The sequence below is a fragment of the Microbacterium ginsengiterrae genome (assembly GCF_014205075.1).
GTDB lineage: Bacteria > Actinomycetota > Actinomycetes > Actinomycetales > Microbacteriaceae > Microbacterium > Microbacterium ginsengiterrae.
Genome location: NZ_JACHMU010000001.1, coordinates 392,275 through 448,015, shown reverse-complemented (window position 1 = coordinate 448,015; position 55,741 = coordinate 392,275). Strand labels below are relative to the sequence as shown.

Sequence of the window (55,741 nt, the reverse complement as noted above, 5' to 3'; positions counted from 1 at the left end):
TCACCGCAATGACAGCACGTGCAGGAAACGAGGCAGGTCTGCCATCAGCGACAACGATCTTGCTCGCGATTCTCAGCGGGATCGTTGTCGGGGTGGTCGTCGGCGCGGTGAACGGACTTCTCGTCACTCGGTTGAAGCTCGCGCCGTTCATTGCCACCCTCGCCACGATGGGGGCCGTTTACGGAGTCACGCTCGTGATTACGAGCGGAGTACAGATCGCAGGTGGCCCCAAAGAGGTGATCCTGATCGGGAACACCACCTACCTGGGCTTGTTCACGCTGCCGATTCTCATTGTGTTCACTATCACGGCGGTGGTATGGGTTTTCCTGGCGCAATCGCGCTTCGGCCGGTACACCTATGCGATTGGCTCCAATCCGTTCGCTGCCCGTGCCGCGGGTATCAATGTAAAGCGTCACCTGATGAAGGTGTACATGCTGAGTGGAGTTGTCGCTTCGCTCGCGGGCATTCTCGTGTACTTCCGTCTGGGTTCGGGTGCGCCGTCGTCCGGTCAGGGTGGCGAGTTACAAGCCATCGCCGCCGCGGTCATCGGCGGAGTCAGCCTCGTCGGCGGGATCGGGCGGCTGGGCGGCACCATCCTCGGCGCGCTCATCATCACCTCGGTCCTCAGCGGGCTGATCCTCATCGGCGTCGCGCCAGCATGGCAGCAGGTCGTAATCGGTGCATTGATCGCGATCGCAGTGGCTGTCCAGGGCCTCGGCGGCTCCACACGAAAGGCAGTGCTATGAGCGACCTCTACTCAGTGACGAATATCTCCAAGAATTATGGAAGCGTCGTCGCATTGCAGGACGTGTCTTTCTCGGTGAAGGCCGGAGAGGTCGTCGGTCTCGTCGGAGACAACGGCGCGGGCAAGAGCACGCTGGTCAAGGTGCTCTCCGGCGCACACATGCCCGACTCGGGAGAGATTGTCCTTGATGGCGAGCAGCGGTCCTGGAGGTCTCCGCACGAAGCTCTTCAAGCAGGAGTCGAAACGCTTTACCAGGATTCGGGCCTCGCCCCAGACCTCACTGTCAGCGCGAATGTTTTCCTTGGGCGTGAGCGAGTGCGCAAGGGCATCCTCGGCAAGATGGGTTTTCTCGCCAACCACGAGATGGATCAAGTGGCGCACGCTGATCTTGAGCGTGTAGGAATCGCTGTGCCCGCTTCCAACCGTCCGGTGGCGCAGCTTTCCGGAGGTCAGCGGCAGGCTGTTGCTATCGGACGCGCTGTGTCGTGGGCGAGCAAGGTCATCATTCTCGACGAGCCGACCAACCATCTTGGCGCCCGTCAATCGGGAGAAGTGCTTGAAGTCATCAAGAAAGCTCGGGCGAAAGGGCTGGGCGTCGTGTTCATCTCGCACACGCTGCCTCATGTGCTCGAGGTGACCGACCGAATAGTGGTGCTCCGTCTGGGGCGAGTCGTCGCCGATGCGCCGACATCGCAGTTCGACGGGGATTCTCTCGTGAAGGCGTTGACCGGCATCACCGCGTGATCGTCCGTCGGCTTGAGGGATGGTGATTTCGTGCGTCTGCAGCTGACGCTTGATGCCCCTGGAGATCTTCACACATTGAAAGTCGTGCGGCGCGAACTCGATCTCGTCGAAGTCAGCTCGACGTTGCTCAAGCGATGCGGTCTCGCCGCGATCAGCGCGGTGAAGGAGATCGCCCCTGAGCTCGTGCTCGTCGCGGGCACGCGCACGGTCGACAACGGTGTGCTCGAAGCACGAATGGCGTTTAAAGGAGGTGCCGACGCAGTGAGTGTGCTTCCGTCGGCAACACGGACGGCACAGGCCGCCGTGCATGACATCGCTGAAGAGTGCAACGGATGGGTGCTTGTGGATGCCTCGGCAGGTTCCGATACGACAGCCGCAGTTCTGCCATTCCCATCAACGTTCTCTCATATCGCCGTCAGAGCCGACCACCCTCTCTCGCAGACAAGTGAGCGGCAACGGCGCCTGGAAGTCTCCGTACTTCTGACGCAGCCGCGACGCCAACTGGCCGAAACGCTGTCCACCCGGCCGGACATCATCGCGGTTCGTCCGTCTGCCATCGAACGAGACTATGAAGGAGAAACACAATGGATTCGCCGGCAACTCCGCTAGATACTCCCTGGCTCGCAGCGGGGAAGGAGCTCACCGAACTGCTCGCACAGGTCGACACCGATCAGTTCCACGCGGTCCGCACCGCCATTCAAGAACCCGAGAGGCGATGGTTCTTTTCAGGACAAGGCCGCTCGGGGTTGTCAGCCACGATGGTCGCGATGCGTCTTATGCACCTCGGGCGTGAGTCGCATGTCGTCGGGGAGGCGACGTGCCCGTCTGTGCGAGCGGGAGATGGCATCGTCTTCTTCTCGGGCTCGGGTGCGACACCTGTCAGTCTTGCGTTCGCAAGAACGGCCAAGAACGAGGGTGCTCTCGTGGTCGCCGTCACGCGGAATGCCGAGTCTTCTCTCGGGCAGATTGCCGATCTAGTCCTGGCGTTGCCGGTTGCGGGTTCGCAGCAGATGGGGGGCAACCTGTTCGAGCACGGGGCTCTCGTCGTGATGGACAGCCTCATCAACGCTGTCGGGGTGAGTGAAGGTACTGACCCGGATGAGTCACTTCGCTACTGGCACACGAACCTGCAATGACGATGGCTGAGGTCACTGTCGTCGGCGATGGAATCGTCGACATCATCAGTCGGGGCGACGCAGACGGAACCCGTCATGCCGGGGGATCAGCGCTCAACGTCGCCACGGGGCTCACGATCCTCGGGCGAACAACTGGGCTCATTTACCAGTCTGGCGCGGACGAACCAGGCGAATGGCTCGTCGAGTACTTGGAACAGAGCGGCGTTCGCCCGATTCGGTTGCTCGATGACCGAGGCACCGGCACCGCTCATGCGTATTTCCGCACGGCCGATGGCGAACCGACTTACTCATTCAATGAAGCGCTCTTGAACCGAGAGTATGTGTTCGATTCCACAGCTTCACAGGCTATTCGCCAGGCAAAAGCCGTTGTAGTGAGCGGGTTCCCTCTCGATCATGAGCAGTCCGTTGACGCGTATCTTCAGGAACTCGATCGTTCTGATGGTTTGGGCGTCATCGATCCGAATCCTCGACCAGCGATTCTGAATGACGTCGAGAAATACCGGATCGGCTTCGAGCGGGTCGCTCGTGGCTCTCGGATCGTGAAGCTGAGTGATGAGGACCTCATCACGCTTTATGGCGACGATCAGTTGGTAGCGGCACTTGTCGACAGCGGAATCGTCGTAGTTGTGACCCATGGTCGGCGGGGCGCTTCTGTTCACCTCCCAGGACAACCACCACTGCATGCGCCCGCGCGTGAACTGGCGCAACCGATGGTCGACACCCTCGGCGCCGGCGACGCGACGTTGGCGGCACTCATCGCTGGAGTTCTCGATTCAGCGTCGCTCACGGACCGGACGATTTGGGAATACTCCCTTGCTCGGGCCATGGAGATCGCCGCGTGGACGTGCAGGTCTGCCGGAGGAACTCTGCAACTCCCGAAGAACGAACTCTCAGAGCCACATCTGGAAAGGAAGTCATGAAGCTCCAACTCGCGCTCGATGAACTCTCGTTGGAAGACGCACTCGCACTAATGCACTCGGTGTCCGAACACATCGACATCGTCGAGATCGGCACACCCTTCGTGATCGGCCGCGGGATGGAGGCCGTTCGCGCGTTCGCCACCGCGTTCCCAGATAAGGAAGTCCTCGCTGACGAAAAGATCATGGATGGCGGGTACCTCGAGACAAGAATGGGTATCGAAGCTGGTGCTTCTTATGTCACCGCGCTGGCAGTTGCGGACAACGCGACGCTTGAACAGTGTCTTCGGGCCGGTAGAGAGTTCGGCGGGCAGATTGTTGCGGATCTGATCTGCGTCGACGACATCGCGAGCAAGGTCGAAGAACTCGAGGATCTCGGCGTCGACATCGTCGCGGTGCACACCGGCGTCGATCGGCAGATGCGAGGTGGTACGCCGCTATCCGATCTGCGTCAGGTCAACGCGGTTCGTCGTAATGCGCTCGTTGCAGTGGCCGGGGGAATCGACAGCACCTCGATCGACGAGTACGTGCAGGAAAACCCGGACATCGTCATCGTCGGCTCAGGGATCACGAAAGCAGAAGACCCGGCCCGAGAAGCGAGACTCATCAAGATGGCGATGCTCCGGGCCAGCATCCCGGTCGGTGTGCCGTCTGCAAGCAATCAGGTAGAGAAGGACTAATCGAATGTCAACGATCAATTACTCGGCATCGATCATGTGCGGCGACCTTGCCAACCTTGAGACGACGATTCAGGAGATCGAACGGGTCGGCATCGATGCTTTGCATATCGACATTCTCGACGGCAAATTCAGCCCGAGCATGCCGCTCGGCCTCGAGACCGTGCGTCGTGTGCGGCAAGTCACCGACCTGCCCATGGACGCGCACATCATGACGATGAACAATGAATACTTCGTCAACGAGATGCTGGATATCGGCGCAGAGAGCGTGACTTTCCATGTAGAGACGACGTTGCATATCGACCGCCTCGTGAACTTGGCGAAGAAGGCCGGTGCGAAAGTCGGCGTCGCTCTCAACCCAGCGACATCGCTGTCAGTACTTGAGTTCATCCTGCCTGAGGTCGACTCGGTCTGTCTTATGCTCATCAATCCTGGTTACGCGACAGACAAGGGTGAGAAGCAGGTGCCATACGCACTTGAGAAGGTGCGGCGACTTCGAGCCCTGATCGACGATTTCGGGCTGAACGTTGGTCTGCAAGTTGATGGGCGAGTCTCGCTCGAGGTCATCCCTGATCTCGTGCGCGTAGGTGCGACCAACCTTGTTCTGGGCAGCACGAGCTTGTTCATACCGGGAAGGACATTGGAAGAGAACAAACGACTGCTCGATGAAGCGGTTGCGGCGGGGACGGTGTCCTGATGGCGTACGCGGAAACACAGCAACGAGTCGTTGCAGAAATCGCGAGCACCATGGCGACGATCGACGAGGCAGACGTCGTTTCATTGGTATCTGCGTTGCAGGCGGCTGATCAGATCTTCTTCGTCGGCGTGGGACGGGTGAAGCTTGCACTGGAAGGCATCGCCAAGCGGCTTGCCCACCTGGGGTTGCGAACTGTTGTCGTCGGTCAGATCACTGAACCAGCAATCACGGATCGCGATCTGCTCGTCGTTGGCTCAGGCAGTGGCGAGAGCGTGTTGCCGCTCGCTATAGCTAACAAGGCGAAGCAGCATGGAGCCGCTGTCGCGCATATCGGTTCGAATCCGAACAGCTCGATGAAGCAGTATTCGGACGTATTTGTGCGCATTCCGGTGCAGACCAAGCTCGGACTGCCAGGCGAGATCGCGTCACAGCAACCCATGACCAGCTTGTTCGAGCAATGTCTGCTGCTGCTGGGGGATTCTGTGGCGTTGATGATTGTTGAGGAAACCGGTGTTGACTTGCCAGGCCTCTGGAAGTATCACGCCAATCTGGAGTGAGCGAGGTCGCTCGCAATGCGTGGGGGATCATCTCGCTCACCTGACCACAATGGTTCTGGTTTCGGGCCTTGGGACTGGGACGCAGCGTCAGGTTTCTTCTGGTCGTGAGCTCATCGAGTAAGTGAATCGGCTGGTCCTTAGGTGCCTCCCGAAGGGCAGGAGAACGATTCACGTCGTGGTCCGGGTGTCCTGCTCACCCCGTGCTCGCGAAACTGATGACGGTCTAATCGCGACGCTGGCCCTTCGAAGTGCCGTGAGCACGGTCTGCGGGTCGAAGCCGAGTCGGCGCCCGATTCGTGCGGCGGACTGCCCTTCCTCGTATGCCGAGACAGCTTCGGTGACATCCGCGTCGCTCATGCGATGCACCGTCGCGATTCCCGCTTCCGAAAGATACGCACCTGCGGTCTGACGAGTGATGCTGAGGGCCTTCGCGGCGGCCGTCACACTGCCGTTCTCCCGGTAGTGCGCGATGAGCTCCTGGACTTCGTCTGGTCGGAGTCGCTTGGCGCGCTTCTTTACGCACTGCGTGCCGGCTGCCGGACGACGTGAGCGGCGCGCCTTGTCGGCGAGCGCTCGCGGATCGGGCGCGTTTCGCACGTGTTTGGAATAAGCGTGCAGGAGGTCCACCATCCACGGAGAAGGCCCCGGGCATCCGCCCGGGGCCTTCTCCGTGCAATCCGCGCCAGTTCGTGATACGGGCGCGGCATCGCGAACCGATATGGTTGGCACAGGACGCGCACGTGCGCCCGATAACCGTCGCACTCGAAAGGTGCGGCATAGAACATGAGCCGCGAGGGGCAACGGTATGCGCAACGTCTGGCGTGTTTTCATTCGCGATCTCAAACGTCTGGGCCGAGTGCCACTGGCATGGGTCATCATCGGCGGCGCTCTCATCACGCCGTCGCTGTACGCGTGGCTCAACATCGTGGCGTTCTGGGACCCCTTCGACAACACGAAGAACCTCAGCATCGCCGTCGTCAACCTCGACGAGGGAGGGTCAACGTCGTTCACCGGAGAGGTGAATGTCGGAGACCAGTTGGTCGCGCAGCTCAAGGACAATCACGATCTCGGCTGGCACTTCCTCTCCGAGGAAGAGGCCATGGAGTCCGTCAAGAGTGGCGACAGCTACGCCGCGTTCGTCGTTCCCACCACATTCACCTCCGATCTGCTGAGCCTCACGACGGGTGATTTCACGCAGCCGAAGCTGCAGTACTACGTCAACGAGAAGCTGAACGGCGTCGCACCGGAGATCACCGACACCGGCGCGACCACCGTTCAGACCCAGATGACCGACGCGTTCACCGAGCAGGTCGCCGATGCCGTCGCCACCGCGATCAAGTCCGGTGCCGAGACCGCCGAGCAGGACCTCCTGGACACCGAGGCCAAGATCATCTCCGACCTGCAGGAGGCGGCCGGCGTCATCGCCCAGACCCGGGCGCACCTCGGGGATCTGCAGAGCGGAATCGCCGCCACTCGGGACGGGCTGAGCTCGAACACCGTCGTCCTCTCCGACATCGACGCCGCGCTCGGCGGCGCACAGGGCACTCTGGACGACGCGCACGGACTCGCCGAGCGCGCTCAGGACGAACTGCTCCGCCTCGCCGGTGAGACGGCGACCGGGAACGTGATCGGTTCAGCCGGCGTCGCCGAGGGCACCGCGGCCGCGATCGCCGCCGTCGGCCGCGTCGGATCGGCGACCACGTCACTCGCCGCAGCCGTCGACGCACAGCGCGCCATGCTGAACGAGGCCGAGACGCTGCTCTCCGGTCTCGACGCACAGCTCGAGAAGACCTCGGCTGCCCTCGGCAGCCTCGACGCCGACCTCGCCGCGGTGGAAGCGGACATGGGACTCGCCGTCTCCGACCTCCGCGCCCTCGGGGGAGCGGCGCTGTGGCAGGAGCTCGAGGCGGTCACGACGCTGAACCCCGAGGAGATCGCGCAGTTCATGTCCACACCGGTGGAGGTGAAACAGCACACCATCTTCAAGACCAATGACTACGGGTCTCTCATGGCCGCGCTGTTCATCAACCTGTCGCTGTGGATCGGCGCGTTCGTGCTCGTCGTGATCCTCAAGATCGAGGTGGACCGCGATGAGATCCCCGACCTGACGGAGCGGCAGAGCTACCTCGGTCGATGGCTGCTGTTCGCCTCCATCGCGATCATGCAGGCGATCACGCTGAGCGTCGGCAACCTGCTCATCGGGGTCCAACACGTCAACGCGTTCGCGTTCGTCATCACACCCGTCCTGATCGGGCTGAGCTACCTCAGCATCATCTACGCGCTCTCGGTCGCCTTCGGCTACATCGGCAAGGGGCTCGTCGTGATCCTCGTGATCATGCAGATCCCCGGTGCGTCCGGCATCTATCCGATCCAGCTCATGCCGGAGTTCTTCCAGTCGCTGTACCCATTCTTCCCGTTCACGTACGGCATCGATGCCATGCGCGAGGTCATCAGCGGGTTCGCCGGGCTGGCGTACTGGCGATACATGGGGACGCTGCTGCTGTTCGTCGCCCTCGCCTTCTTCCTGGGGCTCGTCCTCCGACGCCACGTCAGTAACCTCACCCGACTGTTCACGCGACAGGTCGGCGCGACGGAACTGTTCACCACCGAAGACGGGGCACCCTCGGGCGAGGGGTACCGCCTCAACCACCTGCTGCGGGCGTTGGCGAACCGCGCGAGCTACCAGGACCGGTTGGCCAAGCGGGCCCTTCCGTTCGCGCGTTCGTACAAGAAGGTGCGCGCTGCAGTGGTCTCGGTCGGTCTGCTCGGCATCGTCGTTCTCGCGGTGCTGGCGATGATCTTCTCCGACGACAAGATCACGTTCGTCGGTTTCTGGATCCTCTGGCTGGTGATCGTGTTCGCCGCCCTGGTGACACTGGAGTACATCCGCTACAGCCTGCGGCTGTCGACGGAGGTGGGCAAGATGCCCGAAGCAGAACTGCGCCGTGAACTGGCAGAACTGGAGGCGCGTCGATGAAGGGCATCTGGGAGCTGTTCCGCAGCGATCTGCGCCGCGCGACCAGCAATGTGATGGCGATCATCGTCCTGTGCGGACTCGTCGTGATCCCCTCCGCGTTCACCTGGTTCAACGTGATCGGCAGCTGGGAGCCGTTCGACAACACCAAGAACCTGAAGGTCGCGGTGGCGAGTGTGGATGAGGGCTACACGAGCCCGCTCATCCCGCTGCACGTCAACATCGGCAACACGGTGGAGTCCGCGCTCCGGGCGAACGACCAGCTCGACTGGATCATCACCTCCAAGGAGGAGGCGATCGCCGGCACCGAGTCAGGGGAGTACTACGCAGCGATGGTCCTGCCGAAGGACTTCAGCGAGCGGATGCTCACCTTCTACACGGCGGGGTCCCAGCGCACGCAGATCGAGTACTACACCAACGACAAGTCCAACCCGTTGGCTCCGCTGATCACCAGCGAGGGCGCCGACGACCTGTCGGCGAAGATCAACGCCGAGTTCACGCAGGAGCTCAGCAACATCGCCCTCAGCCTCGTGGAGTCGCTCGCCGATTCGTTGAGCGACGCGGAATCCGAGGCGGCGTTCGTCCGCATCGAAGCGCAGGTCAGCCAGGTCGGAGCGCAGCTGCGATCGGCCGCCGGGACCGCGACGATGTTCACCTCCCTGATCGAGGCGAGCATGCCCCTGGTCGAGGGCGCGTCCGGCCTTCTCGGCACCGTCGAGTCGGAGTTCACCGCCGCCTCTGGCAAGGCACAGGAGGGCATCGCCGCCGCCCTGGATGCGGAGAACGCGATCGAGGCTGCCGCGCAGTCGCTGACGGCGGCATTCGCGGCCAGCAGCGATGAACTCGGACGGTTCCAGTCGCAGGTCGACCGGATCTTCTCGACCGTGAACGATGACGCCGCGGCGAGCGTGTCGATGATCAACCAGATGGGCGGCGACCTCGCCGACCTCATCGCGAAGCACGAGGCGCTGCGCGACCGACTCATCGAAGACCTCGGACCGAACGTTCCCGAGGAGGAGCAGGAGGCGTTCGACGCCCTCATCGCCGGCCTCGACGCCGCGATCGCTCAGGAACAGGCGCTGCAGTCCCGACTGGACCAGGTCGCATCGGACATCGCCGCGGGCAACGACGACGCGCAGCGGTTCCGCGGTCAGATCGACGAGCGGATCCAGGGTGCCCAGTCGGCTCTCGCGAACGCGAACGGGGTCTACGCGAACGACCTGAAGCCCGTCCTCGACCAGCTCGCGGCCACCCTCACCGCGGCGGGTAACACGCTGGGCGGAATCGCCGGCGAGGTGTCGGGGGTCTCCGGCGCCACCGACGGCGTGATCTCCCTTCTGCAGAACGCGGCGCAGGACAACGGCGAACTCGCCGATGCGCTCAGCGCGGCCGCCGACGATGTCGACCGCGTCGAGCAGATGCTGTCGTCGGCCATCGACTCCGGCGATCTCAGCCAGGTCGGCAAGATCATCGGGTCCAACCCCGCCATCCTCGCCAAGGCTCTCGCACAGCCCATCGGTGTGGAGCGGATCGCGGTCTACCCGGTCGTCAGCTTCGGAGCGGGGATGGCTCCGCTGTACACCGTGCTGTCGTTGTGGGTGGGGGCGCTGCTCATCTCCGTGACCTTGCGGGTCGATCCGCCGAACCGGGCGTTCAGCGGCGGTCCTCGACTGACGCTGGACCAGCAGTTCCTCGGTCGCTACGCGATCTTCGCCCTGCTGGGCCTCGCGCAGAGCACGCTGGTGTTCCTCGGCAACATCCTCCTGGTCGGGCTCGACCCCGTCCATCCGCTGCTGTTCATGCTCAGCGGATGGATGACATCACTGGTGTTCACGTTCATCATCTACACGCTGGTGGTGTCGTTCAGCGATGCGGGCAAGGCACTCGCGGTCTTCCTGCTCGTCATCCAGGTGGCCGGTGCGGGCGGCGCGTATCCGCTCTCGCTGCTTCCGACGTGGTTCCAGAACGTCAGTCCGTTCCTGCCGGCGACGCACGCCATGGACGCGTTCCGGGCGGCGCTGGCCGGCATCTACCACGCCGACTACTGGGTCTCGCTGGGGTGGCTGCTCGTGTTCCTGGTGCCGATGCTGCTGCTGGGCCTCGTGCTCCGCAAGCCGCTCATCGGGGCCAACGAGAAGATGGAGCAGATGCTGCAGTCGACCAAGCTCATGTGAGGCGCGCGGCGCAGCCCACGGGGTGCGCCGCGACCTCCCTGAGCGGTGCCGGCGGATCAGGCCTGCGGCTGACCGGCATCCGCGATGATCTCCCCGACGACCTGCGCGTCGAAGTGGAACACGAGATCGTCGGGCGTCAGCCGCTGCATGAACGGCACGACGCGCACGCGTCCGTCGTCGATCGTCACGACCGACCCGCCGAATCCGTTCACCGCCGACTCCTCGGCGGGATCGCCGAAGGCGACGGAGAGGTTGGTGACGCCGGGGGCGACGGTGATCGGGACCCCGCGGACGAACTCCGTGACCGGCAGGTGGTAGTGGCCGCTGAGGATGACGCGCACGTCCGTGCCCTGCACGAGGTCGACGAGCTGCTCACCGTCGGCCGCATCCAGCGCCAGCGCCTGCAGGAGGTCGGTCTGTGCGGGTATCGGCGGGTGATGCACGACGACGACGGTGCCGTGTTCGGCCGGGTGCTGCAGGATGTCGCGCAGGAACTGCTTCTGCTCGTCCTCGAGATCGCCGTAGCCGACTCCCGGCACCGAACTGTCGAGCACGACGATGCGCCACCCGTCCTGCGTGACGACGGACGCCACCGGTCGGTCCGCCGCGCTCCCTGACAGCTCCTGCTCTTCGGCATCCGGCTGTCCGCCGCCGAACACGGCGCGGAACGCCTCGCGACGGTCGTGATTGCCCATCGCGAACACGATCCGCGCTCCGCGTGCCTGCGCCCACGGTTCGAGCTGTGCGCGGATACGACGATAGGCCTCCTCCGATCCGTCCTCCGCGACGTCACCGGAGACCACGACGAGATCGAAGAGCAGGTGTCCGACGTGCGCGAGCGCCCGTCTCAGGTGCTCTGCCGTGTCGACGACCCCGTAGTGGCGTCCGCCGTCCTCGGAGAAGTGGGTGTCACTCAGATGCAGGATGCGCAGGCCGCTCATGCACACACTCTGCCAGACCGGCGGCTCTCACCCCAGGAGCAGTGTCGCCGTCAGGAGAACGGGTATGCAGCCGATCGTCGTGATGAACACGGTGTCCCGCGATATCGACTCGCCGATGTCGTAGCGCTGCGAGTAGTTGAAGACGTTCTGCGCCGTCGGGAGCGCGGCGAGGACGACGACGATGAGCACCTCTCGCGCGGGCAGACCGAAGGCGAACTGCGCGACGACCCAGGCGACGACGGGCATCGCCAGCAGCTTCAGCGTGCTCGCGAGCAGGACGTCCCTGCGGTGGCCTGCGGTGCCGAGGACGCGCTGACCGACCAGGGAGATGCCGTAGCTGATCAGCAGCACGGGGACACAGGCGTTGGCGATCAGCGTGGTCGGCTCGATGACCAGGGGAGGAAGGTCGATGCCGAGCACGGACACGAGCGTTCCGAGCACGGAGCCGACGATGATCGGGTTCCTCGCCGTCCGCACGAATGTGCGCCACATCGATGTCCGGCCGCTGGTGACCGTGTCCAGGATCGCCAACGACACGGGCGTGAACACGAGAAGCTGCATGAGGATCACCGGGGCCGGGTACGCGGCACTTCCGAGGAGATACAGCGAGAGGGGGATGCCGATGTTGTTCGAGTTCACCTGCCCCGCCGAGAGAGCGCCGATGACGGTCTCGCCCACGCCTCGCCGCCACAGCAACCTGGCGACGACGGCGTGCACCGCGATGACGGCGAGGGCGGCGATCGCCGAGACGGGAAGCAACGAGGAGAACAGCACCCTCGTGTCCGCCTGCGCGAGGACGACGAACAGCAGGAACGGAGAGAGGACGAAGAACGTCAGACGCCCGAGGACGTGGCGGGCGTGCGGGCCGAGCAGGTCGATCCTGCCGATGATGTACCCGACGGCGATCGCGAGCCCCACCACGGCGAATCCGGTGAGAGTATCGAGCACTCTTCGAGCGTAGCGGCCGGGTGGCGACCGGCAGCCCGAGGGGTGCTTTTTTTGCCGCTCACCGGGAAATTTGACTTCCCCCAGGAACCGGCTATGGTCATGATCACACCGCCAACCGGAAGGAAAGGGGAAGCGAGTAACGATGGCAGGCAAGACGCCGACGGCGAAGGCCGGGAAGAAGACGCCGCAGCTCACGCTCAAGGAGAAACGAGCGGCGAAGCGCGCGAAGCAGGGGCCGGTGCCCTTCATCAAGCCACGCAAGGGCGCGTCAGGCTGACACGACGAAGGGCCCGGTTCCCGAGGGCCAGGGGAGTCGCAGGGGCGTGACCTGCGGCTCCCCTTTTCTTATGCCTCCGTGTGTGGTCGGTCCTGTCAGCGAAGGCGCCGACGCAGTTCCTCCGCGGCCTGGACGACAGCGGCCGCGGCGTCAGGAGGCTCCGGTCCGTCGCTCGACCAGGTGGTCGCGATGCCGGCGATCGGCCAGCCGGACGCGTCGAGGACCGCCGCTCCGACCGACCGCGTGCCGTCGGTCACCTCTCCGTCCTCCGAGGCGTGACCTGCGACCCGGATGCCGCGCAGCAGCTCGCGCAGCTCGCGGGGTGTGCGGGGGCCGCGGCCGGTCCGCGTCGAGAAGGCGGCGACGTCCGGGTAGAGCGCGCGCACCTGCTCGGCAGGCAGGGCGGCGAGCATGGCGCGACCCGTCGCGGTGAGATGCGCGGGCAGTCGGACGCCGACGTCGGTCACGAGTGCCGGTCGTCGGGGCGCGCGTTCCTCGACGATGTAGATGACGTCGGCTCCGCTGAGAACTCCGAGGTGCGTGCTCTCGCCGAGTCGGTCGGCGAGAGCGGCGACCAGGGGGCGCCCGAGCCTCGCCAGCGGCTGCTGTCGGGCGAAACCGCCGGCGAGCTCGGAAGCCGTGGTTCCCAGTGCCCATCTGCGCTCCTCGAGGAGGTGCAGCACGAAACCGTGCGCGGCGAGCGTGTTCAACAGGTGATGCACGGTCGAGCGCGGGAGGTGGAGCTCGCGGGCGATGGCGGATGCCGCCACCGGGGCGGGGCGGGCTGCCATGTGCCGCAGGATCCGGAGGGTCTGGTCCGCCGCTGGGACCTGCGGGCCGCACCCTCGATTGTCTGGGATCACAGACACAGGATGTCACGGGCGCCTGCCGGGCGCCATCGGGCTGGTGTGGAATCGAGGCATGCCCCACCCCATCCGCATCGGAGACGCCGTCCTCACCCCGGCCCAGGTCGTCGCCGTGGCCAGAGACGGCGCACCCGTCGCACTCGCCGACGGCGCCCGCGCGCGCATCCAGGAATCCCGCGCGATCATCGACGCGCTCGCGGCCGACGAGAATCCGCACTACGGAGTCTCGACCGGATTCGGCGCCCTCGCGACGACCTTCATCGCGCCGGAGCGGCGTCGTCAGTTGCAGGCGAGCCTCATCCGCTCGCATGCCGCGGGCACCGGCGCAGAAGTCGAGACCGAGGTCGTTCGCGCCCTGCAGCTGCTGCGGCTGCAGACGCTCGCCTCCGGACGCACGGGAGTCCGCACGGTCGTCGTGGAGACGTACGCGGCCATGCTCAACGCCGGCATCACGCCCGTCGTGCGCGAGTACGGATCACTGGGGTGCTCCGGCGACCTTGCTCCTCTCGCCCACATCGCGCTCGCCGCGATGGGGGAGGGCGACGTGCGCGTCGACGGCGCGCTCATGCCGGCATCCGATGCGCTCGCCGCCGCCGGAATCAGCGCGCTCGCCTTCGAGGAGAAGGAAGGGCTCGCCCTCATCAACGGCACCGACGGGATGCTGGGGATGCTGGTGCTGGCGCTGCACGACCTCGGGACACTGTTGACCACGGCGGATGTCGCCGCGGCGATGTCGATCGAGAGCCAGCTCGGCACCGACGCGGTTTTCGCCGCCGACCTCATGGCACTGCGACCGCAGGCAGGACAGGCGGATTCCGCTGCCGGCCTCCGCCGGTTCCTCGGCGGTTCGCCGATGGTCGCCAGCCATCGCGGGCCGGAGGACGGTCGCGTGCAGGACGCCTATTCGCTGCGCTGCGCACCCCAGGTCAACGGTGCGGCACGCGACACCATGGCGCACGCAGCGACGATCGCGTCACGAGAGCTGGCCAGCGTGATCGACAACCCCGTCGTGACCGTCGACGGCCGGATCGAGTCCAACGGCAACTTCCACGGGGCGCCGGTCGCCGCCGTCCTCGACTTCCTGGCGATCTCGGTCGCCGACGTCGCCTCGGCGTCGGAGCGCCGCACCGATCGGGCCCTCGACCCTGCGCGCAACCGCGGACTCCCGCCATTCCTCGCGCACGAGGTCGGCGTCGACTCCGGCCTCATGATCGCCCAGTACGCCGCGGCAGGGATCGTCTCGGAGCTCAAGCGTCTCGCCGTGCCGGCATCGGTCGATTCGATCCCGTCCTCCGCCATGCAGGAGGATCACGTCTCGATGGGGTGGGCGGCGGCGCGCAAGCTGCGCCGGGCCGTCGACGGGCTCGCCAGAGTGCTCGCGATCGAGGTGCTCACCGCCGCCAGAGCCATCGACCTGCGTGCGCCCCTCGAGGCAGGACCGGCGACCGGGGCCGTGCGCGATCTCGTGCGCACGGTGGCCGCGGGGCCCGGTCCCGACCGGTTCCTCTCGCCCGAGATGGAAGCCGTCACCGAACTCGTCCGATCGGGCGCCGTCGCTCGCACCGCAGAGGAGAACACTCATGCCTGACATCCACGCCCCGCGGGGTCCGGAGCGCACCGCGAAGAGCTGGGGAGCCGAGGCCGCCAAGCGGATGCTGATGAACAACCTCGACCCCGAAGTGGCCGAGCACCCGGAGGACCTCGTCGTCTACGGCGGCACCGGCCGCGCCGCGCGCAGCTGGGCGGCGTACGACGCCATCGTGCGAACACTCGACGAGCTCGAGCCCGACGAGACGCTCCTCGTGCAGTCCGGAAAACCCGTGGGCGTCTTCCGCACGCACGAGTGGGCGCCGCGCGTGCTCATCGCCAACTCGAATCTGGTCGGAGACTGGGCGACGTGGCCGGAGTTCCGCCGCCTCGAGGCGCTCGGGCTGACCATGTACGGGCAGATGACCGCCGGGTCCTGGATCTACATCGGCACACAGGGCATCCTCCAGGGGACCTATGAGACGTTCGCCGCGGTCGCGCGCTCGCTCGGCCGCGAGTCGCTCGCCGGAACTCTCACCCTCACCGGCGGCGCGGGAGGCATGGGCGGCGCGCAGCCGCTCGCGGTGACCATGAACGGCGGAGCGGTCCTCATCGTCGACGTCGACGAGACCCGACTCGCTCGTCGTGTCGCCCACGGTTACCTCGATCGGCACACGGCCGATCTGGACCAGGCCGTGTCTGACGTCCTCGCCGCCAAGGACGCCGGCGAGGCGCTCTCCGTCGGAGTCGTCGGCAATGCGGCCGACGTCTTCCCGGAGCTGCTGCGCCGCGGCATCCCGATCGACATCGTCACCGACCAGACCAGTGCGCATGACCCGCTCGCCTATCTTCCGCAGGGCATCGCGGTCGCGGATTGGGCGGCGGAGGCCGAACGCGACCCGGAGGAGTTCACCCGACGCGCACGGCTGTCCATGGCGGAGCACGTCGCCGCGATGGTCGGATTCCAGGATGCCGGCGCCGCCGTCTTCGACTACGGCAACTCCATCCGACGCGAGGCGGAGCTCGGGGGCTTCGCGCGGGCATTCGCCTTCCCCGGCTTCGTGCCGGCGTACATCCGGCCGCTGTTCGCCGAGGGCAAGGGGCCGTTCCGTTGGGTCGCCCTGTCGGGCGACCCGGCGGACATCGCCGCCACCGACCGCGCGGTGAAGGAGCTGTTCCCCGAGGACGCCGCCCTCCACCGGTGGATCGACCAGGCGGGGGAGAAGGTGCACTTCGAGGGGCTGCCGGCTCGGATCTGCTGGCTCGGCTACAAGGAGCGTCACCGCGCGGGGCTGCGGTTCAACGAGATGGTGGCGTCGGGCGAGTTGAAGGCCCCCATCGTGATCGGGCGCGACCACCTGGACGCCGGGTCCGTCGCCTCCCCCTACCGGGAGACCGAGGCGATGGCCGACGGTTCGGATGCGATCGCCGACTGGCCACTGCTGAACGCACTGCTGAACACCGCATCCGGCGCCTCCTGGGTGTCGCTGCACCACGGCGGCGGCGTGGGGATCGGGCGCAGCATCCATGCCGGTCAGGTGACGGTGGCCGATGGGACGGCGCTGGCGGCGGAGAAGCTCGAACGCGTCCTCACCAATGACCCCGGTACCGGGGTCATGCGCCACGTCGACGCCGGATACGATCGCGCCCGCGAGGTCGCGCACGAGCGCGGCCTGAAGATCCCGATGGTGTGAGGACGGAGACGAGATGGCGATGCGCACGCTGATCACCGACATCGGTGAGCTCACCACGCACACCGCGGCGGGGGTCCTCCGCGACGCCGCCGTCCTCATCGAAGGCGATCGCATCGCATGGCTGGGCGCGGCCTCCGACGCGCCGACCGGCGACGGGGACCTCGTGGTCGTCGATGCGGCGGGCCGGGCTGTCATCCCCGGGTTCATCGACAGCCACAGCCACATCGTCTTCGCCGGAGACCGCGCGGCCGAGTTCGAGGCGCGCATGGCGGGCGGGACGTATGCCGCCGGCGGCATCCGATCCACCGTCGCCGCCACACGCGCCGCCGAGGAGCACGAACTCCGGCGGCGGCTGCGCGGCTTCATCGACGAGATGCGCGCGCAGGGGACGACGACCGTCGAGGTCAAGAGCGGATACGGGCTCGACGTCGCGACCGAAGAGCGGTCGGTTCGGCTCGCCGCCGAGGTGACGGACGAGGTGACCTTCCTCGGTGCGCATGTCGTTCCCGCCGAATACGCGGAGGATCCAGACGGCTACGTCGACCTTGTGATCGGGCCGATGCTCGACGCCTGCGCACCGTATGCGCGGTGGATCGATGTGTTCTGCGAGACCGGAGCGTTCACCGTCGAGCAGTCGCGGCGCGTGCTCGAGGCGGGGATCGCCCGAGGGCTGCTGCCCCGCATCCACGCGGCGCAACTCGGCTCGGGGGACGGCGTGCGCATGGCCGTCGCGCTCGGGGCGGCGTCCGTCGACCACGGCACCTACCTCGCCGACGAGGACATCGCGGCGCTCGCGGAGTCCGACACGGTGCTCACCCTCCTGCCGGGTGTCGAATTCTCCACACGTCAGCCCTACCCCGACGCCCGACGGCTCATCGACGCAGGGGTGACGGTCGCGCTCGCGTGCGACACCAATCCCGGGTCGAGCTTCACCTCCTCCATGCCGTTCTGCATCGCCGTCGCGGTGCGCGAGATGGGGATGACCCCACGGGAGGCCCTCTGGGCCGCCACCGCCGGAGGTGCTGCGGCCCTCCGCCGCGACGACATCGGCCGCGTCGACGTCGGCATGCGCGCCGATCTCATCCTGCTCGCGGCGCCCAGTCACGTCCACCTGTCGTACCGCCCCGGCGTCCCCCTCATCGCCGGGGTGTGGAAGGACGGCGTCACCGTCTAGACCGCGGGCACCGCCGACCACTCGATCGCCGCGCACACGACGAGGCCGATCAGCGCGATCGCGGCCATCGCGAGCATGAGCACCGCCATGATCTTCAGACGGCGCTCACGCTGCGTGACAAGCCAGCGACTCGCGAGGAGTGCGGCGAACAGCACCACCACGAGGATCGCGGTGACCCAAGCCACCGGAGCGGACGCGCGAGGTGCGATGACGGTGAGCAGGCTCAGCGGCACGAGGCAGATCAGCACGAACAGACCGGACACGACGATCCAGATGGTGCCGTCCGACGACCGCAGCGCCGGCTGATTCACCATACGGGTGGGGTCGGTGCGGGTCTCGGACCGCGTCGTTCTCTGCGCCATGTCGGCCTCCTTCCCTCCCACTATCGAGGACAGCCGCGGTGCGCGCAGGGGCCTTTCGTCGATGCCTCGGAGACGCTATGGTCCCGCGTTCACGCGGACGACCGTCCGACGAGGCCGGCGAGGAGCTCGAGCACGCACAGCGCTGCCAGACGGACCGTGCGGCCGTCCTCGGCATCGGCGGTGGCATCCACCTCCGCGATGTCGGCGCTGACCACGCGCGCATCCGATGCCACCGCACGGGTGAGGGACCGCAGCTCCCACGCCGCGAGACCGCCGGGGATACTGGCAGGACAACCCGGTGCGACGGAGCGGTCGCAGACATCGACGTCGATGTCGAGGTGGACGCGCCCTGGGCCGGCGCCGGCCACGTCCACCGCCTCGGCGACGACGTCGTCGATGCCGCGGCGTCGCACGTCGTCGAGGGTGATGACGCGGATGCCCCAGTCAGTTGCGCGCCAGGCGTATGCGCTCGAGTTGGCGAAGTCCGCGATGCCGATCTGCACGATGCGACGCGGGTCGATCCTGGATGTCGGTGTCGCCGACCTTGCGGGCGCATCCTCGACGAGTCTGCGGACCGGGGTGCCGTTGGAGACGCCGTCTCGAAGATCGAAGTGCGCATCGAACGTGATGAGGCCGGACGCCTGCGCGCCCAGTGCGACCGGGTAGGTCAGCGAGTTGTCTCCGCCGAGGGCGACGACGAACGCGGGCGCTAGGGCGCGCACGCGTTCGATGACGGCCGCTTCGCCCGCCTCGCCGTCCGGCTCATCGATGTCGCCGGCATCCTGGATCCTCAGCACATCGGCGAGGTCGACGGGCGGCGGACCCATCAGCGTCGTGCTGTACCTCTGCAGCGCCTCCCGGACGGCGCGAGGGGTCGCATGAGCGCCCGTCGGTGAAAGGGACGTGCGCCAGGTTGGGACGCCGAGCAGTGCGGCGGCGGCGGTGCCGTCGAATGCCGGCCAGGAGCCGGCGCGCGGCCACAGCGGGTCGTGGGAGAGAGGCATGATCACACTCCAGGGATCACGGCGTGGGCGATGGAGAAGATCGCGAGCCCGGCGAGGGCGCCGACCACCGTGCCGTTCAGGCGGATGTACTGCAGATCCCGGCCCACCATGAGCTCGATCTTCTCCGTGGTCTCCGCGGGGTCCCACCGCTCGACGGTGTCGGTGATGATGGACGCGATGTCGTGCCGGTAGCGGTCGACGAGGAAGACGGCGGCATCGGACACCCAGGTGTCCACGCGGCGCTGCAGAGCGGCATCCGTCGTCAGACGGTCCCCGACCTCCTCGATCGCCTGGACGGCACGGACACGGAGGCCGCTGTCCTCGTCCGCCAGCGACCGGATCAGCCCGTTCTTCGCGGTGTTCCAGGCCTCGGCCGCCAGTGCTCCGACGCGGGGGCTGTCGAACAGCGACGCCTTGGCGTTCTCGAGCTTCCGGCGCGTGTCCTGGTCGTTCTGCAGGTTCTCCGCGAGGCGACCGAGGTAGCCGTCGATCGCGCGCCGGGCGGGGTGATGCGGGTCCTCACGCACAGCGGCGACGAACTTCACCGCCTCGTGGTGGACGGTGTCGTCGACGAAGCGGTGTGCGAGGCGCGGCACCCACGACGGCAGGCGCCGGGAGACGAGTCCGGAGAAGGCGGCGGCGTTCGCGTCGAGCCACGCGGCGATGGTGTCTGCGGCGAGGTCGACGGCGCCGTGGTGGGCCCCTGACTCGACGATCTTCTCCAGCCAGGCGCCGGCAGGCGGGCCCCACTCGGGCTCCACGAGGTGCTCACGGGCGAGGTCGCTGATGAGATCGCGCACATCGTCGTCGCTGAGGGCGTTGAGGATCGCGGTCGCGATGGTGGATCCCTCCGCCGCGACTCGCTTGGCGCTCTCCGGCCGGCGGAGCCACTCGCCCGCGCGACGGGCGATGGCGGTCGAGGAGAGCTTGGTGCGCACGACGTCGGCGGCGAGGAAGTTCGTCTCCACGAACTCGCCCAGCGTGCGGCCGATCTCGTCCTTGCGGTTCGGGATGATCGCGGTGTGCGGGATCGGCAGCCCCAGGGGCCGCCGGAAAAGGGCCGTCACCGCGAACCAGTCGGCGAGGGCGCCGACCATCCCGCCCTCGGCGGCGGCGCGGACGTACGAGAGCCACGGATGCCGCTCCTGCAGCCAGAAGGCGATGACGAATGCGACCGCCATGAAGACGAGCGCGCCGAGGGCGATGGCCTTCATCACGCGCAGGGCGCGCAGACGCTCACGATCGGCGGGAGACAGCAGAGCCATCGGAGTGCGCGGCATGCCTGTCATCCTCGCACGCGCGCGAGAGCGCAGCATCCTCCCGACCGCCGCAGCGCCCCCGCCCCACGCCTGCCGCACCAGCCCGCCGCACGCCTGCAGGGCCGGCGCACGGATGCAGGGGCTTTCGGCGGCGTGTCGCCCTGCAGGCGTGCGAGCTCCCTGCACGCGTCCGGTGCGACCCGTGCGCGGTAGCCTCGATTCGTGATCGAAGACATCAAGAAGCGCGCTCTGCATCGCACGAGCATCCTCGAGGGTCAGCTGCGCGGCGTCACCCGCATGATCGAGGGCGAGGAGTACTGCATGGACATCATCACGCAGTCGCGCGCCATCCAGAAGTCGCTGGAGTCACTCAACCGGCTGCTGCTGGAGAACCACCTGCGCACGCATGTCGCGCACATGTTCGAGAACGGCGGCGAGGAGCGGGAGCAGGCCGTCGACGAACTGCTGAAGGCGTTCGACTTCGACCGGAGGTGACGTCGCGGCGTCGGAGGGAGCTTTCGACCCGCGTACCTCGCTGCCGGCGTTTCGTCTTCGGCGCTGCGCGCCTGCGCTCAACGACCCGCGTACCGGCGCTGCGCGCCCGTCCGACGGGTCGTTGAGCGAGCGCAGCGAGACGAAACGGGGTGAGCGAGCCGAAGGCGAGTCGAAGCCGCCGCTCAACCCTGCAGAGGTCCGAGCAGCGCGCTCGCCGCGGCGGAGTGCGCGGACTCCGGATCCGACGGATGGAACATGCCGGCCAGCACGTCGCGGTACAGGCGCGAGAGCTCGTTGGAGGAGAAGTAGGCTCCGCCGCCCGCGGTGAGGACGGCCTGGTCGACCACGTGCTTGGCCATCGTGACCGCCCGGTGCTTCGTCCCCGACAGGAGTGTGAACCACAGCGCGCCGTGGTCCGCCTGCTCATCGACGTCGCGAGCGAGCGCGGCGATCTGCGGCGGGAGGGCCTCGTAGGCGAGGCTCATGTCGGCGATGCGCCAGCGGATGTCGGGGTCCTGGCTGTACGCCAGTCCTGTCTTCTTCGAGGTCCGCTTCTGCGCGGTCTGCACCGCGAGGTCGAGCGCGCGCCGCGCGACACCGGTGTACACCGAAGCGAGGAGCAGCTCGAAGACGCTGAAGATGCCGAAGATGATCGGGTCCGCACCCGGCCCCGGATCGATCCGGCGCACGACGTGCTCTGCGGCGGCGACGGCACCGTCGATCCGGGTCGTGCGGCTCTGGGTCGCCCGCATGCCGAGCGTGTCCCAGTCGTCGCTCGTGGTCACGGCATCCGTGCGGTCGATGAACGCGAAGACGAGTTTCGGACCATCCGGAGAGGTGGTGTCGAGTCCGTGCAGACCGAGTTTCGTCCACACCGGCGCCAGCGACGTGAAGATCTTCGTACCGGTGAACGAGTACGCACCGTCGCCCTGTGGGGTCGCCTCGGTGTCGCTGCCGAACAGGACGAGGTCGTTGCCCGCCTCGCTGATGCCGAACGCGAAGACGTCCCCGGCGACCGCGCCGTCCTGCACGAATTCCAGGCCGGGGACTCCTCGGTCGCTGAACACCTTCGCCACGCCCGTCCAGACGAGATGCATGTTGATCGCGAGCGCGGTCGCGGGGGATGCCGTCGCCAGGCGCTGCTGCAGGATCGCGGCCTGCTCGAGGCTCAGTCCGGCGCCGCCGCGTTCGGTCGGGACGAGGATCGACAGGTATCCGGCCGCTCGGAGTTCAGCGAGATCCTGCTCGGGGAAGGTGTTCTCGCGGTCGTGGATCGGTGCGCGCTCCCTGATCCGCTCCAGGAGGTCGTCGGGCAGGAACAGGGTCGGGTCGAACGTCACAGAAGTGCCTCCAGCAGTCGTCGGATGGTGTCGTCCGGTCGGTCGCGGTGCGGAGAGTGCCCCGCGCCGGACACGACCGACATCGAGATGCGCTCATTCGACGCGAGCACCTGGTGCGCGACATCCCCGGTGAAGAGGCTGTACACGTCGGGGTCGGCGCCGATGATGTGCGTGGGGACCGTCAGGCGCGCGGCATCCGCCCGCACATCCCACGGGGAGTTCTGCGCGCTGGTCTGCTCGACGGCCCACTGGCTGCCTCTGCTGACCGCGTCGATCTTGAGTTCGTGATCCTGCGGATGCCAGTGCGGATGCTCTTCGCGGACCACCTCGATCCGGTTGTCGGCGAAGGCGCGTTCCTGGCTGCGTCGGATGATCTGCGCGTCCCGTCCTTCCACGAGGATGGCCGGGTCGATGAGCACCAGGCGCTCCGTCCAGTCGGGGGAGGAGGCGGCAGCGACCGTGCTCGACGCGCCGCCGAGCGAGTGACCGATCACCGCGCCCCACGCGCCGCCATGGGCGGCGCGGGTCGCGACGAGGTCGGCGGCGTAGGCGGCCACGGTGTAGTCCTGCGTGCGCGGTGCGGCGCCGTGGCCGCGCAGGTCGACGGCCGTCGCGTGCCAGCCCGCGTCGGCGAGGGCCTCGCCCAGTCGCCACATCAAGGCTGCCGAGGATCCGAGCCCGTGCACCAGGAGGGCTGCATCGGCGGATGCCGGGTCGCCCCACGCCATGCGCGGCAATGTCACAACACTCACGAGTCCAGCCTAGGAGTGCCCACGTCGGCGCGCACGGAACAGCGTCGATGCTCCGGGTCAGTCCAGGGGAGGCATGTCCTCGGCGATCCGCAGCACACGAGCCGCGGAGGCGTGACCGGCCTGAAGGCGATCGGCCAGGGGCAGATCCTCGAGTGTGGCTGAGAGGAATCCGGCGGCGAACGCGTCGCCCGCGCCGACCGGCTCGACGACATCGACCGTCGGTGCGGCGACGAACACGGGCTCGTCGGAGCCCGCGAACGCGGTGGCGCCGACGTCGCCGTCTTTCACGACCAGCAGACCGCAGGTCGGCAGGAACGCCCTGATCTCGGATGCCGTCGCCGTGCCCCAGATGCGCTCGGCCTCATCCCGTCCGACGAACGCGATGTCCGCGGCGTCTGCCAGACGGGCGAGTGTGGCGGCGGCATCCGACATCGACCAAAGTGCGCGCCGGTCGTTCACGTCGAACGACATCAGCGCGCCGGCGGCTCTGGCGTCCGCGAACAGGCGATCGACCATTGCTGTGCAGTCGGGGGACAGCGCGGGGGTGATCCCGGTGGTGTGCACGATGCGTGCGCCGGCGATGCGCTCCGGTGGAAGCAGGCCCGGCATCATGCGGGATGCGGCGGAACCCCTGCGGTAGTAGTGGGTGGACGAGCCTTCCGGACGAGGGTCCTTGAACATCACTCCCGTCGGAGCGTCGTCGTCCTCGTCGATCCAGAGTTCGATGCCGCGGCGGGCGAGTTCGGAGGAGATGCGCGTGCCGAGCGGATCGGCGCCGAGGCGCGAGGCCCAGGCCGCGCGGTGCCCGGCGGCGACGAGGCCGGCTGCGACGTTCGATTCGGCGCCGGCGAGGGTGATCGTGGCCGTGTGCGCGTCGGCCAGCGGGGCGCCGGTCGGCGTGACGAGAGCCATCGTCTCGCCGACGCAGATGATCTCGGGGGTGGAAGCAGGGGGAGTGGTGGAGGCAGAGGTCATGTGGGAGTGATCGTCGAGACGGGTTCTGTGTCGGGGTACGGGCTGGGGTCGCGGTGGCGGAGGTCCGGCAGGAAGCGGACGCAGGAGACGGCCACGATGACTCCGACGATAGCGAACAGTGCGGCGGCGAGGTATGCGCCCTGCGGGCCGCCGGTGCCGTCGACGAGGAATCCGGCGATCGCGGAGCCGGATGCTGCGCCGATGAGCTGACCGGTGCCCGCCCAGCCGAACGCCTCGGCCGTCTCGCTGAACTTCACACTCGCGGTGGTGATCGCGAACAGTACGGCGAGGGCAGGGGCGACCCCCAGTCCTGCGAGCAGCAGCGCGCCGCCGAGCCAGAAGATGTTGAGCACGACCATGGTGAGCGCGAGACCGACGGTGACGATCAGCATTCGGCGCGCGATCGCCCACGGGCCGATCGGGATGTGACCGAACGACAGTCCGCCCACCAGGCTTCCGACCGCGAAGACGGCGAGAACGATGCCGGCTTCCAGGCTGCCGTGGTCGAAGTTCGCGACGACCCCGACCTCGACGGCGGAGCATGCACCGATCAGGAGGAATCCGATGACGGTGGCCAGCAGGACCGGCGGCTTCGCGAGCACCTTGCCCAGCTTGCGACGGCTGCGCGGGATGCGCACGCGGCCGAGCTCTGGTGCACTGATGAACCAACCGCATCCGAGGACCATGATGATCGCGACGAGCAGCAGACCCTCTGCGGTGCCCACCTGTGTGGACACGAGCGTGATCACCACCGGCGCGAGGATCCAGATGATCTCCTGCAACGACGCATCGAGCGAGAACAGCGGCGTGAGCTGAGAGGAGTTGACGAGCTTGGGATAGATCGTGCGCACGGCCGACTGGATCGGGGGAGTGGAGAGCCCGGCGAGCATGCCGAACGCCATGTATCCGGCGAGGTTCAGGGGGAGCAGGCCGAGAGCGAGCAGGGCGAGCACGCAGACCGACGTGGTGAGGGAGAGCACGCGGCGCATGCCCCACACGCCCATCCAGCGGCTGGTCACAGGGCCCGCAACGGCCTGTCCGACGGAGGTCGCAGCCAGCACGAGACCTGCCGCCCCGTAGGAGCCTGTCTGCTGCTCCACGTGGAGCAGCACTGCCAGCGATGTCATCCCGCTGGGGAAGCGCGCCGTCAACTGTGAGACGATCATGCGCCCCACACCCGGCGTGCGAAGAAGATCCCGATATCCCGCCACAGCACAACGCTAGTGGGCCTGCGCAGGGGCGCGCACACAGCCCGTGAGGACGACACGCCGCGACACGCCGCGACACGCCGGAGGGGTGATTCCACAGACGATCGGATGTCCGAACCCGTCCGTAACGTCCCACCTGTGGATGGATTTCCCGCCGCGCTCCGAGAACCGCGAGATACCGCGCTTCGCGGGGTCCGAAATCCTTTCGCCGGTTGTGGATGAAACGGTGGACAACCTGTGTTGTAACCAGTGGAGAACGGTGGAAAACTACAGGGATGTAACTACTATCCCTTGTGGTCACTTCCAATGTCCGTCCCTATATGTAGTATTGAGATCCCGGCGGAGGTCTGCCGGGAAAACCTGGATCTGAGGGGAAAGAAATGGCGATCACGGTCTACACCAAGCCTTCGTGCGTGCAGTGCAACGCGACGTACCGCGCGCTCGACGCGAAGGGCATCGAATACGAGATCCACGACCTCTCCGAGGACGCTGCAGCGCTCGAACAGGTCAAGGCCCTCGGGTACATGCAGGCACCCGTCGTCGTCACCGACGAGGGTCACTGGTCGGGCTTCCGTCCCGACAAGATCAACGAGCTCGCCGCTCGTCTGTCCTGAGGCATCGGACGAGCGCAAGGCCGAGGTGAACGATGAGCACAGTCGCAACGGCTGTTCCGCTCCTGGTCTACTTCTCCAGCACCTCGGGCAACACGGCCAGATTCATCGAGAAGCTGGGCCTCCCTGCGCGTCGCATCCCTCTGCGGAGGGGCGACGGTGAGCTCACCGTCGATGAGCCGTTCGTCCTGATCACCCCCACATACGGGGGTGGCCAGGGGCGTGGCGAGGAGAAGGGCGCTGTTCCCAAACAGGTGATCCGGTTCCTCAACGACGAGCGCAACCGGCGCAACCTCCGCGGTGTCATCTCCGCGGGCAACACCAACTTCGGCGAGTCCTTCGGGCTCGCCGGTGACATCATCAGCCGCAAGTGTCATGTGCCGCACTTGTACCGGCTAGAAGTATTCGGCACGCAGGATGACGTTGATCGCGTGAGCGACGGATTGGAACGATGGTGGACATCGCACTCGAAGAGCAGGCAATGAGCCAGCAGGTGGCGTTCAAGAACAACCCCGCGTACGAGGGGCTGGACTATCACGCCCTCAACGCGATGCTCAATCTGTACGACGCGAACGGGAAGATCCAGTTCGACGCCGACAAGCGTGCCGCACGGGAGTACTTCCTGCAGCACGTCAACCAGAACACCGTGTTCTTCCACTCGCTCAAGGAGCGGCTCGACTACCTCGTCGAGAAGGAGTACTACGAGGGTGAACTGATCGCGAAGTACTCGCTCGAGTTCATCCAGAAGCTCAACGACCTCGCCTACTCGAAGAAGTTCCGCTTCGAGACGTTCCTCGGGGCGTTCAAGTACTACACCAGCTACACGCTGAAGACCTTCGACGGCAAGCGCTACCTCGAGCGCTTCGAGGACCGCGTCGTCATGACCGCGCTGGGTCTCGCCGACGGCGACGAGCAGGTCGCGATCGACCTGGTCGAGGAGATCATCTCCGGACGCTTCCAGCCCGCCACGCCGACCTTCCTCAACGCCGGCAAGGCGCAGCGCGGCGAGCTCGTCAGCTGCTTCCTGCTGCGCATCGAGGACAACATGGAGTCGATCTCGCGCGGCATCAACTCCTCGCTGCAGTTGAGCAAGCGTGGCGGCGGTGTGGCGCTGCTGCTGTCGAACATCCGCGAGTCCGGTGCACCGATCAAGCAGATCGAGAACCAGTCCTCCGGCATCATCCCCGTCATGAAGCTCCTCGAAGACAGCTTCAGCTACGCCAACCAGCTCGGTGCGCGTCAGGGCGCCGGTGCCGTCTACCTCAACGCGCACCACCCCGACATCATGCGCTTCCTCGACACCAAGCGCGAGAACGCCGACGAGAAGATCCGCATCAAGACGCTGTCGCTGGGCGTCGTCGTCCCCGACATCACCTTCGAGCTCGCCAAGAACGGCGAGGACATGTACCTGTTCTCGCCGTACGACGTCGAGAAGGTCTACGGCGTTCCCTTCGGTGACATCTCCGTGACCGAGAAGTACCGCGAGATGGTCGACGACCCGCGCATCAAGAAGACGAAGATCAAGGCGCGCGAGTTCTTCCAGACGATCGCGGAGATCCAGTTCGAGTCCGGGTACCCGTACATCATGTTCGAGGACACGGTGAACAAGGCGAACCCCATCAAGGGCCGGATCAACATGTCCAACCTCTGCAGCGAGATCCTGCAGGTCAACACGCCGACCACGTACAACGAGGACCTCTCGTACGACACGATCGGCAAGGACATCTCCTGCAACCTCGGCTCCATGAATATCGCGCTGGCGATGGACGGGGGCAACCTCGGTGCCACCGTCGAGACCGCGATCCGCGGCCTCACCGCGGTCAGCAACCAGAGCCACATCGCCTCGGTGCGCTCGATCGAGGACGGCAACGACCGTTCGCACGCGATCGGCCTCGGCCAGATGAACCTGCACGGCTACCTGGCGCGCGAGCACGTGCACTACGGCTCCGAAGAGGGCATCGACTTCACGAACATCTACTTCTACACGGTGCTTTACCACGCGCTGCGCGCGTCGAACAAGCTCGCCATCGAGCGGGGAGTCGCCTTCGACGGCTTCGAGGACTCCACCTACGCCTCCGGTGAGTTCTTCGACAAGTACATCGACCAGGCATGGGTCCCGGCCACCGAGAAGGTGAAGGAGCTCTTCGCCGGCCACCACATCCCGACGCAGTCCGACTGGGTCGAGCTCAAGGACAGCATCCAGAAGCACGGCATCTACAACCAGAACCTGCAGGCGGTGCCGCCGACCGGCTCGATCTCGTACATCAACAACTCGACGTCGTCGATCCACCCGATCGCGTCGAAGGTGGAGATCCGCAAGGAAGGCAAGCTCGGCCGCGTCTACTACCCGGCGCCGTTCATGACGAACGACAACCTCGAGTACTACCAGGACGCCTACGAGATCGGCTACGAGAAGGTCATCGACACGTACGCCGCCGCGACGCAGCACGTCGACCAGGGGCTGTCGCTGACGCTGTTCTTCAAGGACACCGCCACCACCCGCGACATCAACAAGGCGCAGATCTACGCATGGCGCAAGGGCATCAAGACGATCTACTACATCCGTCTGCGTCAGCTCGCCCTCGAAGGCACCGACATGACGGAGTGCGTCAGCTGCATGCTCTGATGCACTGAGCAGATCACCGAGAACAGGAAAGAAATGACACCCGAATCGCTCAAGCTGGTCGATCACGTGCAGGCGATCAACTGGAACCGCATCGAGGACGACAAGGACCTCGAGGTCTGGAACCGCCTGGTGAACAACTTCTGGCTCCCCGAGAAGGTGCCGCTGTCGAACGACGTGCAGTCGTGGAACACGCTCACCCCGGAGGAGCAGCTGCTCACCATGCGCGTCTTCACCGGCCTCACGCTCCTGGACACCATCCAGGGCACGGTCGGCGCCGTCTCGCTCATCCCCGATGCGATCACGCCGCACGAGGAAGCCGTCTACACGAACATCGCGTTCATGGAGTCGGTGCACGCGAAGAGCTACTCGTCGATCTTCTCGACCCTCGCGTCGACGAAGGAGATCGACGAGGCGTTCCGGTGGTCCAGGGAGAACGTGAACCTTCAGAAGAAGGCGCAGATCATCATGGACTACTACCAGGGTGATGACCCGCTCAAGCGCAAGGTCGCATCGACCCTGCTCGAGTCCTTCCTGTTCTACTCCGGCTTCTACCTGCCGATCTACTGGTCGTCCAAGGCGAAGCTGACGAACACGGCCGACCTGATCCGCCTCATCATCCGCGACGAGGCCGTGCACGGGTATTACATCGGCTACAAGTTCCAGAAGGGGCTCGAGAAGGAGACCGAGGAGCGCCGTCAGGAGCTCAAGGACTACACCTTCAACCTGCTCTTCGAGCTCTACGACAACGAGGTGCAGTACACGCAGGACCTCTACGACAACGTCGGGCTGACCGAGGATGTCAAGAAGTTCCTGCACTACAACGCCAACAAGGCGCTGATGAACCTGGGCTACGAGCCGATGTTCCCCTCGGACGTCACGAACGTGAACCCCGCGATCCTCTCAGCGCTGTCGCCGAACGCCGACGAGAACCACGACTTCTTCTCGGGGTCGGGGTCGTCGTACGTCATCGGCAAGGCCGAGGCCACGGAGGACGAGGACTGGGACTTCTAGAAGTTTCTTGAAGCGCACCGGCTGAAAAGCCTGGTCATAGGCCCGGATCCGCGAAATCTCGCGGGTTCGGGCCTTTTTCGTGCTCTCTGTTCGATGACAGAGGAGGACAGAAATGACCAGGAACACCCATTCGGAGTGGCACGCGGATGGCACGCGTGCACCTTCCCGGCGGAAGCGAGGGAGCGTACCCACCGAAATTTGGGTTCGGCAGGGCGCCGAGTCCGTGCCACTTCGTGCCATACGAAGCGCCGTCAACACCGTGAGAGCCGCAGAATCATGCGGATTTCCAACGTTGCGCGGAGTGAGTGGCACGGAGTGGCACGAGTGTCCGCTCGCGTCCATCCGAGTACACGGGAGGGCATCATGAGTGCGACGAAGAGAGAGTCGTGGGGGAGCTTGCGGAAGTTGCCCTCCGGGCGTTGGCAGGCTCGGTACCCGGGCCCAGATGGCGAGACCTACACGGCGAGAACTGACGACGATAAGTCGCTTACGTTTCTCACCAAGACGGACGCACGCCGATGGCTTGCGGCGGTGCATACGAAGATTTCGCTCGGGCAGTGGGAGCCACCGACGGTTGTGGCGGCACGAAACCGCGCTGATGCGGAGCAGGAGAAAGCACGTTCGATGGGCTTCGAGGAGTACTCGAAGCGTTGGTTGCAGATGATCAGAACCGAACCGAACCGCAGCGGCAAGATGCGAGCCGTTGGAACTGTTCGCTCCTACGCGGGGAAAGTGACGGGGTATCTCGTACCGGAGTTTGGCGATACTCCTTTGAAGGAGATCGACGCCAATCGTATTCGCGAGATGACGGGGCGTGAAGAAGGAATCGGTGACAACTGATCGTTAGCGCTGGGAGGCGCTGGCGGGAAGGATGTCATCATGCCTGGTCCCTATCCCCAAGAGTTTCGTGAGGACGTTGTTGCGGTCGCCCGGCGTCGTGAGAGTGGCGTCACCATCAAGCAGATCGCCACTGACTTCGGTATCAGCGAAGCGACGTTGCAGAACTGGCTCCGCCGGGCCGATGTCGAGGAAGGTAGCCGTCCCGGCCAGACCGCGGCCGATGCCGCTGAGGCGCGCGAGTTGAAGAAGCGGATCCGTCTCCTCGAGCAGGAGAACGAGGTCCTCCGGCGTGCTGCGGCGTATCTGTCGCAAGCGAATCTGAAACTCGGTGGCTCCCCAAAATGACCTACCCGCTCGTTGCTGAGCTCGCCGACTCGGGGATTCCCGTGACGGTGTCGTGCCGGGTCCTCAAGCTCGCCCGCCAGCCCTACTACCGCTGGCGCAACGACCCCGTTCGTGATGCGGACGTGCTCCGCGCGTATCGGCTCAATGCGCTCCACGACGCTCATGCGGAGGACCCGACGTTCGGATACCGATACCTGGCTGACGAGGCCCGGAGGGCTGGGTGGCGGATGAGTCGCCGGACGGCGTGGAAGCTGTGTTCGCAGGCCGGGATTCTCTCGTCCGCGCAGCGCCGACGGCGCGGGAAGGGCAAGAAGGCCGGCCCGCCGGTGTTCGACGACCACGTCAAGCGGCAGTTCCGCGCGGACGCCCCGAACCGGGTCTGGCTGACGGATATCACGGAGCATTGGACGAGTGAAGGCAAGCTCTACTGCTGCGCGATCAAGGACGTCCACTCCAACCGGATCGTCGGGTACTCGATCAGCGACCGAATGACCGCGAAGCTCGCCGTCGACGCACTGCGCAACGCCGTCACCCGCCGCGGTGACGTCGCCGGATGCATTCTGCACGCCGACAGAGGCAGCCAATTCCGAAGCCGCGCTATGGCCCGCGAATTGCGCCGCCATGACATGGTCGGATCGATGGGCAGAGTCGGCGCAGCCGGAGACAACGCCGCCATGGAGAGCTTCTGGTCCCTCGTTCAAACGAACGTCCTCAACCAGCAGCGATGGGCAACCCGGCAGGAGCTGCGCCTCGCGATCGTCGTCTGGATCGAGCGGAAGTATCACCGGCAGCGAGCCCAAGACGCGCTCGGCGGCTTGACGCCGATTGAGTTCGAAGCGAAGCTAACCGAACAGCCGCTCACCCTCGCGGCCTAAACCCCACCTGTCACCAGTTCCTTCTTCACGCCCCCGTGTCCTGTCGCGGCTGCATCGCGATTGGCACTATTCGCCATAAAGAATCTCCTTTGTTTCAGCTTAAGTTGTCAAAGACTTGGCGTGTTTGATCGTCGGCGGGTAAAAACGTTTCGAGGTGCAATCCATCCAACGTGAGGTCTGCGGCACTCTCGATTCGTGAGGCGATGCTGAACAGCCGTAACTCGGTGCTGTTCAGGGTGATCTCAAGAGTCAGCACAGGATCGCCCGTCGGCCTGCTGATGCGCTGGTGTCCTGGGCCGGCGTACTCCGCGTACAGCTGTTCCAACATTGGATCGCCCCTAGTGAAGAGGACGCGCTGGTGGAGTTGGTGCAGCAGGTGTGCACTCCATGTGTCGAAATTCCGGATCCGTGGCGCCAGCCCTCGGTCGTCCAGCGCCAGCCGTATCACGTTGAGAGGCGGCTCCAGCAATTCAGGAGCACAGCCGGAGAATAATGTATCAACGGCCTCATTCGCATCCACTACGTTCCAGTGGTCGTCCAGCAACAGGGCGGGGAAGGGCGTATGTGCGTCAAGGAGCTGACGAAGTCCGGCCATAACGGGTGCAAGCTGCTCGGAGTCGGTTGCACGGCTCTCGTAACGTGGCGCGTAACCGCCGCTTAACAAGAGGCGGTTCTGTTCCGCGAACGGCACTTGCAACTCTTCTGCCAGCCGCAGAATCATATCGGGGGTGGGGCGCGATCGCCCGGTCTCGATGAAGCTGAGGTGACGCGTGCTGACATCCGCACGCGATGCGAGGGCAAGCTGACTCAGGGCCCGGTGCGTCCGCCAACGGCGCAGCTCCGCTCCGACATCCGCGACTTGATTTGCCAAGGTAACACTCATGCTTGCAGGCTACCGAGCAGAGCGGATGTACTCCATTACCCCACGAGTAACGCGAAGTGCACTGGCGCCCCGGGTGACGTCCCGCTGAGTGGTGGAGTTTCTCAACACCGTGCGGGTCAGTTGTTCTAGTTTAGGCCGCGGCGAGTTCGGGGAGTATCACCGCCTTGTCGATGTGCTCGATCGGGTCGTCCATCGCGGTCAGCTCGAGCATGGAGGCTTCGGAGAAGCAGCGGCGTTCTCCCGCTTCCCACTCGTCGTGCTGCTCGATCAACACGGCTCCGGAAAGGCGCAGCAGCGCGGCCGTGTTGGGAAGACCCCGACGACATCGGTGCGGCGTTTGATCTCCTTGTTCACCCGTTCCAGGGGATTCGTGGACCAGATCTGTCGCCCGTGCCGGCGCGGGAACGCGGCGAAGGCGAGGAGGTCCGCTTCGGCATCGGTGAGCATGGTGGCGACCTTCGGATGGGATCGGCCAGCATTGTCGTCACCTCCGTGAACTGGCTGCGGATATGTTTCGCGTCGGGTTGGGCAAAGATCGTGCGGATGATCGAAGCGACCATATCCTGGCTGCCTTTTGGGACCACCGCGAGCACGTTGCGCATGAAGTGCACTCGGCATCGTTGCCAGCTGGCGCCCTGGAACACGGTGCCGATGGCTTTCTTCAGCCCGGCGTGCGGGTCCCATTTCGGCGAGTCGCGCGGTCACCGGAGCGCTCGAATGGTGCGGCGCCGATGAACGCGGTCGCTTCCGCGTCGATCAACTCCTGATACAACGTTTCGGTCGCGGACCGGATCCGGTCGGTGACATCCGTGAGCTTCAGTTGAGCAAGCAAGTCGAGCAGGGCAGACTGGTCTAGAGCCATCGTGGTTTGTGTCCTTCGTGAGTAGCTTTGATCGGTCCTCACTGACCACCCCACGGTGGCTCACCACGTCGACAACGCGACGCTCAGAACCCCGGACAACTACACCACTACCTGGGACGCCACCAACGAGACCCCGGAGCTCTCGCTTGGAATTCCTGACCTGCAAGTGGCCCGGCTCCACAATGGCGGAGCGTCAGCGGGACAATACGAACAGCTCGCGCGAGCTACCATCAGGTGCCGGGTCAGTTGAACCCTGCGATCTAAAACCATTTTGCTGGTAGAGGCGCTGCGCCGCTTGTCCGCCAATATGATTTGCCGGAAACGTGACGACCAGGATGTCGCCTTCAGGCCAATGGCGAATAGCCGACGCCAGCAGAGCACCGCCGACGCCCAGATTTCGATAATGCGGATGAACAGCGAGCCAACGAATGTACTGAGGTTTGCCCGGCCCGCTCAGGAGCATCGCACCGATGACAGTCTCAGCTTCAAGTGTCACCATCGCCGTTCCTCGTCTGATCCCTCGCTGAACGTGTGTTTGCAGATCGGGCATCGGGCCAAACAGGTACTCGACATCTTGTGCCAACTTCATCCACGAATCAATATGGTTCGGAGTGCAGAGTTGGGGGTCATTCATGACCACACCATAGCGCCTGAGCAGAGACGACTTGGGCGCTGCGTTCTACGCGGTCGGTGTCGCCTGCGTGGTGCAAAGTATTGGATGGGAACTTCCTGAGCCAATTCCATTCCCATTCAGACGACCTCGAAATTGGCCATCATCATCATGTCCTCGTGTTCGAGATTGTGGCAATGGAATACGTACTTGCCGCGATAGCCGTCGAATCTGATGAGCAACTCCGCCCTGCCTCCGTTATCGAGATTCACTGTATCTTTCCAACCCTGGTTATAGCGGCCGGGATCATCATTTCCGTCTCGTCCGATGACCTGGAAGGGAGCCAGGTGAATGTGGAACGGATGCTCGACGTTCTGTCCCCTGATCGTCCACTTCTCGACCGCACCCAGCTTCGGTCTCGCCAGGACCGTGTCGGGGCTGAACGGCTCACCATTCACGGTCCACAAAGTCATCCCATGCGCTTGGGCACCGCCGCGGGCAAAGACGAATTCCCGCTCCACGGTCACATCGTTCTCCGACAGAACTTCGATGTCGGCGAGTCGATCCGGCACGGTGCTTGTATCCGTCTCCTCATGAGAGACGACGAAACGCATCACCTGACTGGTGCCAACCCTTCCCCGATCATTGACCATGGTGATCTCGTCTCCGATCTGGTGGCGCGAGAAGTCAATGATCACGTCGAATCGCTCAGCCTGCGCGATGTCGATCGCATCATGCTCTATCGGGGCTGCGAGGAGGCCCATGTCGCTGCCGATCTGAATGAAGCCGGTTCCATCGTCGAGGCGGAGTTGGTAGCGGCGGGCGTTCGAACCATTGAGAATGCGGAAGCGGTACTTGGTATTCGAGACTTCCAGTACCGGCCACGGCGCACCGTTGACGAGAATGCAGTCCCCAAGCACCCCGCTCATATAGTCGGCGCTCACGCCGGGAGTTTCGGTCAATGTCGGGTCAACCGATGGATAGAGGAATGAGCCGTCTGCGGCGAAGGATCGATCCAAGATCATGAGCGGAATGTCGCTGTCGCCGGACGGCAGGCCCAGCGACTCTTCATGATCGTCGCAGACGAGATGAAACCCGGCCAGGCCCTTGTAGACCTGCGGGCCGGTGAAGTCCATACGGTGGTCGTGGTACCACAACGTCGCGGCGGGCTGATCCATCTCGTAGACATAGTCCCTGCTGCCGATCACGCTCGTGCCACCATGCCCGGTATGCCCGACATCGCCAGCGACGGGCAAGATGAGGTCGGTCGGATACCCATCATGCTCAGGCGCGGTCTTTCCACCGTGAAGGTGTACGGAAACCGGCACCGGCAGTTCGTTGTTATGGGTGACGACGGTGCGCCGCCCGCGGCGCGACACGAGCGTTGGACCCGGCAGGATACCGTTATACCCCCAGACCTCGGTCGTGAGCCCGGCAAGGATCGAAGCCTGACCGACCTTCTGTGTGATCTCGTAGTAGTCCGTCATTTCATCGCGCCGGACAGGATCGAGCACGGGCGGGATCGGGAGTCGGGCACGGAATGCCTCGGGTAGCGGTGCCTCACTGTCGAGAACTCGACCCGCGCTGCCTTGAGCGCTGTTGTTAGATTCGCTGCCGATGCCGCAGGACGCGAGCAACGGGGCAAGCGCGATGCCGACGACGCTCGCCCCGCCGATCTTCAGCGCACTGCGACGGGTGAGTTCAAAGTTGTGCGGCTCAGTCATTGCCTGTCTCCCTGACGGCGTCTGTTGGTTCGGTTGTCAATCAGAATCGCGGTCACAACTCCGAGAACCGCGAACAGCGGAATGAGAACGGCGAAGACGAGGCCGAGAACGGGCGTGCCTGTGCGAATAAAGATGACTGCCAGGAGATCCTGCACTATGACGCCGAGGAGTACTCCGCCGAGGAGGCCGAGTGCGCCGATGCCGGCTGTGCGCCACCCGCTCCTAGGTTTCCGTGCTTGCGGGTGCTGTGGAAAGGAGGCGGATTGCGGCGGTGAAGTGGACTCTTCGAGTGCATCGTCGGGAAGCTGGGGCCAGTGGACGCGGGCGTTGAGACCTTGAATCACAGCATCAGTTCGCGCCTCGTCTGCGCTGGTGCGTGCTTCTTCGGTGTCACGGGAATTTTCGGGCCTGTTTGGAACATTCGTCATGGTGCTTCCTCGACTTACGGACCTTCAATCGTCTCGGCAGCCTTGACGCCACGCAGACGTTGGATCAGTAATGCCAGGCCACCGGCAGCCAGTCCCCAGAGCGCATTGATCAACAGCACAGGCACGATCGCGATGGGGTTGGCAAGAGGTCCGTCAAGACGTCCGTCGATAATCGGTGAAAGAATTCCACTGAGAATAATCGAGAGCACGGCGTAGGTGAGCCCGGTGAAAAGCAGGGTCAACACGGGGTAATGAGTTTTGCTGAGGCCAACGACCGCTATCCATATGGCTGAAATGATCAGCGTGATGATGACTGGTGCTGCGGCACCGAGATCGGCACCGAGTTGGTGTTCTACGATTCGCACGAGTGGCCTGATGAGGGCAAGCGCACCGAGTCCGATGATGAGGGGCCATTGCAAGGTATTGAAGTTGTTCATGCCATCTACGTTAGGAAGCCTGTCGCGTGTTGACATCGGCCCAGGCTCTCGTCATGTGTCGCTTCTTGTTTCGTTTCTCGTACGTCGAGAAGCGACACTCAGTATCGCCTGGGGGCTCATGACCGCGGAAACACTGGCACGTAGGCTGGTAAGCATGAGTGAGCTGGTGTCGACGGCATCACCGACCCTGGTGCGCGGCCGCCGTGGTGACCACACGCCGTCCTGGGTGATCGACGGTCTGTTGGGAACCGCGGTCGCGCTTGGACTCGCACTCATCATCGCCACGAGCGAGGGCGGAACACGGCCACCGGATTTCCTCGCCTATGTGTTCGCGTTCGGGTTCGGTGCTCTCCTTCTGCTGCGTAGGAGAATGCCCCGAACGGTGCTCGTGCTCAGTGTGCTGGGGATGTTCGCGTACTACGCCCTCGATTATCCGCCGGTCGGGGTGGCGATACCCATTGTGGCCGCCTTGTTCTCCACCACCGAGGCCGGTCTCATGGTGTGGTCGGTCGGGGTATCAATCGTCGTGTTCGCTGTCTCAATGTTCTACCGAGTGCTCGATGGCGGAGAAGCGATCGGGTTTCTGCTTGGCTACGAATCCGTGTCGAACATTGCGCTGTTCGCCGCGGCGATCGCCCTTGGGTATGGTGTTCGCGCCCGTCGTACTCAAGCGATCCAGCAAGCGGAGATCATGAAGCTTACTGAAGCTCAGCTTGCTCGCGAGGCGGAGCTACAGGTGCAGAGGGAGCGCGAACGACTCTCCCGCGACCTGCATGACATCGTGGGCCACAGCATGTCGGTCATCTCCCTGCAAGCCGGCGTCGCATCCGAAGCCATCTGCAGCGATGACCGTGCTGCAAGCGAAGCGCTCGACCGCATCCGGACCACGAGCACCCGCTCGTTAGGTGAGCTTCGTTCAATGGTGCGTATCCTGCGCTCTCCAACCGACCATCAGGAGACGCGCCGAGTTCAGTCGCTCGCAGCGGTGCAAGACCTGGTCGACGCTGCCAAGGGCGCTGGCATCGAGGTAGATGTTGCGATCAATATTGATTCCTCGGACCTTTCCGACACGGTGGATGTGGCCGCCTACCGAGTGCTCCAGGAAGCAATCACCAACATTGTTCGCCACGCTGGAGCTACACATGCGCAAGTGAAGGCCGACATCCACGAAGGCCAACTCTTTCTCGTCATCACCGACAACGGTCGGGGATCAACCGTCGATGATCGACCGTCCGGATATGGCATCGCCGGCATGACCGAACGGGCCAGACTGCTCGGGGGATCGTTGACTGCACGATCGATTGTTCATGACGGGTTCACCGTCGAAGCCATAATCCCAGCGAGGTTGCCATGATCCGTCTTGTACTCGTCGATGACCAAGAACTCGTGCGCACGGGCCTGCGCACCCTGGCCGAACACGATGGCGATATCGAGGTCGTTGCCGAAGCCGAAAACGGAAGCACCGGCGTCGACGCGGTTCGCAGGCACAAACCGGACGTCGTCCTCATGGACATTCGAATGCCCCAGATGGACGGCGTCTCCGCGACCCGAGCAATTGTCGCCGACCCCTCACTCGCCGACGTTCGGGTCGTCGTACTGACCACCTTCGACGAAGACGAGAACGTATTCGCCGCCATCCAAGCTGGTTCGGCCGGGTACCTACTCAAAGACATCGCGCCGAACGACCTCCGGGCCGCGATCCGAGTCGTTGCCGCAGGAGACGCTCTACTTTCACCGACAATCACCCGAAAAGTGATGGACACGTTGGCGACGAGCCCGAGCACCCACGCTCGCAAGGCACTCCTCAAATCTCTCACCAGCCGAGAAGGCGAAGTTCTCTCCCGGATCGGCCTGGGCGAATCCAACGATGAGATCGGCCAAAGCCTTCATATCAGCCCAGCGACGGCCCGCACCTATGTCAGCCGCCTCCTCAGCAAGCTCAACGCCCGCGATCGCTCGCAACTCGTCATCCTCAGTTACGAATCCGGACTCATCACTCCCGGTGAACCCCGTACCGACGAGCGCTGAAACTACGGCGCCGGTTCTGTCTCATAGAGAACTCGATTCGATGTACTGGCTGTACCCGTCGGGTGTACTGTCCATCTGTTCTAATCAACCAGTCATGTCGGGCTTAAGGCTCACCGCATCCACGCCTGCAACGCCACACAACCTGGACTACCAATGCCACTGGGAAGCCGGCGGGCTGAGGGCCGGCTGCTTGAGCGCTGAGCCTTGGGTGAGTACCCTTGCGACCGCTTTTGTGCGGTGGACACGAAGCCTGTCTCACAGTGGCGCGCTGGGGCACGGCAACTCCACAACTGCCGATAACCGGCGGAATCACGTGGGTGGTGACGAGTACTGGGACCGACTTCTGAGACCTCTTCTTAGAGGCTCCGGGTAAGTACCTGATCACGCCCTTGATCTGCGAGTTTTCGCAGATCAAGGGCGTTTTCGTGCTCCCAGTCGAGGCAGAGGGGAACAAGCGGGAATACCCATTCAGGGAGGCATGTAGGAGGCACGCGCCCACCTTCCGCATGGCAATGGCGCCTGCGTAGGCCGATGCGCGTTGTCTGCTCGCCTTCGATGACAGAGGCAATGCGGTGGCGGTAGTGACGGCCTGGGGTGGGCAAGCCGGGGCTGATCGAATCCAGCGACGATGGACCGGCAGGGGATCGCTGCGTTCGAACGTCCAAGACGCAGCGTGAACCTGCCACCGGTCCTATGCCGCTCCTCTGATTGGGGGGACCAGAAGCTGTGGTCCGTCTGAATAATTGAAGATCGAGGCCGGGACCACCGCAGAGTTTGGTGCCCCCCGACTGGTCACGGCGTTGAGGTTCCCGGGCGTGAAGAAGGAACTGGTGACAGGTGGGGTTTAGGCCGCGAGGGTGAGCGGCTGTTCGGTTAGCTTCGCTTCGAACTCAATCGGCGTCAAGCCGCCGAGCGCGTCTTGGGCTCGCTGCCGGTGATACTTCCGCTCGATCCAGACGACGATCGCGAGGCGCAGCTCCTGCCGGGTTGCCCATCGCTGCTGGTTGAGGACGTTCGTTTGAACGAGGGACCAGAAGCTCTCCATGGCGGCGTTGTCTCCGGCTGCGCCGACTCTGCCCATCGATCCGACCATGTCATGGCGGCGCAATTCGCGGGCCATAGCGCGGCTTCGGAATTGGCTGCCTCTGTCGGCGTGCAGAATGCATCCGGCGACGTCACCGCGGCGGGTGACGGCGTTGCGCAGTGCGTCGACGGCGAGCTTCGCGGTCATTCGGTCGCTGATCGAGTACCCGACGATCCGGTTGGAGTGGACGTCCTTGATCGCGCAGCAGTAGAGCTTGCCTTCACTCGTCCAATGCTCCGTGATATCCGTCAGCCAGACCCGGTTCGGGGCGTCCGCGCGGAACTGCCGCTTGACGTGGTCGTCGAACACCGGCGGGCCGGCCTTCTTGCCCTTCCCGCGCCGTCGGCGCTGCGCGGACGAGAGAATCCCGGCCTGCGAACACAGCTTCCACGCCGTCCGGCGACTCATCCGCCACCCAGCCCTCCGGGCCTCGTCAGCCAGGTATCGGTATCCGAACGTCGGGTCCTCCGCATGAGCGTCGTGGAGCGCATTGAGCCGATACGCGCGGAGCACGTCCGCATCACGAACGGGGTCGTTGCGCCAGCGGTAGTAGGGCTGGCGGGCGAGCTTGAGGACCCGGCACGACACCGTCACGGGAATCCCCGAGTCGGCGAGCTCAGCAACGAGCGGGTAGGTCATTTTGGGGAGCCACCGAGTTTCAGATTCGCTTGCGACAGATACGCCGCAGCACGCCGGAGGACCTCGTTCTCCTGCTCGAGGAGACGGATCCGCTTCTTCAACTCGCGCGCCTCAGCGGCATCGGCCGCGGTCTGGCCGGGACGGCTACCTTCCTCGACATCGGCCCGGCGGAGCCAGTTCTGCAACGTCGCTTCGCTGATACCGAAGTCAGTGGCGATCTGCTTGATGGTGACGCCACTCTCACGACGCCGGGCGACCGCAACAACGTCCTCACGAAACTCTTGGGGATAGGGACCAGGCATGATGACATCCTTCCCGCCAGCGCCTCCCAGCGCTAACGATCAGTTGTCACCGATTCCTTCTTCACGCCCCCCGTCTTGCCCGGCTAACACTTTAGAAGTGTTCCAGCGACTGCTTTTCTGAGGCCCAGGCAGGTGTCAGGAACGGCGCCCTGAAGGGAAAAACGTGAGCCGCGCCCAGCGCATTGACCTAGCTACCTGGCCGCGACGCGAGCACTTTGAGCATTACCGCGACCGCGGGCCCTGCACATATGCGATCACGGTCGAGCTGGATGTCACACGTCTGAAGGGCGCCCTACGCGAGACCAAGCGCAAGACGTACATTGCCCAGCTTTGGGCGCTGGCGTCGGTTGTCAACCGGCACTCGGAGTTTCGCATGACCTTGACCGAGGATGGGTCGCCCGCGATGTGGGATGTCGCGCATCCGGCATTCACTGTCTTCAACCCGGAGCGCGAGATTTTCGCCTCCGTGTGGGCTCCGTTCTCCACTGATTTCGACCGCTTCCACGACATTGCAGCGGAGCTGTTGGAAACCCACAGGAGTGCCACGACGCTCTTCCCAGAAGGTGAGATACCGGCGAACAGCTTCGATGTGTCCAGTCTGCCGTGGACGCAGTTCACCAGTTTCTCGTTGCAGATTGCTGATGGGTGGGATCACCTCCTGCCGATCTTCACGCTTGGCCGGTATGTAGAGCGGGAAGGCCGTACGTCGCTACCCCTGGCCATCCAGATGCATCACGCCGCTGCTGACGGCTTCCACATCGCACGCCTGGTCGAGGAGCTCCAGGCACTGGTCGGCGCCCCGGACTGGCTCCGGGCCGTGTCCAGTAAACCCCACAGACCGCTCGGGTAACCTGCCGTTCACGATCACTGGCCAGCGCTCACCGCTGAAGCAGAGCGTGGAGTCCCGCCGTGAGGATGGCTTCGGCATCTACGCTGTGCGCGGCATGGAGAGATGCGTATAGCGGAGCGAGTTCGCTGTCGACCGCAGCGCGTCGTTCGTTGCCGGCCACCGGGGCCGTGGCGGCGCTGCCGATTACGAAGTTGGACAGGGCGTAAGCGTCGCCGAGAGGGTCGCTCGAACCGTTCTCGGCTAGCAGTACACACATCCGCTCGGACAGCCGCAGATAGTGGGGGCCCCGCGGAGCGCGCATGGCGATCACCTGGCAGGCCCACGGGTGCCGAACGAGGTGTCGGTAGTACGCGAGCAGCAGAGCTTGCACGTCGGCGTGTTCGAGGGTGTTCCTCCACTCCGGCTCTCGGCCGAGTGCATGATCGAGCGCGAGATCGAATAGGTCATCGACCGACGTGACTCGGGAGTAGAGGCTGGCGGGCGCGACGCCCATTCCCAGTGCGGCTGCCCGAATCGTGAGCGTGCGCATTCCGCCCTCGTCCAGCAGATCCGCGGAAATCGCGGCGAGGCTGTGCACATCCACTGAACGGATTCGGCGGATGGGCCTGCGTTGTTCCCAGTAGCTCATATTCGGATCTTATCCGAACTATGTTAGTTTACTGCCATGTTGGATGTCGGATATCTTCCTTTGCGCAATGATCGCGCTGTGCTGCGTGCCATGAACCACCGTGACGCTGCCCGGTACGCCGTCGGCGCAGCCGATCCGCGGGTGCGCGAGTTCGCCCACATGCCAGAGCCCGAGTACACCGAGGCTTCGGTCTCCGCGTTGATCGATGGAGCGATCCGGGAGGGCCTCACTCGTGGCGATCTCGCAGTGCTGACGATTGCCGACCCGGAAACTGACGTGTTCGTCGGCAGCTTGGTGTTGTTCAACGTCGACGCCGGGTCAGTCGAAGTGGGATTCTGGGTGCACCCCGATCGTCGAGGCCAAGGATCAGCTCGTGCTGCGCTCTCACTCGCGAGCGCGCTGGTTGAGCGGAGCGGTTTGACCCGACTCAACGCACGCACCGTGCCTCAGAACTCGGCGGCTCAGCGCATGCTCGAACGAGCCGGATTCGCTCGCGGCACAGAAGTCCGTGACATGGCTCCTTCTGGCGAAACGGTCATTCTGCTGCAGTACTCCCGTGAGATCAGATCGTCGACATTGCTTCCATTGGCCACGGAACGACTGCGTTTGCGGTTGCATGAGCCGGGCGACCAGACATGGCTGCGTGCCATATATGCTCAGCCCGAGGTGGCACGGTATCTACTGGTCGAGCCGTGGAGTGCCGCGGACGCTGTGAAGGAGATCTCGAAACGGTTGGTCAGAACCGGTCTCGACGATGATGCGAAGGCTCTGGCGCTCGTCGTTGAACATGACGGTGACCCGATAGGCGATGTTGTTCTGTGGCTCGTGGATGCCGATCGTCGGGTGGCCGAGATCGGCTGGGCGCTGGATCCCCGCCATCGTGGCCACGGATACGCTCGAGAGGCTGTCAGCGCAGTGTTGCGTGTTGCGTTCGATCATCACCGTCTGCACAGAGTCATCGCGCAGATGGACGCTCGCAATCACGCGTCGGCCAAGCTCGCCGCCGCAGTCGGAATGCAGCGCGAAGCACACCTGCGCCAGGATTGGTGGGTTAAGGGCGAGTGGACAGACACCGTCATCTATGGGGTGCTCGCCAGCGATAACTTCACCCAGCCATGAGATACTCGCGATGTCATCCGATGGCGGCTGTCGCTACAGCGTTGTTCTCGAAGGACCTTCAATCTAGGCTCGATGCATGGACAGTGCAGACCCGATCAGTGTCCTGACTCCAGACGGCCGAGTGCTTTCCGGCTTGAGTTTCGGGCCGTCTAACGGAGACCCGGTGCTGTTCATGGCGGGGGCCGCCACCGGTAAGTCCATGCACTTCGGTGCGGACCTCCTCCGCGACATGAACGTCCGGCTCCTGACGATGGATCGACCGGGGATGGGTGGTTCGACGTTTCACAGCGAACGCACACTAGTTTCGACAGCCGACGACTATCGCAAGTTCGTGGAGGGCGCTATCGGCCGTTCGGATATGATCCCGGTGGTCGCCAACTCGCAGGCTAGTGTCTTCGGTCTCGCTGCGGCCGCTGATGGGTGGGCGTCGAAGCTGCTCCTCGTATCGCCGGCAGACGAGCTGGCACACCCACAGATACACGCGATGCTTCCCGCGGAAGCGACACAGCTGTCAGATCTCGCTCGCGCGAGCCCTCGGGAGGCGGAGCGGGTGCTGGCCATGATCACTCCCGGTGATATGGAGTCGATGGTCCTTGAAGGTGCAAGCGAAAAGGATCGAAGGTTTTACCTCGAGGACAGCTTCCTGTCGCTATATCGGCGCGCCCTGATCGAGGGGTTCGCGGGCAACGGTCGAGGATACGTACGCGACACGCTCATCGCCATGCGTCCTTGGGGGCTGCGGCTCAGCGATATCCGAACGGCCGTGACGATCGTGTTCGGAGCGGGCGATCTCGGTCATTCACCGGATCACGGCGCCACGCTTGCAGATCGGATGACGAACGTCCGGCGCGAGGTTTTGCCAGAGGCCGGAGGCGCACTGCTCTGGACGCATGCGCGCCGAGTGTTCGAATCGATCTTTCGCTGCGAGGATCTGCGGCCCGACTGACTTGGGTTGTCACCCTGGGGTTGACAGTCGTGTCGGTCCTCCGGCATGGTGGAGGCATGCTGAGTAACCCTGGGGGTGACAGTGGCGACGTCATCGACACCCGACCGATCACGTGGGCGGCGGCTCTCGCTCACAGGCTCGGCGACCCGACCGAGTTCGAACAGGTGGTTTCGCGTCTCACCGCGTGCGGCCTGAGCCCACAGGAGGTGCACGCAGCTCTCGCTGATGGCGGAGACGCGCTGTACGCAGCCGCCCAGTCAGGACGCGCGGATTGGAGCGACTCTTTCGGTGGCCCGTTGGCTGTGGCGCTTCTCGCAGCAGAGGTCGGCGCACTCGCTGCGCATCTGAATTGGCGCGCTTCCGGCATCCGCTCGTTGGCTGTCGATGCATTGCTCGACGATTTCAGTGCCGTCGCGGTCGCCGGCGAACTTGGAGTAGCGCGCCAGAAGGTATACGAGATAGCCAAGAGTGGGCTCCGTCCGCCGTACATCGAGAACGTCCCCTGGAGGACCCCATGAAAACCGTTCGCGAAACCGTCGCGTTGCCGGATTCCACCGAGCAGTTGCTCGTGCACCCCATGGACATGACCGACTCCAGAAAGCCGTTCGTCGCGTCCTGGTGGTTCTCGTTCTTGGCGATGCCGACGGTTGTGTTCTTCTTCGCTGCGCTGCTTTGGATCGTGAGCAATAACTATGTGACCCCGATCGTTGTTCCGATCGCACTGGCCGTTATCGCCAGCGTCCTATCGGCTTACCTTCGGAACGAGGCTTGGGCCTACATCCCTCGCAAGCGCCAGGACTTGCAGAGGCGTGTTCCAACGCGCTGGATTGTGTTCAGGTCGGTGGTCTCGACAGCATCGCTTCTGGCCGGACTGGTATTGCTGACGCTGTGGCTCGTTGAGCGCGAGCTCGACGCAGGCGTGCTCGGCTACATACTCGGAAGCGCCTTCGGCATCGTACTTCTGATGCTCATCGGCCTCTTATGGACGGCGTTCGCGCCTTCACGGTTGCGGGCCGAACTTGACAGCTGGACCTTGCAGTTGACAAGACTCATCCCTGTCGGAGCCGCCGTGGCCGTCGGTTGCCTCATCGTCGGTCAGCGGTATGACCTTGCTGATCTCGACATCTCGAGCGCTCTGATAGGCGCGGTAGTCATTATCGCCGTTCAGATCATCTGGTGGCTGGCCTCGCTATGGCTGTCCCGAAGGGCCGCTGCGCGCTCCACCGCACGCCCAGATTGACATCGCGCCCTCCACCGCGACGACGCACGAATCACATACTCACTCCAACCCGAAGCCCTCGGGGACTTCGGCCTGCCAGAAAGGCGCCAGCATGCCCGCAATCAGCATCCAGAACCTACGCAAGTCCTTCGGCGAGCACGTCGCCGTCGGCGACGTCGATCTGAGTGTCGAGGAAGGTGAGATCTTCGGCATCCTCGGCCCGAATGGTGCAGGCAAGACCACGACTGTCGAATGTCTCACCGGGATGATCCGTCCTGACCGCGGCGAGATCCGCGTACTCGGCTTGGATCCGACGACTGATCTGGGCGCCCTTCGACATCTTGTTGGCTACCAGCTCCAATCGAGTGAGCTGCCTGACGACATGCGTGTCGGAGAGGCATTACGACTGTTCGCATCGTTCTATCCGGACGCCGCCGATATCGACGAGCTGCTTGAGACAGTAGGACTGCGTGCCCACCGGAAGAAGGCGTTCAGTTCCTTGTCCGGCGGACAGAAGCAGCGACTGTCCATCGCGCTGGCGCTGGTGGGGAACCCGCGCATCGCGATACTGGACGAGTTGACGACCGGGCTCGACCCCCAGGGACGCCGCGACGTCTGGACACTGATCAAGCGCATCCGGGAGACAGGCGTGACGATCGTTCTGGTCACCCATTTCCTGGACGAGGCCGAAGCGCTCTGCGATCGCCTGGCGATCATCGACCACGGCCGCACCATCGCATCCGGCACATCGAGCGAACTCATCGACGCATCCGGCCTCGCCGGCGACGAACGACGCCCGTCCCTAGAAGATGCCTACTTGGCGATCATTCAGAACGACCAGCTGCTTCGCGCAGCATGATGAAAGGACACGAATTGAACGCGCTCCCTGCACTGATCCGCAGCGAAGCAACCTTGTTGAGCCGCAATCCGACGGCGATCTTCATGGCGCTGCTCTTCCCGACCGCCCTCCTCCTTTTGCAAGGACTCGTCATACCCGGTACCGGCGAAGCCCTCGGAGGAGACGACCCGGCCTTCGCGCAGCTCCGCGCGATCGACCTGTTCATTCCGATCGCGCTGACCGTCGCGCTCGGCAGCGTCACACTCACCAACTTCCCGTCAGCGATCGGGGGATATCGCGAGAAGGGCGTACTTCGACGACTTGCCACCACCCCGGTCGGCCCCCAGCGGGTGCTCATCGCACAAGTGATCCTCAGCGGTGTCTCCCTCGTGCTGGGAGCGGCGATCGCCGTCGCAGCGTCCGTCATGCTCTTGGATGCTCAACCGCCGCGATCGGTGTTCTTCGTCGTCGGGATATTCGCCCTCGCCGCCGTGCAGATGCTCTGCATCGGATCGCTGATCGCCGCGCGCGCCAGTACCGCACAGAACGCGAACGGAATCGGCATGCTCATCTTCTTCGGATGCCTGTTCACCGCAGGTGTGTGGACGCCAGGGCCACTGATGGCGGAGCCCCTGCGGCAGATCTCCGGTTACACCCCTCTCGGAGCAGCCTCGCAGTCACTCACCGCCGCCTGGTACGGGCACCCGATGTCACTCGTTCCGATCGCCGTCATGGTGGTATGGACGGTTCCTATGCTCCTCATAGCGATGCGGACCTTCCGGTGGAGGTGACACGATGCCTGTACAGCTGACCCAGCCGGAGGTCGACGATCTCCCTCGCGTCATCGAAGTGCTGCGACAGTGGCAGTACGAGGGCGCGCCGATGCAGCTGCATCCAGGGGACGTGGGGTGGTTCTGGCGATTCGGCGCCACAGAGGCATCGCGCGCCGTTCGGACGTGGAGCGGCGGGAAGCAGATTCTCGCCATCGGTTTGCTCGACGGGCCAGGCCTCGTGCGACTGACTGTCGCGCCGCACGCGCGGCGTGACGAACAGCTGGCACGACAAGTCGTAGATGACCTGACCCGGCCTGAGAGCGGCGTCCTGAGCGCGGGCAAGGCGAACGTCGAGGTGCCGTCGGACGCGATGGTACACGAACTGCTCGCCGAGGAGGGTTGGGACACCGATGAGCCATGGACGCCGCTCCGCCGCGACCTCACGGCGCCGGTCCCAGACCCAGGCGTGCGTATCGAGGAGGTGAGACAGGAGAACGCCCAGACTCGCGTGGACGTACAGAGGGCTTCGTTCGACGCTTCGTCTTTCACAGCCGCGCGTTGGAACGCCATGGCGACGGCGCCCGCGTACGCCGATGCACGTTGTCTGCTCGCCTTCGATGACAGGGGCAATGCGGTGGCGGCAGTCACGGTCTGGTCTGCAGGAGTGGGCAAGCCGGGGCTGATCGAACCCATGGGGGTTCATCACCGCTATCGCGGCCAGGGTTATGGAAGGGCGATTACGCTGGCGGCCGCTGCGAAGCTTCGGCAACTCGGATCGTCGAGTGCGATCGTCTGCACTCCCAGCGCCAATATCGGAGCGGTTGCGACGTACCGGTCTGCCGGCATGGAAGCCCGCGCTGAGATTCATGATCGATACCGGAACCGCTAGCGACGATGGACCGCCAAAGGGATCGCTGCATTCGAACGTCCAGAACGCAGCGTGAACCTTCCACCGGTCCGATGCCTCTCCTCGGATTGTGGGGGACCAACAGCCGCGGTCAATAATTGAAGATTGAGGCCAGAAAACCACGGCAGAGCTTGGTAGGTCATCGATGACACAGGTTGTGCCTGCTCTTGGTTCTAGCCGTCGCTGCCGTTGTCGTTGACCATCGTGATCTGGTCGCCTATGTCGTGGCCGGAGAAGTCCACGATCACGTCGAACCGCTCTGCGGGCGATGTTGATGGCATCGTGGTCGATGGGAGCGGAGAGCAACGCTTGGTTGGGACTCGAGGGCGCAGCTCGCGTCGGCCATGTTCGAGTGGATCGAGGGCTTCTACAGCCCCCATCGCCGACACACTAGCCTCGGTGACCTCAGCACCACCGACTATGAAGCTCTTCACACCGCCGCATCCACATAGATTGAAGATTGAGGTCAGGGACCACGGCAGAGCTTGGTACCGATCCGACAGGTCACGGCGTTGAGGTTCCTGTCCTGCCCGGCTACCTTTAGAAGTGTTCCAGCGACCGCTTTTCTGAGGTGGACACTTAGCAGCATTCAGAGTGGCACGATGGGGGCACGACAGCTCCGCAACTGTCGACAATCCGCGGGATCAAGCGAGTTGTGACGAGAACTGGGACTTCTAGAAGTTTCTGTGCGCCGTCACAGTAGTTGGCATTTCGACACATTGAAGTTGGCACACGTCAAATCAGCTGGCACAGATTGCACAGTTGGCACATGAAACGACTGATCTCGCGCCGGCCGGTTCCACAGGAGCGTTCCTGTGGCTAACCGGCGGCGCGAGTCGCCGTCTGAGCTGACGGAATCCTGGCCCGATGCCCCGTCACCGGATCCAGCCGGGGAGATCGCGCGGAGATTTGTCCTCAATCTCGTCGACGCGATCGGCGAGCAGAGCGTGCGATCAGTCGCTCACCGTGCAGCGGTGGACGAGGCGACCGTACGGCACATCATCTCGGGTACCGCATGGCCGGATCTTCGCACGGTCGCTCGGCTTGAGGACGGACTTGCTGTGCCGCTGTACCCGATGCGTAGCTCGGGCGATAGTGGTTTCCCGCCGGCTCAGATTGATGCGGATCCCGCGCACTTGAAGGAATGAGATGCGGTGACGTCGAGTGCGCTCACGTCGGCACCGCGATCATGAACGTGGATGTCCGGGAGCCCTTATGCACGATGGTGAACGCGGGCGATGCGCGCGGCCAGAGTCTCGGTGGCGCGCCGATAAGTCATCATGGCGGCGAGGAGGGCGTTAGTCGTGTGTCCGAGATGTGTGGACGCGACGACATGGAGCGTGCCGTCTTCGTTAGCGACGGTCTCTTCGTGATTACTGGTGCTGAGCATTCGCAGCGGGGACGGGTGTGTAAGCCCGGAGATAAGTCGCCAGACGGTCGAGGCGTATGCGCCGTCGAGATCCGGGTAGTCGGTAGCTTGTTCGACGATCACTCCGTATCCGGGGAAGTTGTTCAAGTACTCGCTGGCCGTGATGCCTTCAGCAGCTGCGATCTTCGTCATTCGGAGTTGATGCTTCTTTCGTCGAGCAACGGCATTGCGGATCGCAGCCTGCGACGCCGCCCTCCCGTCCAGCGTTTCGGTATCAACGAGCTTGGCGGCCGCCTTGACGAGACTTACATCGAAGTCCGCGTCGTTCGCTCGCAGTCGGAGCAGGCGGATGATGCGTTCACGTTGGTCATCGGGGCGCAGTAGCCAAAGCGCGGTAGCCGCTGACTCGAGAGCGCTTCGCAGAAGGGCGAAGTGGGCGGTGACGCGATGCTCGAGTTGATCGTCGTCGGGTAGTAGCAACTGTCTTGTCGAGGCCAAACTGTCCGTCGCCATTGCCATGCACGATGCAACGAAATGACTGAAATTTAGCCAGCTGGTCCGATGGTCGTCGTCGCCAAGCTCTGAGGTCGGCTTCGCACGAAGACGCGCGATGGACTCGTAGCGAGTCAGCAATCCATCGATCTGCTTCAAACGCGCAGCGAGAACCTGGGAGGCGTTGAGCTCCTCGGCGTTTGTGACGGGGACACGCATCAATCCGTTATGCGGTCGCGTTGGCTTGCTCATGGCTCGACCATAGTGCGGCGCGACGCTGTCCGGCCGCGTGGAAACGATCATGCGCTAGCTTGGGCGGGTGACTCAACAGGCGGCCCCGGCGGGGTGGTACCCGGACCCTAGTGGAGTGTTCGAGCAGCGGTATTGGGACGGTAAAGCGTGGACGGATCATGTGTTCGCGAACGGTACGCAGTCAATGGCCTCGATGACTGGCGGTCAACCAGAAGTGCGCGACACCACGGTTCAGGTTGCAGCTGCTGATCCACGCGCGGATGGAGGATTGGAGCCCGCGTCGACGTCGGCCTCGGCCGGATCGGTAAACGCCCTTCTCGCCGAGAGCATTCCGCTCGTTGGTGCGCGGAAGCATGCCGAGAAGCTTCGCGGCGAGGTCGCGCGGCTGCAAGGGCTGATCGACCAGTATGGGCTGCAGGAGGTGGCCGTCCTCGATGATCTGAAGCGGCACCTCGGCCAAGAGGTTGACGAGGTGCGCGGCCGGGTGGCTGCCGCGGCTGCTGAGCTCACTTCTCGCCGGGCGGACATCGTCGCTGCGGAGGCATCTCTGTTGGATCTGCGTGGTGCTGTCGAGGTGCAGGAGTTCGGGCTCTACGACTATGAACACCCTGCGGAAGACTCGGTCGCCCTTGGCGCTCAGCTCGAAGCCCTGCGTGCCGATATCAAGACGGCCATCCGTACCGGCCGGGCAACACGGGCAACCAACAACTTCACGTTCAATAACAGTTCCGCGAAGGGCGCGAAGTTCGTGCGGGACATGTCCAAGCTCATGTTGCGCTCGTACAACGCCGAGGCCGAGAACTGTGTGAAGGCTGTCCGTGCGGGTAACCTCCCCACCGCGCAGAAGCGCCTGACGACTGCGGTCGAGCAGATCGCTCGATTGGGCACGATGATCGATCTGAGCATCACCCCGTATTTTCACCAGCTCCGGCTGCGTGAACTTGAACTCGCCAATCGGCACCTGCGCGCAGTGCAAGCTGAGAAGGAAGCGGAACGCGCGCATCGAGAAGAGCTTCGAGAGCAACGTAAGTCGGAGAAAGAGCTCGCTGCAGAGAAGGCGCGACTGGAGAAAGAACGTGGGCATTACGCCAACACCATCGCTGCCCTCGAAGCCAACGGTGATCGTGAAGGGGCCGAACGCATGCGGGCTCGCCTCGCGGATGTCGAGCATGCCATCGAGAACGTCGACTACAGGGCAGCGAACATCCGGGCAGGTTACGTCTACGTCATCAGTAACATCGGGTCGTTCGGGCCCGACGTCGTAAAGATCGGCCTCACCCGCCGTCTGGAACCGATGGATCGAGTCAACGAACTGGGGGACGCCTCGGTGCCGTTCCGCTTCGACGTGCACGCACTGTTCTTCGCGGACGACGCCGTGAGTATCGAAGCGATGCTGCACAAGCACTTCGCGGACCGCCGCATCAACCAGGTCAACCTGCGCCGCGAATACTTCAGAGCCACGCCGACCGAGGTTCGCGATGTACTCAAGGCTCACGCCGTCGAACTGCTCGATTTCAAGCTCGATCCAGTCGCAGAAGAGTACAAAGCCACTCAGGCCCTGCAAAGCCAGTAAGAGTGGTCGCGATTCACGTCAATTCGGCCGAGCGAGTGCGGATTGCGCATTGTCTACCGCGATGCGAGCGGATCTACGGGAGAGAGCAACGCTGCGTAGGTCGCTAGTAATCCATGTTGGCGATCTGATCGTCGCGATACTCGGTGTAGGCGAGGAACTTCCTGAACCGCTCCTCGTCTCGTCGCCCGAGCCTTATCTCATCGACGAACGCGGCATCGAACCGAACTTCTAGACCCGACTCGATCCACGTGAATCCCTGGGGCCACGACCGTGCCAACCACTCGTCAATCTCGTCGAAGAGCGCGAACACGTCGGAAATGGAGATCGAGCGGGTGATGCCAAGCGATAGCGACGGACGGGCTCGAGACGCGCTCAGGCCGATCTGCAACGCGCCAGCTCCCGGAACATGGACGTAAACAGTAGACCCGTGACCCTTCTCAAATCCGCCATGTGCGTACGGGTTTCGCCAGGCTTCGACCACCTGAATAAGGCGTTCGAGCAGTACTGCTGCACGTTCATCCTCAGAAAAGATCCCGCGCGAGCCACTCGGCAATGTCCTCGTCGCTCAGGTCGGAGGGGAGGTCGTCGCGGATCGAATCGACGACATTCCGCAGCGGAACATCGGCCGAGAGCCGCTCCCAGAAGTCGAACGGCAGGCTCCGGCCATGCTGGTCATGGAAATCGTCGAGGGTTCGTTGAAGGTCTTCGAACAGCGCGTCCGCAACCTGATACCCGGCTTTCGTCAAGGCGACACGGTTCCAGAAGAAGAGGTCGACTGCGTTGAAGCGGGGGTGCCCACGGTGCTCGGCGGTACCGAATGAAATGGCAAGCTTCGTGTGCCCCCAGATGAAACACTCGACCGCGGCGTCCCAGTCGTTCGCCAGGAGGTAGAGGCCCCCTAAGCAATCCCTGGCAGGGGAGAAGCCGGTCGCTGACAGTCGCGCCATCTGTTCGATCGCCGCGGGAAGATCCGCCCGGCTCTGGGTGAGGATCTCATGGAGCAGCACCCACCGGTAGCCGTCCTCCTTGCCGACGTCGATGGGATCGCCGGCGTCGAAACGGGGCAGGAAGTGCTTGGTGTAGAACGACTGCTGCCGCGGCGTCATCTTCGGCGCGGTCGCGGGGTCCTCTACACGGAACCGGTAGATACGCGGCGCAGAGGTCATGAATTGATGATGCCACCCGACATAGATAAGGCAGTACCACTGATCCCACGGTCGTCATATACGACACCGTGACTCGCGTCGTCCGGTTTCCAAGTGAGAACTTGAGGAACCGGGCGGCGCGATTCGTCGTTTCGGCGGACACAATCTCGGCGGGTCAGCTCGCCGTTTCCCCGAACCGATGACGGCGGGCTGGGGCCCCGGAGCGCAACGCCTTCACAAAGGAAGGTCAGCGATTGCGCGCTGGAGGGCTCCGTCGACTAGTCGGAAGTAGGCCCAGCGGCCGCGCTGCTCGCGCTCGACGAGGCCCGCGTCGACGAGTTGCTTCATGTGGTGGGAGACCGTGGGCTGCGATAGTCCCACAGGCGCGGTGAGGTCACAGATACATGCCTCTCCCGAGGGAGTGGCGCCGATCATCGACAGCAGACGAACGCGGGTCGGGTCGCTCAGTGCTTTAAACGTGCGAGCGATGTACTCCGCGTCGTCAGAGGCAATCGCCGCACCGGTGGCGGGAGCGCAGCACGTCGAATCTTCCTGATTCAGCAGTGGGAGCTCGATCGTCATAATGCGATTGTCTCACGTCGTATTGACATCTGTCGATGTGTCGAACAGCATTGTCACATTGATAGTTGTCGATCTATGGAGGACGCCATGCCCGCCGAACTTCCTGTCGTTGTGATCGGTGCGGGTCCGCAGGGGCTCGCTGCCGCGGCGCATCTCGTGGAGCGGGGGCAGTCGGTGGTCGTCCTCGAAGCTGGCGCGACTGCAGCGTCGGCCGTGTCGGAGTGGGGTCACGTGCGCCTGTTCTCCGAGTGGGGAGAGCTCGTCGACCAGGCGGCTGCGCGTCTTCTCGAACCCTCGGGATGGACCGCTCCGACCGCCGGATACCCGACCGGTGCGCAATGGATCAGCGCCTACCTTGCACCGCTCTCAGCCGTGCTTGGTGATCGCATTCGGTACGGCTCGCGCGTGGTTGGCGTCTCCCGGAGGGGGCGAGACCGGCTCGTGGATGCCGGTCGGGACGAACAGCCGTTCACTGTGCACGTCGACGCGGGCGGTGATGAGTATCGGCTCGATGCGCGTGCGGTGATCGATGCGTCGGGCACGTGGTCGACGCCCAATCCCGCCGGAGCGGACGGGTTGCCTGCCATGGGGGAGAAGTCCGCGGTCGATGTTCTTGACTACCGGATTCCCGACTATCGCGAAAGCAAGAAGTACGCGGGTATGCACAGTGTGGTCGTCGGTTCCGGGCATTCGGCGGTGACGGCGGTGATTGCGCTCGCGCGTATTGCGCGCCGAGAGCCGGACACGAAGATCACTTGGGTGCTGCGGCGCGGCTCCGTGGGCAACACATTCGGGGGAGGCGATGCAGACGAGCTTCCCGCCCGCGGTCGACTCGGCTCGACCGCAAAGGAGTTCGTCGAGGCCGGCCTGATTGATCTCGTCACCGGGTTCCGGATCGAACGCGTATCCCAGGACGGCGATCGTGTCGTCCTTACCAGCGAGGATGGGCGTTCTCTTCCTGCTGCCGATCACGTCGCCATCCTTACCGGGTTCCGTCCCGACCTGTCCTTCTTGTCCGAGCTGCGTTTGGGCCTGGATCCCACGCTTGAAGCCCCCACGCGGATCGCAGCCGAGGTGGACCCGAACATTCACTCGTGTGGGTCGGTCGCCGCCACTGGCGCACGAGATCTCGCCCACCCGGAGAAGAACTTCTACCTCGTCGGCGCGAAGTCGTACGGGCGAGCCCCAACGTTCCTCGCGATGACAGGCTATGAGCAGGTACGTTCCGTCATCGCTGAGCTCTCCGGAGACTACGAAGCCGCCGCACGCGTCGAGCTTGTCCTCCCCGACACCGGGGTGTGCGGGGGTGCCGGCTTGTTCGACTCCACCGGAGCGAGCCTCGGGGGAGCATGCTGTGCACCGCCGAAACAACTGATCCAGCTCGGCCGTACCGCGACCACCGTCTGATCCCGATCGCGAAGAACCGTGACTGACACCGCCAAACCCGCTGTTCTGTTCGTTTGTGTCCACAATGCCGGACGATCCCAGATCGCCGCCGGCTACTTGCGGGCCCTGGCGGGCGACCGCATCGATGTCTTCTCGGCAGGCAGCGCGCCTGGGGAGTCCGTGAACCCCACGGCGGTCGAGGTCATGGCCGAAGAAGGCATCGACATCGCTGCCGCAGTTCCGCAGATCCTCACCACCGACGCCGTACGTGTCGCGGACGTCGTGATCACGATGGGTTGTGGCGACGCTTGCCCGATCTTTCCCGGCAAGCGGTACGAGGACTGGGAACTCACCGACCCCGCCGGGCAACCCATCGACGTTGTTCGCGGCGTCCGAGACGACATCAGGGCACGCGTGGAAGAGCTCATGGTGACGCTCGTCTGATCCTCGACGCATCCGCACCGCGCCAACTACTGCGACGAATCGACGATGGAGCGGCGTTCATTGACCCCAGCAGGGTCTTGAGCCAACTGCAACCGATGTGCGTCACTTATCAAAAGGGCGCACATCGCTGCTGATCCCACGGTCGTCATGCGACTGATCGAACTGGCCCCACCGACGTTCTCGGTGGGGCCAGTTCTTTTCGCCTGGGGCGGTAACTGCCGCCGCGAACCGCTGATCCAAGTGACCCCGTCTCCTGCTCGGCGCTGATCGTCCCAGGCGAGACCGCGGCCCGTCGTCGACTACTGGACGCCGCGATCAGTGCGTCGGCAGGTCGCTCACTCCGCCGGCGTCAGTTCCGGGCGTACCTTCCAGGCGACGAACGCACTGGCGGCGAACACTGCACCGAGCGCTGACATCGCCCACACCGGCGAAGAGGCCGCGGAGTCGACGGCGCCGGGCGTCAACAGGAT

At 64.4% G+C, this 55,741-nt stretch carries 58 protein-coding genes and 1 pseudogene (2 of these 59 running past the window's edge); 34 read left to right on the top strand and 25 right to left on the bottom strand.

Translation table 11 applies throughout. The annotated features are described in order from the left end of the window. The 8 genes in view from HD600_RS02255 to hxlB are tightly spaced (at most 30 nt apart) and all read left to right on the top strand, a layout consistent with a single transcriptional unit that may run on beyond the window. Positions 1 to 746 carry the 3' portion of an ABC transporter permease gene (locus HD600_RS02255; protein ID WP_184281298.1) on the top strand. It extends 289 nt beyond the left edge of the window, so 746 of the gene's 1,035 nt are visible here — the last part of the coding sequence; the start codon falls outside the window, past its left edge; its stop codon occupies positions 744 to 746. Beyond that, complete coding sequence (locus HD600_RS02250) at positions 743 to 1,489, top strand: ATP-binding cassette domain-containing protein (protein ID WP_184281296.1); 747 nt, start codon at positions 743 to 745, stop codon at positions 1,487 to 1,489. The genes HD600_RS02255 and HD600_RS02250 overlap by 4 nt, the downstream gene beginning before the upstream one ends. 30 nt (positions 1,490 to 1,519) lie before the next feature. Next, positions 1,520 to 2,098 (top strand): beta/alpha barrel domain-containing protein, encoded by a 579-nt coding sequence (locus HD600_RS02245; RefSeq protein ID WP_184281294.1) that lies wholly within the window; start codon positions 1,520 to 1,522, stop codon positions 2,096 to 2,098. Next, complete coding sequence (locus HD600_RS02240) at positions 2,074 to 2,625, top strand: SIS domain-containing protein (RefSeq protein ID WP_184281292.1); 552 nt, start codon at positions 2,074 to 2,076, stop codon at positions 2,623 to 2,625. Before HD600_RS02245 ends, HD600_RS02240 begins: the two co-directional genes overlap by 25 nt. Positions 2,626 to 2,627: 2 nt before the next feature. After that, positions 2,628 to 3,545 carry a PfkB family carbohydrate kinase gene (locus tag HD600_RS02235; protein ID WP_221421525.1) on the top strand — a complete coding sequence of 306 codons (918 nt, stop codon included), beginning with the start codon at positions 2,628 to 2,630 and terminating at the stop codon, positions 3,543 to 3,545. Then, positions 3,542 to 4,222 (top strand): 3-hexulose-6-phosphate synthase, encoded by a 681-nt coding sequence (hxlA, locus tag HD600_RS02230; protein WP_184281288.1) that lies wholly within the window; start codon positions 3,542 to 3,544, stop codon positions 4,220 to 4,222. The genes HD600_RS02235 and hxlA overlap by 4 nt, the downstream gene beginning before the upstream one ends. 4 nt (positions 4,223 to 4,226) lie before the next feature. Next, positions 4,227 to 4,916, top strand: a complete 690-nt coding sequence (locus HD600_RS02225; RefSeq protein ID WP_206706068.1) for a ribulose-phosphate 3-epimerase — start codon at positions 4,227 to 4,229, stop codon at positions 4,914 to 4,916. Next, positions 4,916 to 5,473, top strand: coding sequence for a 6-phospho-3-hexuloisomerase (hxlB, locus tag HD600_RS02220; protein ID WP_184281286.1), 558 nt, complete (start codon positions 4,916 to 4,918; stop codon positions 5,471 to 5,473). Before HD600_RS02225 ends, hxlB begins: the two co-directional genes overlap by 1 nt. 168 nt (positions 5,474 to 5,641) lie before the next feature. Here hxlB and HD600_RS15140 read toward each other — a convergent pair whose 3' ends face one another. Beyond that, complete coding sequence (locus HD600_RS15140) at positions 5,642 to 6,070, bottom strand: helix-turn-helix domain-containing protein (RefSeq protein ID WP_184281284.1); 429 nt, start codon at positions 6,068 to 6,070, stop codon at positions 5,642 to 5,644. Between the two features lie 208 nt (positions 6,071 to 6,278). Between HD600_RS15140 and HD600_RS02210 the strand changes: the two genes are divergently transcribed. After that, positions 6,279 to 8,450, top strand: a complete 2,172-nt coding sequence (locus tag HD600_RS02210; RefSeq protein WP_184281282.1) for a YhgE/Pip domain-containing protein — start codon at positions 6,279 to 6,281, stop codon at positions 8,448 to 8,450. Next, a complete protein-coding gene (locus HD600_RS02205; RefSeq protein WP_184281280.1) occupies positions 8,447 to 10,621 on the top strand; it encodes a YhgE/Pip domain-containing protein in 2,175 nt (724 codons plus the stop codon). Before HD600_RS02210 ends, HD600_RS02205 begins: the two co-directional genes overlap by 4 nt. Before the next feature lie 56 nt (positions 10,622 to 10,677). Here the strand turns inward: HD600_RS02205 and HD600_RS02200 are convergent, their stop codons facing one another. Together HD600_RS02200 and HD600_RS15135 are read right to left on the bottom strand one after the other, a co-directional pair. Next, positions 10,678 to 11,562, bottom strand: coding sequence for a metallophosphoesterase family protein (locus tag HD600_RS02200; protein WP_184281278.1), 885 nt, complete (start codon positions 11,560 to 11,562; stop codon positions 10,678 to 10,680). A gap of 27 nt (positions 11,563 to 11,589) precedes the next feature. After that, positions 11,590 to 12,510: an AEC family transporter gene (locus HD600_RS15135; protein WP_184281276.1), complete on the bottom strand. Its 921-nt coding sequence runs from the start codon at positions 12,508 to 12,510 to the stop codon at positions 11,590 to 11,592. Positions 12,511 to 12,652: 142 nt separating this feature from the next. Here HD600_RS15135 and HD600_RS15010 point away from each other — a divergent pair, with 142 nt between their 5' ends. After that, a complete protein-coding gene (locus tag HD600_RS15010) occupies positions 12,653 to 12,787 on the top strand; it encodes a hypothetical protein (RefSeq protein ID WP_260980558.1) in 135 nt (44 codons plus the stop codon). A 95-nt stretch (positions 12,788 to 12,882) separates the two neighbouring features. Here HD600_RS15010 and HD600_RS02190 read toward each other — a convergent pair whose 3' ends face one another. Further along, positions 12,883 to 13,578, bottom strand: a complete 696-nt coding sequence (locus HD600_RS02190; RefSeq protein WP_206706066.1) for an IclR family transcriptional regulator — start codon at positions 13,576 to 13,578, stop codon at positions 12,883 to 12,885. A 130-nt stretch (positions 13,579 to 13,708) separates the two neighbouring features. Between HD600_RS02190 and hutH the strand changes: the two genes are divergently transcribed. From hutH to hutI, 3 genes are read left to right on the top strand one after another with little or no spacing between them, the layout of a single operon-like run. Beyond that, positions 13,709 to 15,241, top strand: a complete 1,533-nt coding sequence (gene hutH, locus HD600_RS02185) for a histidine ammonia-lyase (RefSeq protein WP_184281272.1) — start codon at positions 13,709 to 13,711, stop codon at positions 15,239 to 15,241. After that, positions 15,234 to 16,874, top strand: coding sequence for a urocanate hydratase (gene hutU, locus HD600_RS02180; protein ID WP_184281270.1), 1,641 nt, complete (start codon positions 15,234 to 15,236; stop codon positions 16,872 to 16,874). The genes hutH and hutU overlap by 8 nt, the downstream gene beginning before the upstream one ends. A gap of 19 nt (positions 16,875 to 16,893) precedes the next feature. After that, positions 16,894 to 18,048, top strand: a complete 1,155-nt coding sequence (gene hutI / locus HD600_RS02175; protein ID WP_184281268.1) for an imidazolonepropionase — start codon at positions 16,894 to 16,896, stop codon at positions 18,046 to 18,048. Here the strand turns inward: hutI and HD600_RS02170 are convergent. The 3 genes from HD600_RS02170 to HD600_RS02160 all read right to left on the bottom strand — a co-directional run bounded on the left by HD600_RS02170 (position 18,045) and on the right by HD600_RS02160 (position 20,694). Continuing rightward, complete coding sequence (locus HD600_RS02170; RefSeq protein WP_184281266.1) at positions 18,045 to 18,410, bottom strand: hypothetical protein; 366 nt, start codon at positions 18,408 to 18,410, stop codon at positions 18,045 to 18,047. The two genes, hutI and HD600_RS02170, sit on opposite strands and share 4 nt — an antisense overlap. 89 nt (positions 18,411 to 18,499) lie before the next feature. Continuing rightward, the gene (locus HD600_RS02165) at positions 18,500 to 19,414 is read right to left on the bottom strand and encodes an agmatinase family protein (protein ID WP_184281264.1); all 915 of its coding nucleotides are present in this window, start codon (positions 19,412 to 19,414) and stop codon (positions 18,500 to 18,502) included. 2 nt (positions 19,415 to 19,416) lie between these two features. Further along, the gene (locus HD600_RS02160) at positions 19,417 to 20,694 is read right to left on the bottom strand and encodes a DUF445 domain-containing protein (RefSeq protein ID WP_184281262.1); all 1,278 of its coding nucleotides are present in this window, start codon (positions 20,692 to 20,694) and stop codon (positions 19,417 to 19,419) included. Positions 20,695 to 20,895: 201 nt separating this feature from the next. On the opposite strand from HD600_RS02160, the gene HD600_RS02155 reads away from it, so the two are divergent. Further along, positions 20,896 to 21,168 (top strand): metal-sensitive transcriptional regulator, encoded by a 273-nt coding sequence (locus tag HD600_RS02155; RefSeq protein ID WP_144797485.1) that lies wholly within the window; start codon positions 20,896 to 20,898, stop codon positions 21,166 to 21,168. 182 nt (positions 21,169 to 21,350) lie between these two features. On the opposite strand, the gene HD600_RS02150 is transcribed toward HD600_RS02155, so the two are convergent. From HD600_RS02150 to HD600_RS02135, 4 genes are read right to left on the bottom strand one after another with little or no spacing between them, the layout of a single operon-like run. Continuing rightward, on the bottom strand, positions 21,351 to 22,508 hold the full coding sequence (locus HD600_RS02150) for an acyl-CoA dehydrogenase family protein (RefSeq protein ID WP_184281260.1): 1,158 nt from the start codon (positions 22,506 to 22,508) through the stop codon (positions 21,351 to 21,353). Beyond that, positions 22,505 to 23,260 carry an alpha/beta fold hydrolase gene (locus tag HD600_RS02145; protein ID WP_338402268.1) on the bottom strand — a complete coding sequence of 252 codons (756 nt, stop codon included), beginning with the start codon at positions 23,258 to 23,260 and terminating at the stop codon, positions 22,505 to 22,507. Before HD600_RS02145 ends, HD600_RS02150 begins: the two co-directional genes overlap by 4 nt. Positions 23,261 to 23,317: 57 nt before the next feature. Further along, a complete protein-coding gene (locus HD600_RS02140; protein WP_144797481.1) occupies positions 23,318 to 24,235 on the bottom strand; it encodes a sugar kinase in 918 nt (305 codons plus the stop codon). After that, a complete protein-coding gene (locus tag HD600_RS02135) occupies positions 24,232 to 25,446 on the bottom strand; it encodes an MFS transporter (protein ID WP_184281258.1) in 1,215 nt (404 codons plus the stop codon). The genes HD600_RS02140 and HD600_RS02135 overlap by 4 nt, the downstream gene beginning before the upstream one ends. Positions 25,447 to 25,823: 377 nt before the next feature. Here HD600_RS02135 and nrdH point away from each other — a divergent pair, with 377 nt between their 5' ends. From nrdH to HD600_RS02105, 6 genes are all read left to right on the top strand, one after another. Then, the gene (gene nrdH, locus HD600_RS02130) at positions 25,824 to 26,057 is read left to right on the top strand and encodes a glutaredoxin-like protein NrdH (RefSeq protein ID WP_144797479.1); all 234 of its coding nucleotides are present in this window, start codon (positions 25,824 to 25,826) and stop codon (positions 26,055 to 26,057) included. A 32-nt stretch (positions 26,058 to 26,089) separates the two neighbouring features. Continuing rightward, positions 26,090 to 26,539, top strand: a complete 450-nt coding sequence (gene nrdI, locus HD600_RS02125) for a class Ib ribonucleoside-diphosphate reductase assembly flavoprotein NrdI (protein WP_184281256.1) — start codon at positions 26,090 to 26,092, stop codon at positions 26,537 to 26,539. After that, positions 26,536 to 28,680, top strand: coding sequence for a class 1b ribonucleoside-diphosphate reductase subunit alpha (gene nrdE, locus HD600_RS02120; protein ID WP_184284619.1), 2,145 nt, complete (start codon positions 26,536 to 26,538; stop codon positions 28,678 to 28,680). The genes nrdI and nrdE overlap by 4 nt, the downstream gene beginning before the upstream one ends. Positions 28,681 to 28,713: 33 nt before the next feature. Then, on the top strand, positions 28,714 to 29,691 hold the full coding sequence (gene nrdF, locus HD600_RS02115) for a class 1b ribonucleoside-diphosphate reductase subunit beta (protein WP_144797473.1): 978 nt from the start codon (positions 28,714 to 28,716) through the stop codon (positions 29,689 to 29,691). Positions 29,692 to 29,784: 93 nt separating this feature from the next. Further along, positions 29,785 to 30,531, top strand: a complete 747-nt coding sequence (locus HD600_RS15275; protein ID WP_479682747.1) for a hypothetical protein — start codon at positions 29,785 to 29,787, stop codon at positions 30,529 to 30,531. A 39-nt stretch (positions 30,532 to 30,570) separates the two neighbouring features. Further along, positions 30,571 to 31,751 (top strand): IS3 family transposase gene (locus tag HD600_RS02105; RefSeq protein WP_422120177.1). Its coding sequence is split into 2 segments (ribosomal slippage): positions 30,571 to 30,837 and positions 30,840 to 31,751, totalling 1,179 coding nucleotides; the frame shifts between segments, so codons are not numbered across the junction. 94 nt (positions 31,752 to 31,845) lie between these two features. Here HD600_RS02105 and HD600_RS02100 read toward each other — a convergent pair. The 7 genes and pseudogenes from HD600_RS02100 to HD600_RS02075 form a co-directional block, all read right to left on the bottom strand. Then, positions 31,846 to 32,634, bottom strand: coding sequence for a helix-turn-helix domain-containing protein (locus HD600_RS02100; protein ID WP_184281252.1), 789 nt, complete (start codon positions 32,632 to 32,634; stop codon positions 31,846 to 31,848). Positions 32,635 to 32,764: 130 nt separating this feature from the next. After that, a pseudogene (locus HD600_RS02095) lies at positions 32,765 to 33,314 on the bottom strand (transposase); the annotation flags it as partial. Continuing rightward, positions 33,296 to 33,496 carry a transposase gene (locus tag HD600_RS15270; RefSeq protein ID WP_483403767.1) on the bottom strand — a complete coding sequence of 67 codons (201 nt, stop codon included), beginning with the start codon at positions 33,494 to 33,496 and terminating at the stop codon, positions 33,296 to 33,298. The gene HD600_RS15270 and the pseudogene HD600_RS02095, both read right to left, overlap by 19 nt. A 193-nt stretch (positions 33,497 to 33,689) precedes the next feature. After that, entirely contained in the window at positions 33,690 to 34,130 is a 441-nt protein-coding gene (locus HD600_RS02090) for a GNAT family N-acetyltransferase (protein ID WP_184281250.1), read from the bottom strand. Positions 34,131 to 34,246: 116 nt separating this feature from the next. Then, complete coding sequence (locus HD600_RS02085; RefSeq protein WP_184281248.1) at positions 34,247 to 35,830, bottom strand: multicopper oxidase family protein; 1,584 nt, start codon at positions 35,828 to 35,830, stop codon at positions 34,247 to 34,249. Next, positions 35,827 to 36,258: a hypothetical protein gene (locus tag HD600_RS02080; RefSeq protein WP_184281246.1), complete on the bottom strand. Its 432-nt coding sequence runs from the start codon at positions 36,256 to 36,258 to the stop codon at positions 35,827 to 35,829. The genes HD600_RS02085 and HD600_RS02080 overlap by 4 nt, the downstream gene beginning before the upstream one ends. Positions 36,259 to 36,272: 14 nt before the next feature. After that, positions 36,273 to 36,695, bottom strand: a complete 423-nt coding sequence (locus tag HD600_RS02075) for a hypothetical protein (RefSeq protein WP_206706093.1) — start codon at positions 36,693 to 36,695, stop codon at positions 36,273 to 36,275. 154 nt (positions 36,696 to 36,849) lie between these two features. On the opposite strand from HD600_RS02075, the gene HD600_RS02070 reads away from it, so the two are divergent. Together HD600_RS02070 and HD600_RS02065 are read left to right on the top strand one after the other, a co-directional pair. Beyond that, the gene (locus tag HD600_RS02070) at positions 36,850 to 38,049 is read left to right on the top strand and encodes a sensor histidine kinase (protein ID WP_184281242.1); all 1,200 of its coding nucleotides are present in this window, start codon (positions 36,850 to 36,852) and stop codon (positions 38,047 to 38,049) included. Then, complete coding sequence (locus HD600_RS02065; RefSeq protein ID WP_184281240.1) at positions 38,046 to 38,723, top strand: response regulator; 678 nt, start codon at positions 38,046 to 38,048, stop codon at positions 38,721 to 38,723. Before HD600_RS02070 ends, HD600_RS02065 begins: the two co-directional genes overlap by 4 nt. An 844-nt stretch (positions 38,724 to 39,567) precedes the next feature. On the opposite strand, the gene HD600_RS02060 is transcribed toward HD600_RS02065, so the two are convergent. Continuing rightward, a protein-coding gene (locus tag HD600_RS02060) for an IS3 family transposase (protein WP_422120177.1) occupies positions 39,568 to 40,748 on the bottom strand; the annotation gives its coding sequence in 2 pieces (ribosomal slippage) (positions 39,568 to 40,479 and positions 40,482 to 40,748; 1,179 coding nt in all). Between the two features lie 163 nt (positions 40,749 to 40,911). Between HD600_RS02060 and HD600_RS02055 the strand changes: the two genes are divergently transcribed. Further along, positions 40,912 to 41,598, top strand: a complete 687-nt coding sequence (locus HD600_RS02055) for a CatA-like O-acetyltransferase (RefSeq protein ID WP_184281238.1) — start codon at positions 40,912 to 40,914, stop codon at positions 41,596 to 41,598. Positions 41,599 to 41,626: 28 nt separating this feature from the next. On the opposite strand, the gene HD600_RS02050 is transcribed toward HD600_RS02055, so the two are convergent. Then, positions 41,627 to 42,226 (bottom strand): TetR/AcrR family transcriptional regulator, encoded by a 600-nt coding sequence (locus HD600_RS02050; RefSeq protein ID WP_184281236.1) that lies wholly within the window; start codon positions 42,224 to 42,226, stop codon positions 41,627 to 41,629. Between the two features lie 36 nt (positions 42,227 to 42,262). On the opposite strand from HD600_RS02050, the gene HD600_RS02045 reads away from it, so the two are divergent. From HD600_RS02045 to HD600_RS02015, 7 genes are all read left to right on the top strand, one after another. Further along, on the top strand, positions 42,263 to 43,345 hold the full coding sequence (locus HD600_RS02045; RefSeq protein ID WP_184281234.1) for a GNAT family N-acetyltransferase: 1,083 nt from the start codon (positions 42,263 to 42,265) through the stop codon (positions 43,343 to 43,345). A gap of 76 nt (positions 43,346 to 43,421) precedes the next feature. After that, a complete protein-coding gene (locus tag HD600_RS02040) occupies positions 43,422 to 44,291 on the top strand; it encodes an alpha/beta fold hydrolase (RefSeq protein ID WP_184281232.1) in 870 nt (289 codons plus the stop codon). 56 nt (positions 44,292 to 44,347) lie between these two features. Beyond that, on the top strand, positions 44,348 to 44,809 hold the full coding sequence (locus HD600_RS02035) for a hypothetical protein (RefSeq protein ID WP_184281231.1): 462 nt from the start codon (positions 44,348 to 44,350) through the stop codon (positions 44,807 to 44,809). Further along, entirely contained in the window at positions 44,806 to 45,531 is a 726-nt protein-coding gene (locus HD600_RS02030; protein ID WP_184281228.1) for a hypothetical protein, read from the top strand. Before HD600_RS02035 ends, HD600_RS02030 begins: the two co-directional genes overlap by 4 nt. 91 nt (positions 45,532 to 45,622) lie before the next feature. Next, complete coding sequence (locus tag HD600_RS02025) at positions 45,623 to 46,369, top strand: ABC transporter ATP-binding protein (RefSeq protein ID WP_184281226.1); 747 nt, start codon at positions 45,623 to 45,625, stop codon at positions 46,367 to 46,369. Between the two features lie 14 nt (positions 46,370 to 46,383). Continuing rightward, positions 46,384 to 47,139: an ABC transporter permease gene (locus HD600_RS02020; protein ID WP_184281224.1), complete on the top strand. Its 756-nt coding sequence runs from the start codon at positions 46,384 to 46,386 to the stop codon at positions 47,137 to 47,139. A 4-nt stretch (positions 47,140 to 47,143) separates the two neighbouring features. Next, complete coding sequence (locus tag HD600_RS02015) at positions 47,144 to 48,010, top strand: GNAT family N-acetyltransferase (protein WP_184281222.1); 867 nt, start codon at positions 47,144 to 47,146, stop codon at positions 48,008 to 48,010. Positions 48,011 to 49,241: 1,231 nt separating this feature from the next. Here the strand turns inward: HD600_RS02015 and HD600_RS02010 are convergent. Then, positions 49,242 to 50,141 (bottom strand): hypothetical protein, encoded by a 900-nt coding sequence (locus HD600_RS02010; protein WP_184281220.1) that lies wholly within the window; start codon positions 50,139 to 50,141, stop codon positions 49,242 to 49,244. 67 nt (positions 50,142 to 50,208) lie between these two features. Between HD600_RS02010 and HD600_RS15130 the strand changes: the two genes are divergently transcribed. Beyond that, a complete protein-coding gene (locus HD600_RS15130) occupies positions 50,209 to 51,714 on the top strand; it encodes an SNIPE associated domain-containing protein (RefSeq protein WP_206706036.1) in 1,506 nt (501 codons plus the stop codon). 103 nt (positions 51,715 to 51,817) lie between these two features. Here the strand turns inward: HD600_RS15130 and HD600_RS02000 are convergent, their stop codons facing one another. The 3 genes from HD600_RS02000 to HD600_RS01990 all read right to left on the bottom strand — a co-directional run bounded on the left by HD600_RS02000 (position 51,818) and on the right by HD600_RS01990 (position 53,441). Continuing rightward, positions 51,818 to 52,195: a hypothetical protein gene (locus tag HD600_RS02000; RefSeq protein WP_184281215.1), complete on the bottom strand. Its 378-nt coding sequence runs from the start codon at positions 52,193 to 52,195 to the stop codon at positions 51,818 to 51,820. A gap of 40 nt (positions 52,196 to 52,235) precedes the next feature. After that, positions 52,236 to 52,880 carry a hypothetical protein gene (locus HD600_RS01995; protein ID WP_184281213.1) on the bottom strand — a complete coding sequence of 215 codons (645 nt, stop codon included), beginning with the start codon at positions 52,878 to 52,880 and terminating at the stop codon, positions 52,236 to 52,238. A 213-nt stretch (positions 52,881 to 53,093) separates the two neighbouring features. Continuing rightward, complete coding sequence (locus HD600_RS01990) at positions 53,094 to 53,441, bottom strand: ArsR/SmtB family transcription factor (protein ID WP_184281211.1); 348 nt, start codon at positions 53,439 to 53,441, stop codon at positions 53,094 to 53,096. An 87-nt stretch (positions 53,442 to 53,528) separates the two neighbouring features. Between HD600_RS01990 and HD600_RS01985 the strand changes: the two genes are divergently transcribed. Next, entirely contained in the window at positions 53,529 to 54,848 is a 1,320-nt protein-coding gene (locus HD600_RS01985; RefSeq protein WP_184281210.1) for an NAD(P)-binding domain-containing protein, read from the top strand. 18 nt (positions 54,849 to 54,866) lie between these two features. Then, a complete protein-coding gene (locus HD600_RS01980; protein ID WP_184281208.1) occupies positions 54,867 to 55,271 on the top strand; it encodes an arsenate reductase/protein-tyrosine-phosphatase family protein in 405 nt (134 codons plus the stop codon). A gap of 335 nt (positions 55,272 to 55,606) precedes the next feature. Here the strand turns inward: HD600_RS01980 and HD600_RS01975 are convergent, their stop codons facing one another. After that, positions 55,607 to 55,741: the 3' portion of a hypothetical protein gene (locus HD600_RS01975; protein ID WP_184281206.1), read on the bottom strand. 66 nt of this gene lie beyond the right edge of the window; 135 of the gene's 201 nt are visible here — the last part of the coding sequence; the start codon falls outside the window, past its right edge; it ends in the stop codon at positions 55,607 to 55,609.

Coding starts and splice junctions, on each gene's coding strand:
- HD600_RS01990 (WP_184281211.1), bottom strand. CDS start 53,441: ATGACGATCGAGCTCCCACTGCTGAATCAGGAAGATTCGACGTGCTGC.
- HD600_RS02025 (WP_184281226.1), top strand. CDS start 45,623: ATGCCCGCAATCAGCATCCAGAACCTACGCAAGTCCTTCGGCGAGCAC.
- HD600_RS02200 (WP_184281278.1), bottom strand. CDS start 11,562: ATGAGCGGCCTGCGCATCCTGCATCTGAGTGACACCCACTTCTCCGAG.
- HD600_RS02065 (WP_184281240.1), top strand. CDS start 38,046: ATGATCCGTCTTGTACTCGTCGATGACCAAGAACTCGTGCGCACGGGC.
- HD600_RS02050 (WP_184281236.1), bottom strand. CDS start 42,226: ATGAGCTACTGGGAACAACGCAGGCCCATCCGCCGAATCCGTTCAGTG.
- HD600_RS02030 (WP_184281228.1), top strand. CDS start 44,806: ATGAAAACCGTTCGCGAAACCGTCGCGTTGCCGGATTCCACCGAGCAG.
- HD600_RS02170 (WP_184281266.1), bottom strand. CDS start 18,410: ATGGCGCAGAGAACGACGCGGTCCGAGACCCGCACCGACCCCACCCGT.
- hutI (WP_184281268.1), top strand. CDS start 16,894: ATGCGCACGCTGATCACCGACATCGGTGAGCTCACCACGCACACCGCG.
- HD600_RS02010 (WP_184281220.1), bottom strand. CDS start 50,141: ATGAGCAAGCCAACGCGACCGCATAACGGATTGATGCGTGTCCCCGTC.
- HD600_RS02165 (WP_184281264.1), bottom strand. CDS start 19,414: ATGCCTCTCTCCCACGACCCGCTGTGGCCGCGCGCCGGCTCCTGGCCG.
- HD600_RS01985 (WP_184281210.1), top strand. CDS start 53,529: ATGCCCGCCGAACTTCCTGTCGTTGTGATCGGTGCGGGTCCGCAGGGG.
- HD600_RS02210 (WP_184281282.1), top strand. CDS start 6,279: ATGCGCAACGTCTGGCGTGTTTTCATTCGCGATCTCAAACGTCTGGGC.
- nrdH (WP_144797479.1), top strand. CDS start 25,824: ATGGCGATCACGGTCTACACCAAGCCTTCGTGCGTGCAGTGCAACGCG.
- HD600_RS02090 (WP_184281250.1), bottom strand. CDS start 34,130: ATGAATGACCCCCAACTCTGCACTCCGAACCATATTGATTCGTGGATG.
- HD600_RS15270 (WP_483403767.1), bottom strand. CDS start 33,496: ATGGCTCTAGACCAGTCTGCCCTGCTCGACTTGCTTGCTCAACTGAAG.
- HD600_RS02015 (WP_184281222.1), top strand. CDS start 47,144: ATGCCTGTACAGCTGACCCAGCCGGAGGTCGACGATCTCCCTCGCGTC.
- HD600_RS02080 (WP_184281246.1), bottom strand. CDS start 36,258: ATGACGAATGTTCCAAACAGGCCCGAAAATTCCCGTGACACCGAAGAA.
- HD600_RS02075 (WP_206706093.1), bottom strand. CDS start 36,695: ATGAACAACTTCAATACCTTGCAATGGCCCCTCATCATCGGACTCGGT.
- HD600_RS01995 (WP_184281213.1), bottom strand. CDS start 52,880: ATGACCTCTGCGCCGCGTATCTACCGGTTCCGTGTAGAGGACCCCGCG.
- HD600_RS02190 (WP_206706066.1), bottom strand. CDS start 13,578: ATGGCAGCCCGCCCCGCCCCGGTGGCGGCATCCGCCATCGCCCGCGAG.
- HD600_RS15010 (WP_260980558.1), top strand. CDS start 12,653: ATGGCAGGCAAGACGCCGACGGCGAAGGCCGGGAAGAAGACGCCGCAG.
- hutH (WP_184281272.1), top strand. CDS start 13,709: ATGCCCCACCCCATCCGCATCGGAGACGCCGTCCTCACCCCGGCCCAG.
- HD600_RS02235 (WP_221421525.1), top strand. CDS start 2,628: ATGGCTGAGGTCACTGTCGTCGGCGATGGAATCGTCGACATCATCAGT.
- hutU (WP_184281270.1), top strand. CDS start 15,234: ATGCCTGACATCCACGCCCCGCGGGGTCCGGAGCGCACCGCGAAGAGC.
- nrdE (WP_184284619.1), top strand. CDS start 26,536: ATGAGCCAGCAGGTGGCGTTCAAGAACAACCCCGCGTACGAGGGGCTG.
- HD600_RS02035 (WP_184281231.1), top strand. CDS start 44,348: ATGCTGAGTAACCCTGGGGGTGACAGTGGCGACGTCATCGACACCCGA.
- HD600_RS15275 (WP_479682747.1), top strand. CDS start 29,785: ATGACAGAGGAGGACAGAAATGACCAGGAACACCCATTCGGAGTGGCA.
- hxlA (WP_184281288.1), top strand. CDS start 3,542: ATGAAGCTCCAACTCGCGCTCGATGAACTCTCGTTGGAAGACGCACTC.
- HD600_RS02140 (WP_144797481.1), bottom strand. CDS start 24,235: ATGACCTCTGCCTCCACCACTCCCCCTGCTTCCACCCCCGAGATCATC.
- HD600_RS02225 (WP_206706068.1), top strand. CDS start 4,227: ATGTCAACGATCAATTACTCGGCATCGATCATGTGCGGCGACCTTGCC.
- HD600_RS02100 (WP_184281252.1), bottom strand. CDS start 32,634: ATGAGTGTTACCTTGGCAAATCAAGTCGCGGATGTCGGAGCGGAGCTG.
- nrdI (WP_184281256.1), top strand. CDS start 26,090: ATGAGCACAGTCGCAACGGCTGTTCCGCTCCTGGTCTACTTCTCCAGC.
- HD600_RS02205 (WP_184281280.1), top strand. CDS start 8,447: ATGAAGGGCATCTGGGAGCTGTTCCGCAGCGATCTGCGCCGCGCGACC.
- HD600_RS02240 (WP_184281292.1), top strand. CDS start 2,074: ATGGATTCGCCGGCAACTCCGCTAGATACTCCCTGGCTCGCAGCGGGG.
- nrdF (WP_144797473.1), top strand. CDS start 28,714: ATGACACCCGAATCGCTCAAGCTGGTCGATCACGTGCAGGCGATCAAC.
- HD600_RS02070 (WP_184281242.1), top strand. CDS start 36,850: ATGAGTGAGCTGGTGTCGACGGCATCACCGACCCTGGTGCGCGGCCGC.
- HD600_RS02160 (WP_184281262.1), bottom strand. CDS start 20,694: ATGCCGCGCACTCCGATGGCTCTGCTGTCTCCCGCCGATCGTGAGCGT.
- HD600_RS02040 (WP_184281232.1), top strand. CDS start 43,422: ATGGACAGTGCAGACCCGATCAGTGTCCTGACTCCAGACGGCCGAGTG.
- HD600_RS02045 (WP_184281234.1), top strand. CDS start 42,263: ATGTTGGATGTCGGATATCTTCCTTTGCGCAATGATCGCGCTGTGCTG.
- HD600_RS02250 (WP_184281296.1), top strand. CDS start 743: ATGAGCGACCTCTACTCAGTGACGAATATCTCCAAGAATTATGGAAGC.
- HD600_RS02085 (WP_184281248.1), bottom strand. CDS start 35,830: ATGACTGAGCCGCACAACTTTGAACTCACCCGTCGCAGTGCGCTGAAG.
- hxlB (WP_184281286.1), top strand. CDS start 4,916: ATGGCGTACGCGGAAACACAGCAACGAGTCGTTGCAGAAATCGCGAGC.